Below are 57,671 nucleotides of genomic sequence, written 5' to 3'. Positions count from 1 at the left end.
ACCTAATTTAAGCATAATGGACTATTGATATAAAAAAACTCCTAACGATTTTCACAATCAAATAGGTCCTGATATCACTTCTGATCTTTTTCATAATTATGAAAAAGATATAGAAATTATGAATTCATTAAAATTAAATAGTTTTAGAACCTCAATTCAGTGAACGCGATTAATAGAAAATTTTCAAGATTGTAGAGTCAACAAAGAAGCTGTTGAATTTTATAGGAATTATTTTTTTAAATTAAAACTTAAAAATATTAAATTAATTGTAAACTTATTTCATTTTGATATGCCTATAGAATTACAAAATCTTGGTGGTTTCGAAAACAAAAAAGTTGTATCTATGTACGCTGAATATGCTCGAACATGTTTTGAACTTTTCGGTGATTTGGTTGATGATTGAGCAACTTTTAATGAACCAATTGTGCCAATTGAAGGTGGTTATTTATACGAATGGTATTATCCTAAAATTGTTGATTTTAAAAGAGGAATTCAAGCAGCTTATGGAACCATTTTAGCTCATGCCAAAGCTGTTAATATTTTTCATTCAATGTTTGCAAATGATCCAAATAAAAAAATTACAATTATTTTGAATTTAACTCCAGCTTATCCAAAAGATCAATCAAAAGATAATCTTCAAGCAGCTAGAATTAGAGATTTACTTTTCAATAAATCATTTTTAGAAACAACAATAAATGGTGTATTTCCTAAAGAGTTGATTGAATTATTTAAAAAAGAAGATCTGCTTCCAAATTATACAAAATTAGAATTATTAGAAATTAAAAATTCATATATTGATTATTTAGGAGTTAATTATTATCAACCTTCAAGAGTTCAAGCAAGAACGAAACCTTGATCCGGAAAAATTATGCCTGAAAAGTGATTTGAAAATTTTGTTTGAAATAAACGTAGAATTAATCCCCATAGAGGATGAGAAATACATCCAGAAACAATTTATAAAATAGCAATGGAAATTAAAAATAATTATAAAAACATTAATTGATTCGTTGCTGAGAACGGTATGGGCGTAGAAAACGAAATAAAATTCAAAAATTCTCAAGGTTTTATTGATGATCAATATAGAATTGATTTTATTAAAGAACATTTATATTGATTGAATAAAGCAATTTTAGAAGGATCGAATTGTTTTGGTTATCATGTATGAACATTTATCGATTGTTGAAGTTGAGCTAACGCTTATAAAAACAGATATGGCTTGATAGAACTTGATTTACAAACACAAAAAAGAACTATTAAAAAATCGGGATACTGATTTAAAGAAATAATTGAAAATAAAAACATCATCGAAATAGATGATGAATTAATAAAATTATAAAAATATAGCCAAAATAATAAAAAGAATAAATAAAACTAGGCAAGAAATAAAAACAATAATTTTAGCTGTTTTATGTCAATTAACAGCCGTTCTTGTTTGTTTATCTAAAAATCTAATAAATCCCCAAAAAAAGAATGGAATTACAAATGCAAATGCTGCTAAAATTGCAAAAACTGTTTGTGTCGTATTCATTTTAACCTCTAATATTTTTTAGTTTACATTATTATTTTCAAAAAAGGAGAGCTTATGAAAAATAAACAAAATTTTATTTGATCAACTTCAACTTGTGCATTTCAAATTGAAGGCGGAAGAAATGAAGGGGGAAGAACTGATTCTATTTGAGATGAGTTTACAAAACGAAATTTTTACATTCCTCCAATAGGTGTACCCGGTAGAGAAATTAATTCAATTGAACAAGCAGCAGATTTTTATCATAAATACGAAACTGATTCTTTGATAATGAAAAACGCAAATTTAAATGGATTTATTTATAATTTAGATTGAAATAGAATATTTCCTAAAAACTATCAGGAAATAAATCCAGAAGGAATTAAATGAACTGAAAATTTTTTCAAAAAAATGATTGAAAACGAAATAAGACCTATTCCGATTTTATTTCATTGAGACACCCCTCTTTGAGCACAAATTCAAGGTGGATGAGAAAATTCTGAAATACTGATTTGATGACGTCAATATGTAAAAACAATGTTTAAATTTTTAGGAAAGTATACAGATATTTGATACGTAAATGATGAAAATTCTACATTTACACTTGCTGGCTATTTAGATATTTACTTACCTCCAGCAAGAAATGATAAAACCGCTTTTGTTAAAGCTATACATAATTTAAATTTATCTGGAGCTATCGCTAAAGAAGAATTTGAATTAGCTAAAGAAAAAGGATATATTTCTAAAGATTCAATTTTAGGTATTGTTCATGATTGAAACCCTCCAATTCCTTACGATAAGACTGACAAAAATGATTTAAAAGCAATTGAAATATATAACCAATGATTTTTACATTTTTGGTTAGATCCAAACATGAAGGGAAAATATCCTGAAATTTTTTTCAGATGAATAAAGGAAAATAATATTGATTTTAAAATAAGCAAAAAAGATTTAGATTTTTTAAAAAAGAACACCTTAGATTTCATTGGCTGAAATTATTATCGACCATGTTATATAAGTGGTGTTCATAAAAATATTTCTGAAGAACTCTTAAACAGACCAACGGAACAATTTTTTACAAAAGATTTTAAAATTGTTTATCCAATAAAAGATGTTTTATACACAGATTGAAAATGAATTATAGATTCATCGCGCCTTGTTTCTGGTTCTTTAGAAATGAAAAATATTTATGGTGATATACCTTTAATGATTGTCGAAAACGGTTTAGGAGCTTTCGATGATAAAACCGGGGATTTAATAAAAGATTTTAAAAGAATTGAATATTTAAAACAACATATTGAAGCAGTGCTTGAAGCAAAGAGAATAGGTGTTAATTTCATTGGTTATTCGTTATGAACTTATTGTGATATTTATTCGCCATCTGGAGGATATAGAAAAGATTATGGATTAGTTTCTGTGGATTTTAATTCTTCAAACAAAACTAGAAAACCTAAATTAAGTTATTCTTGATATAAACAAGTAGCCACTTCAAATGGAAAGGATACTTCAATTGATTTAAATAAATTAGAAAAAGATTTAAAAAATGAATTAAAGAATTGAAGTATATATATGAAATAAATGATAAATATAGGAATTATTGGAGCGGGGAGAATTGTTGAGTGATTTATAAAAGATTATTTATTGATCATGAACAATATAAATGTACAAAGCAGAATAATTAGCATTTGGAATCGAACTTATGAAAAAGCAAATTTAATTAATGATAAATATAATTTAAATTTAAATGTTTATCAAAATTTAAATGATTTTTTTAATAAAGATAGAAATAATATTGATTTAATATATATCGGAACAAGTGATGAAAGTCATTTTGATTTTGTTAAAACAGCATTAGAAAATAAAATTAATGTTTTTTGTGAAAAACCTTTATCATTGTCATATCTTCAATCAAAAGAGTTGTACAAGTTAGCAAACAAGAATGACCTTTTGTTGTTTGAAGGCATAAAAACCGGTTTTGCTCCAGCTTTCATTAAACTTGAGCAAATAATAAAATCTGAATTACTTGGTAGAATTAAATATATATATTCTTCGCATGCAAAAATTTCTACTAGCGGAAACATCCCTAATGATTCTAATGTAGGTTTTCACTTAGCTGGAGGAATGTATGCTTTATACACGGTTTTAAAATTAGCAGGTAAAGCAAAAGTGGTTCAATTTATGAACAATGCATATGAAAAAAATACTTTAGCTATACAAACTTCTGTTTTAACAATAAGACATTCAAACAATGTTATAAGCACTGTTGTTGGTTCGGACACTATTACTGATGATTTATCTACAAAAATAATTTTTGAAAAAGGTTATGCAAAACTTGGTGGACGTATTGATCTTTATAATGAAAACTATAAAAAAGATTCTTGTCACATGCCTAAAACATTATCTATTTATGATAATCAAAATAATTTATTAGACTTTTATGATCTTGATTTTGTTTCTGAAGGCGAAGGTCTAAGATTCGAAATAGAACATGTATTAGAAATGCTAAATGATAATATAAAAGAGAGTTCAATAGTATCTCAATCACTATCATTAGAAATTATTAAAATTTTAGAAAAAACTAACAAAGTAAGTGATTTAGAAAGTGTGGTTTTGTAATGCTTCAAAAAGAATATCAAGTTGCTGTTCAAGATGAGCAAGAAGTAAATTTATTAGAAGAAACATTTACCTCAAAACGACAAAAGATTCATACAAAAATTTATTCTTCAATGACTGAAGAAAGATTAAGAACTAATAAACTTATTATTTCATATTCTATTGCAGCACCAATTGAGAGAGTCTTTAAAGCTGTTGCTGAAAAATCAGCTAAAGATATGCACCCGAAACTCAATTATAATGATTTAAAGCAAAACACATTTTATTATTCTTCCGGAAAAAACAATAAAAATCCATTTAAAATCACTGAACTCAAAATCAACGAAGTTATTACAATTGAATTTTTTGCTAAAGATCAACAATTTATAAAAACTTTAAAATTCAAAGCAAATAAAAAGAATACAAAAACCAAAATAACATTTATTGATGTTGTAACGGGTACGACATCAATTTTAGGATGGTATGAAAAACATATTAAAAATGTTTATATAAAAAGAATGACTATAGCTTTTAAAATTCAAATTAAACAAGCTCAATTGGATTTAAATTTAATTTCTAAAACTAAAATTGAAAAAGTAAAAAACGAAATCATTAAATTAATTGAATATTCTAAGAAATTATTTTAAAAAAACAGCAAACATAAAAGTTTGCTGTTTTTTTAAATCAATAAGCTTATTGCAACAATCAAAATTATTAATAATGCACAAGTAATTGCTCCATATAAATAAATTTTCATTTTGTGAAAAACCATTCTGTGAAAGGCTTTTTCCATTGTTTCTATGGTTAAATAGATAATTAGTAAAATTACAATTGGTACAAAAGCAAAATAGATGATATCTGACATGAAACAAACTCCTTTTATATATTTATTTTATATTTTTTAAAATATTCGGCACTAATTTGTCTATTAGAATATTCTCCAAAAAGAATAGAAATTTTTAATAACAAAACTTAATTATACCAAAAGTTTTATAATGAAATTATAGTAGAAAAAAATCTACTTATTTTAAGAAAATAGGAGAATTTTATTATGTCGAAAAAAATATTGTTAGTTTGCTCTGCTGGAATGTCAACTTCTATGTTGGTTAAAAAAATGGAAGCAATTGCTAGAAAAGAAAATTTGGATTACGAAATTAAAGCAATGGGGATGGCAGAAGCTAAACCTATTATTAAAAACTGAGATGTAATAATGGTTGGTCCACAAGTTAGTTTTATTCTTAATGATCTTAAAAGTATGACTTCAGCTCCGGTTGAATTAATACCAGCAAACATTTATGCATTAGCAAAGGGTGAAGAAGCTATAAAAATGGCACAAAAATTAATGAGTGAAAATAAATAATGAATTTAAATTTTGAAGAAATATCATTTCAAATTATTGCATTTGCCGGTGAGGCAAAGGGTCACGCAATGAACGCGATATATTTAGCTAAACAAGGCAAATATAGTGAGGCTGATGAATTGTTGGAAAAAGCAGAACAAAGCATGATAATTGCAGAAAAAACACATATGGATGTTGTTTCTGCAGAAGCAGGGGGAGAAAAATTAGTTTTTCCTGTTCTTTTTGTTCATGCTGAAGATCAATTATTGACAACTCAAACTTTAATGTTAATAGCAAAAGAATTTGTGGATGTCTACAAAAAAATTAATAACTAAAAAATAGAAAGGATTAAATAGATATGGTCCAAAAATTTAATGCTGATAACAGCAGAAATAATCCACAAGGATTTAAAATCTGATTTCAGCAAAAATTTATTCCGCAAATTGCCAAAATGGGTAATCAACGCCATTTAGCGGCAATTAGAGACTCATTTGGAACTATGATTCCGTTGATTATTGCAGGTTCACTTGGTGTACTAATCAACGCAATTATATTTGGTGGTGCAGGTTCTGGTTATGTTTCTTTACTTGGTTTATTTGCAAAAGCAGCAAATCCTGATGTTGCGTGAAATGATTTAAACGCACAAGTATTAGGAACTGGTGGATGAGCACAAACAACACAAATAATGGGTTATGCTTTCGGAATAATTAATTCAGTAACTGTAGGTATGATGGCAATATGATTTTCATTCTTACTAGGTTACTATATTGCAATATCTAGAAATTTTCAAAATCCGTTAGTAACAGGTTTGTTATCTGGATCTGCATTTATGTTGGCTTCACTTGGAGAAGTTACATTTTTTATGGGTGCTCAAGGTTTGATTACCGCAATTTTGTTTGGAATTTTATCAACAGAATTATTTATAAAATTGTCTAGCGTTAGGGCACTTAATATTAAATTACCAGATGGAGTTCCGCCTGCCGTAGGAAAATCTTTTGCGGTTTTCTTACCTGTTTGTATAACATTATCTGTTGTAGCAATGATTAATGTTATTGTTTTAGCTCCAGCAATAGTTACAGGTGATTTAAAAGTTACGGCTAATACATATTCAGTTATGGATTCTGGTCAATTTGCAGAATTATTTAATAAACAATTTGTTGCAGCTGATTTTCTTAAGGCAAATCCAAATTTTGCTAATTACAGCGACATTATTAATAAAATTGCTGATAATTGAGGAACTAACCAAAAAGCATTTGTAGAATTTTATAATTCACAATCTTCACAAAATCAATCAGTTATTGCAACTGCAATAGCAACATTTTCAGGAGCACCAGGTTCAGGATCAGCAATTGCTGAAGTAGCCGACAAAGCAAAAATTATTTTTGTTGTTGGTAAAAACGCAAATTATCTTGCAACTTTGTCTTGGTTTAAAGTTGCCTTAGGTCCAAATCAATTTGGTATGGGAGCAGCAATTTATCAATTCTTTACTAGTTGATTTATTGGATTTGCTACAGGTTCTGGAGGAATAGGACTTGCAATAGTGTTTGTCTTTGCGGTTTCATTCTTCTGATTCTTTGGAGTACATGGTTCTAACTTAATGGCTGGTATTTTTGAACCAATTTTTTGAATGGTATTAGGAATTAATACTGCGCTTGTAACATCATTGGGTTATGATGCAGCTGTAGCTACACAAAGCATGGGTGTATTTACCAAACCTTTCTTTGATGCATATATGTATGTTGGAGGATCTGGGGCAACTTTAGGACTTCTATTAATGACATTATCGTTCTCTAAACGTAAAGATTTAAAAGAAATTGCGAAATATTCAACACCTGCTGGAGTTTTTCAAATTAATGAACCAACTATTTTTGGATTCCCACTAATATTGAATCCAGTGTATGTTGTTCCATTTATATTGGTTCCAATTATTAACTTATTTGTTGGTTGAATTTTCTCTCCAGATGTATTAAATTTTGTTAAATATTCTTATGTTGCAACTCCTTGAACTGCGCCTTGATTTTTAGGAGCAATGATTACTTCATTGGATGTTAGAGCATTACTTCCAGCATTTATAATTTTTGGAATTGACTTGTTATTATATCTACCTTTTGTATTGTTAGACAATAAATTGTACTTTAAAAAATTAAAAGAAAACAATATCGAACAATATAATATGGAAATGAAATACTATAATGATCCAGAATTCAAATGAAACACTGACACAGAAACTAAATTTAATAATAAAATAAATAAAGGTGAATTAGTAGTTTTAGATGCCGAAGAAACAAATGCATTTTGAGCAAAAAGAATGACCGATTCTCAAAAATTAGCCATTCGTCAAAAAGATATAATGCAAAAGGCATTAGATAAACAATTAAAATACAATAAAGAAGCAAAAGAGGTCAAAGCAAAACGTGATGCTAAAATTCCTGAATTAAAGACAAAATGAGCAAAACAAAAAAAGAAAAATTAAAAAAGAAATTATAAAACTATAGGTTGACTCTTTTATATGTCACCTATTTTTTGTGGGGGAAACATGTTTAAGAAAAAAATAGGAATAAGTATTTATCCGGAAAAAAATGATTTACAAAAAACTTTAGATTATTTAGAATTAGCTAAAAAATATGGTTACTCATTCATCTTTGTTAGTTTTATTCATATGGTTAACAGTAGTCAAATTGATATTGACAAAGTTTTAAAAGCTATCAAAAAAGCAAAAGAATTAAACTACTATGTTATTGCTGATTTAGAATATGAATCATTAAAAAAAATTAATATTTCAATTAATAATCTAAAACAAGCAAAAGAATATGGAATTGATTGTATTCGTTTTGATTCTCCGGTTTTACCAAAAGAAATTGCTGCACTTACTCATAATAAATATGGTATTGATATTCAATTAAATGTTTCGAACAATGATTCTTTTATTGATAATGTTTTAGATTACAAACCAGTATTAAGTAGACTTGCTGGATGTCATAATTTTTATCCACAAAAATACACTGGTTTAGAATATGATTTTTTTAAAGAATCAAGTCAAAGATATTTATCTAAAGGAATGTCGGTTGGAGCTTTTATTGGTTCACACACAGGAATTTTAGGAACTGCTAAATACAACAATGAATTGCCAACTTTAGAAATGACAAGATGTTTAGATGTTGATGTTCAAGCAAAAGTCCTATTTTACTCAAATAATGTAGATTTTGTTGCTTTTGGCAATGCTTTTGCAAGCGAAGAAGAGTTAAAAAAAGTATCTTTAATTGATCGCGAAGAAATAACTTTATCATTAGAATTAAGTAAATATATTTCTGAAAACGAAAAAACAATTTTATTTTGAGATCAACACTTTAGACGTGGTGATGTAACAAAATTTTTTGTTCGTTCAACAATGTCTAGAGTTGTTTTTAAAAATTTACAAATTCCTGATAATAATACAAAAGAAATTTTTGATAAAGGTGATGTGGTTGTTATTAACGAGAATGGTGGAAGTTATAAAGGTGAACTCTTAATCATTTTACAGGACAATTTTAAACCTGAAAATAATACTTATAATTTTCTCGGAAAAATTTTAAAAGATGAAATCTCTTTATTAAATTATATTGAATCATGAACATATTTCCAATTTAGTACAAAAAATAGATTTTAAGATACTACTTAAATTAAACATTTTTTATAAATTTATGGCCAAGCAATTATTTGCTTGGTTTTTGTTTATCATAAAAAAATTCTCCAAGTATAGAATTTTAAAGATAAAAATATTTTCTTATCCTTTTCGCACACTTCGAGAATTTAATTTATTTTTTATTACGTTTATCTTGTTTTTATTTTAAAACAAATCCCGCTCCTATATCTACAGAATTAACAACTTCAGCAAATGAAAACATAGAAACCATCTGATTTAAAAGGAATTGCATATAATAATTTCCATTTTCTTGATATCATGTATAACCATAATATACAGAATATTCCATTCTAGATAAAATATATTGATGAGAGCCCTTCATAAATTTTATAGAAGCATATTTACCGAAATAATAATCTGAAGTACTTTTAATTTTAATATTATTTTGTTCTTCAATAAAAATTGGTATTTCTTTATCTCAGTTCTTTACAGCAACAAATTCTGTACCTCATCTTGTAGCTGAAACGTTTTTTATGCCAATAAAAGATAAAATGGAATTTATTGGTTTTTCTTTACCTAAGTCAATTGTGAATAAATTTTTGGCGTATTCTTCAGTATGTCAATTTGGTGCTTTAGGAATACCAATAACTGTTTTTTCTTCTCTTGTACGTCCGTCATTTCAAAAATATTCTTTTTCATTTTTAACTTGATTTTGATTTAAAGAAGAAATATTTTCGTGATTAACTAAAGGCATTATTCCATTAACATTTAATGCACCACCGACTATAAAAGTTAGTAATTTTAACATTTGTTTGTTTCCTCCATTCATTGATTAATTTGCAAATTACCGAGCTATCCATATCATCCATACTAGAACAGCCCGTAATTTAATTGTAATTAGATTCAAAATGCTTTTAAGCATACAAGAAAAATGTTTTATATTTAATTTTATAACAATTTCCAATTTAAGGTAAAAAATAGTCAAAAATTTTTTGTGTTTATCTCATTATTAGTGCTATTTTTTCTAACAAAATTTATAATTTCATTTTATAATTTATATTAGTAGGTGAAAAAGATGAGTAAAAAAATTAACGGAATTGGAGCTAGTGAAGGAATTGCTTTGGCAAAAACATTAGTTTTAATTGAAGAAGAAATAAAAATTTCAAAACAAACTATAACAGATACAAATAAAGAAATTTTAAAATTAGAAAAAGCAATTGAAGAATCAATTGGTGAATTAGAATCATTACGTGAAAACACTCTAAAAAAATTAGGTGAAGAAAAATCTGCAATTTTTGAAGCACATAAAGATATTGCTAATGATCCTCAAATTAAAGCAGAAATTGAAGAAATGATTAATGGTGAAAAAATAAATGCAGAATTTGCAACACAAGCTATTACTAATAATTATTTTGAAATGTTTTCGCAAATGGATGACCATTATTTTAAAGAAAGATCTGCTGATATCAAAGATGTAGCTTCAAGAATAATTAAACATATTGTTGGTGCTAAAATCATTGATTTATCAACAATTAAAGACGAAGTTATTATTGTTGCTGAAGATTTAACGCCTTCACAAACTGCACAACTTGACAAAAAATTCGTTAAAGGGTTTGCAACCAACATTGGGGGGAGAACTTCTCATGCAGCAATTATGGCAAGAAGTTTGGAAATTCCTGCTGTTCTTGGATTAAAAACAATTACTAAAGATATTAAAGATGGTGAACTTTTAGCTTTAGATGGAACAGAAGGAACTGTTGAATTTAATTTAAACGATTCAGAAATTAAAGAATATAACAATAAAGCTGTTGAATTCGCAAAATTAATTGCTGAATTAAAAAATTTCAAAGATCAACCAACTAAAAGTAAAGATGGACAATCCAAATTAATTGAAGCTAATATTGGTTCACCAAATGATATTGATTCTGTGCTTGATAACGGAGCTGAAGGTGTTGGATTATTCCGTTCAGAATTTTTATACATGGACAATGATCATTTTCCAACTGAAGAAGAACAATTTGTATCTTATAAAAAAGTTGTTGAGCAAATGAATGGAAAAATTGTTGTTATACGTACTTTGGATATTGGAGGAGATAAAAAATTATCTTACTTCGAATTTCCTCACGAAATGAATCCATTTTTAGGATATCGTGCAATTAGATTTACACTAAATAGAAAAGATATTTTCCGTGATCAAATCCGCGCTTTATTACGTGCTTCAGCCTTTGGGAAATTAGGAATTATGTTTCCAATGATTGCTACTATTGATGAATTTAAAAAAGCTAAAGCTTTTGTTGAAGAATGCAAAGCAGAACTGGATAAAGAAAATATTAAATATGATAAAGGTGTTCAAATCGGAATGATGGTTGAAATTCCCTCAGCAGCGGTTAATGCTGATAAATTTGCTAAATATGCAGATTTCTTCTCAATAGGAACTAATGACTTAATTCAATACTCAATGGCAGCTGATCGTATGAGTGAAAACGTAACTTATTTATATCAACCAACTAATCCTTCAATTTTAAGATTAATTAAAATGACAATTGACGGAGCACATACTCAAAACCGTTGAGTTGGAATGTGTGGAGAAATGGCGGGAGATGCTAATGCTATTCCTTTATTATTAGGATTAGGATTAGATGCATTTTCGATGTCAGCGACTTCAATGTTAAGAGCAAGATCTATTATTTCAAAATTAGATTCTAAAGAAACTGCTAATTTAGCAGAACAAGCTTTACAATTAGAAACAGAAGAACAAGTTCTTGAACTAGTTTCTAAATTTATGGATAATAAATAATAAAAAAAGTAGACCTTAAATTTAAGGTCTAATTTTTTGTTTAATTATTTCTGCAATCATTTTAAAATTATCTTTAGTAAATGTTGTTTTGATGCTTAAAATATCTTCTTTAATATTGAATTTTAATTTTTCCGTTCCATGATTTGCATAAATGGGTCTTGCGAAGAACATTGCAGTTCAACCTCAAATTAATACCATTGGTCCAAAAATAAAAATCATTAGTAAGTATTGAGTTATTAAACTTAAATTTCCTAAACCCAAATTATAAATAATGTCTCTGTAAATATAATTAGGGCCTCAATATGATGCTAAATCAGCTTCTTCAGGCAATGGTTTTAAGGGGTTTGATGTTTCTGGTAAATAAGCCATGTTTCAAACCATAACAAATGTTAGCAATCCAAATGAAAAAATTGTTGTTCTTCGCATTGATTGTCAATTTAACCTTGCTCCTGTGTAATCGAATAAGTAGATATATAAGTATCCAAATAAAGCACCAAGATGACCGAAATAATAGTTATAGTATCTGAAAGTGTTAAATCCAAACGCTGTTGATTCTTCAGTCGGAACAACTATTGTTAAAAGTGGACCAATAATTGCCAAAGGCATAAAAATGTCTACTTGAAATTTAGAAGGCATGATCATTAAAAACAATGTTGATCAAGTAACAATATTGCATAACTCTCAGTACATGAAAGTTTCGGGTATTGAACTATTGAATATTTGTTCGTGAACATAAAATCAAATTTGTGATGCTAATATTCAAGCAAAAATAACTAATCTCACTCAAATAGTTTTTGTGGTTTTTGCTCAAAATCTATGAAAAACAAACAGTGATCCGATTAGAAGAACACTTGTAGAGATTGCAAAAATATATTCTGGTATGTGATTCATAATTATTCTCCTTTTGATACTAATACTAACACATAAAAGTGTAATTAAGTTTCTAAATACTATACATAGAGTTAGATATTGTACATAGAGTTACATAATTGTTTTTCTTTATTCAAAAATTAGTATAATAATTAAGTATTTATAAATAAATATAAGGAGAAAACAAATGGGATTATTTAGCAAAAAAAATAAACAAATCGAAATCTTTGCTCCAGTTGATGGAAAAATAATTGGATTAGATAAAATTGAAGATGAAGTTTTTAAAGAAAAAATGATGGGTGATGGATTTGCCTTTGATCCAGCAAACGGGGAATTTGTTTCACCAATTGATGGAGAACTTGTATCAGTATTTCCAACAAAACATGCTTATGGTATAAAACATAAATCAGATGTTGAACTATTAATACACATCGGTTTAGATACAGTTACTTTAGAGGGAGAAGGTTTTAATTGTGTTGTTTCTCAAGGACAAAAAGTTAAAGTAGGAGACAAATTGGTTGATGTTGATTTGAAACTTATAGCTAAAAAAGTTCCTTCAATAAAAACACCACTAGTATTCACAAACACTGCCGGAAAAACAATAGAAATTGTTAAAAAAGGTGCAGTTAAAAAAGGTGACCTTGTTGCGATTTTAAAATAATATTTTTTATTTTATATTTTTAAAAACCTGCAAAGGTTTTTTTATTTCGTTCAATTTTATATATAATAATTTTTATCAAGAGGTGAATTATGAGTTTTTGATTATTAGCAACACTTTCAATTGGTGGTGCTTGAGGAATGCTCGCTGGAGGTATTCTATGTATTGTTTTGGCTATAGCAATAATTTTCTTATATAAAATAAAAAGAAAAAATAAAGAAAGAAATGAAAGAAGTGATTTTAAAGAAACAGCGTCTAGAAAAAGAATGCGTTTTCAAATGTTTTCGTTTTGATCTAACTATACTTATATATTTTTGATAGGTGTTGGTTTTGTCGCAGGAATAATACTTACAGCAGTAGGCGTAGGGGCTTTGGTTTAGACCAAAGTTTTTTTTGGAAATTTTTTTGGAAAAAAAACTTTTTATTATGAATATTTTGTGAATATTTTGTAAATAATGAATATTTTATTCATTATACTTGTTTTAGAAAGGAAAAAAAGAAATGACAAATACAATAAAAAACATAAAGACTAATTCTTTTTTATCTAGAGCTAAAAAAGAAAAGTCTTTAAATATTAAAAACGGTCAATCTCGGGGAAACAAAGTGCTTAACTTCTTGCAAGAATTAGGAAAAGCACTACAATTCCCAATTGCGGTTTTACCATTTGCTGCCATTTTGAATCGTTTTGGTGCATTAGGAATTACTTATTCAACCGATACTTCTGGAAACATTATTAATGAAGCTGGTTACTGAATTTCATTTATTATTCAAAAACCGGGTGCAGTTGTTTTTGATAATCTTCCATTGTTATTTTCAATCGGAGTTGCCTTTGGATTAGCTAAAGACCACCGTGGAGAAGTGGCTCTAGTTGGAGCAGTTTTCTACTTAGTCTTAGCGGTTATGACAGCAGAACATGGGTTACCAGAAATGATTTATAAAAATGTTTTAACATTCGATTCACATAATCAAGTTGCAGAAATTGTTAATGGGCAACCAGTATTAAAAGAAGTTTATGGAACTTGATCATCATTATTTTATGTAAAAGTAATGGGTGCAGATGGTAAAACAGTAATTGGAGCCGCTTATGTTTTAAATATCGGTGTACTTGGAGGCATAGTTTCAGGATGCTTGTCAGCAACTTTATATAACAAATACAAAGAAATTAAATTGCCGACAGCTTTAACATTTTTTGGAGGAAGAAGATTTGTGCCAATGATGGCTTTAGTAGTTTCAATCCCTACAGCTTTTGCGTTTGCAATTTTCTGACCATGAATTCAATGAGCTTTAATGAAATTTGGTCAAGCAGTAGCTGACCCAACTAATCCTGCAGTTGCAATTCCTGGAACTGCAGTATACGGAATTTTAAACAGATTGTTATTACCATTTGGATTGCACCAAATTTTAAATACATTCTTCTGATTCCAATTACCAATTAATGGAGAAGTTGTTTCTCCAGGTAGTGGAATTATCGCAAATCCAGGAATAACTCAATGAGTTAATGGGGATATTAATGCTTTTGCTAAAGGAATTGCTGGATCAGGATTATTCCAAACAGGTTTCTTCCCAATTATGATGGGTGGAATTCCTGCAATCGCATTAGCGATGATTTTCACAGCTAAAAAAGAAAACAGAAAACAAGTATCAGGATTCTTAGGAGGAGTTGCTGCAGTTTCGTTTATTTCAGGAATTACAGAACCAATCGAATTCACATTTGCATTTATTTCACCATTGTTGTTAGGAATTCACGCTGCCTTAACTGGAATCTTTATTGCAATCACGACAGCAATGCACATTCAAATAGGGTTCGGATTTAGTGCTGGATTAATTGATTTAGCAGTTTCATTTGCGCAATCATGAGGATTTGCCCAAAATAATGAAGGTGTCTACCACATTACTTCAAATCCATTATGAATATTTGCATTAATTACTTTATCAGGTGGAGTATACTTCTTAATATTCTCATGAGTAATTAAAGCTAAAAATATTCAAACACCAGGTAGAGAAGATGAATATCAAGGTCCAATTGATGCTTTTGCTGATAACAAAGCAGTTGAACAAAAATCAACTACTAAAATAGTATCTAAAAATGTAAAAAAAGAAGATAAATATGACAAAATGGCTTCAAACATAATTGATGCTATTGGTCAAAATAACTTTGTTTCTGTAGATAACTGCTCAACACGTTTGCGCTTAATTTTAAAAGATAATGCAAAAGTTAATGATGCAAAAATAAAAGCATCAGGAGCTTTTGGTCTAAAAAGATTAGGTAAAGAAGCTTTACAAATTATTGTTGGTTCAGATGTTGAACATGTTGCCAATTCTATTAAAAACCAGTTAAATTTAAAAGTTAAAAAATAATTAAATATTTCAAAAAATAAATGTGTAACCACATTTATTTTTTATAATTATTTTGTAAAGAGGATGAGTATGGCATTTAATTTTGATAATGATAATGATTGGTTATTTATGTTTTGTAAAAAATGTTGAGATTACAAAAAATTTGTTTTCAACAAAGCAATTAATTTTGAAGACGAAACAACAGATCAATTAGGTAAATGTGTTGATTGCGATAAAAAGCAAAAAATATCAACATTAGAAATAAAGGAGTATTATGGTCATTTAAACGATCATAATAATTAAATATATGAATATTGGACAATTACCTTGATGAGGTTTATTAATTATTATTGTGGTTGGAATTGCAATCATTATGATAATTCCGTTCTTTAAAAAAAATACCAAAAAAAATACACCATCATTAGAACAAAAAGACATTCCAAAAAATTTAAAGCCTAGTTCTAACAATTTATTATGAGGCATATATAATGGTTTTGGAAAAAAACAATCAATTAGGTCCACTGTAACAGTTTATGTTGAAGAAAGAGAGGATTCTTGTTCTTTATGTAGACCTTTTGAAAACAAGGTAATTTCTTTGGAAGAATTTGGTCAAAATGTTACAACAATGAGCGAAGCTATTTCTATGGGGTATCATCATGTAGGTTGCCAACATGTTGATATTGACTATTTTCACGGAACAACAATTATTCCTGAAAATAAGTGAACAAAAGAGAATAAGCAACTTCGATATAATTTACGTTTGAAACAATACAAAATTGAAGAGCAAATTAGAGATTTAAAGTATAAACTTGATAATGAAAATAATTCTAATGACAAACAAGATAAAATATTAGAACAATTACAAAAATTAGAAAAAGAGTTATCTAAATTTTGTGATGACAATAATTTATTTAGAAATAAAGAACGTGAAAACCCATATATTTCTGATGTTAAAAAATTTAATTAAAAATTTAAAAATAATTGCATTTATTGACTATTTTATTGTAAAATAACTATGTTAAAAAGAAGAAGCACTATGCTCACCATTAGCAAGTTTGTGAAATGGTAGACAAAATTATACTTATTTATAAATTTAAATATTATAAAAAATGTGCTTTCTAATTATTTAACGGCACATTTTTTATTTACACAGGGGGAACTTAATGGACCAAAACAGAAACTCAAGACAACCAGCTAAAAAAGATCAAGATCCAATTAATGGATTTATTAAAGCAAAAGAAATTTTTGTTATTGATCAAAACGGTGATAAAAGAGGAATTATGTCAAAAAGAGAGGCTATTGAATTAGCCGAATCTTTACAGCTTGATCTTCTTCAAGTTGGTTTGCAACCAGATGGTATAGCAATTGCTAAAATTGTTAACTTTGGTAAATATAAATATGAACAACAAAAAAAAGCTAAAGAACTTAAGAAAAACCAATCAAAAGTAGAAAACAAAGAAATTCGTTTAACTGTGAATATTGGTGAACATGATTTAGATACTAAAGCAAAAAAAGCAAGAGAATTTTTATTAGATGGAGATCGTGTTAAGGTTTCTTTAAAATTTAAAGGTCGTGAAATTGCTTATCAAGATTTAGGATTAGCAACTTTAGATAAATTTTTTAAAAAAATTGAAGATGTTGCAAAAATTGAAAAAGAAGCTAAATTAAACACAAGATTTTTAGATATGTATGTTGTGCCTAAGAAAAATTAGAAAATAGAAATACTGGAGGAATTGAAATTATGCCAAAAATGAAAACAAAAAAGTCATTAGCTAAACGTGTTAAAAAAACAGGTTCAGGAAAATTAAAACGTGCTCATGCTTACAGATCTCATAGAGCTACTGGTAAAACAACTAAACAAAAACGTCAATTAGAAAAATCAACTTTTGTTGATAGAACAGATATGAAGCGTTTAAAAGGTTTATTACAAGATTAATAGGGAGAGAGGAATGAAAATATGGCAAGAGTAAAATTTGGAAAAGTAACTAGAGCAAGAAGAAAACGTTGAATCAAACGTGCTAAAGGTTACTATGGATTAAAAAAATCATCATACAAAAAAGCGCATGAACAAGTAGTACGTTCTATGGCATATGCCTTTGTTGGGCGTAAACAAAAGAAACGTGACTTTAGACAATTATGAATCGTTCGTATTAATGCAGCTGTTAGACCATTTGGTTTATCATACTCAAAATTTATGAATGGATTAAAACTTTCAGGAATTGAAATTAATAGAAAAATGTTATCAGAATTAGCAATTTCTCAACCATCAGAATTTGAAAAAATTGTTAATGCTGTACAAAAAGCTTTAAATTCTCCAATAACTAAATCGACAGCAAAACCACTTGTTGCTCCAGTTAAAAAAGAAGTTGAAGTTAAAGCTGAAGCACCTAAAAAAAACATTAAAGAAACAACAAAAGAAATCATTAAAGACGAAGTTGATTCACACGACTTTTTAAAAGCAATGGAAGCAAAATATGCAGCTAACTTAGAAGAAGAAGCTAAACACGAAGCTGCTGAAAAAGCTAAACACGAAGCTGCATTAGCTGCAGCTAAAGATGAAGCTGAAAAAGTTGCAATTAAAGCAGCTCAAGAAGCTAAAAAAGCAGAAAAAGCAGCTAAACTTGCTGCAATGTCAACTGAAGAAAGAGCTAAACTAGATGGATCAGATTCAATTACTGAAGCTCGTTCAGAATTACAAAAACACGCTAATAAAATACGTTCATTAGCACCAAAAGAAAACAAAAAAGTTGCAGAAGCAAATTTGCGTGATATGACTAAAAAAGAATTAATTAAATATATGAAAGATATTCGTGATCTTTTAAAAAAATAAAAATATAAAAGAACCTTCGAAGGTTCTTTTCTTTTGTTTTGACAAAAAGTTTTACTTTATGAATATTTATGAATAGAAATATACATTTTTAAAATAATTGTGCTTATATTTATATTAGTAGAGGTGTTATTATATGATATTGGAAAAAATAAATAAAATTTCAAAAGAAAAAAATATTAATGGTAATATTGCTCAAGCAATTCTTTGTGAAATTTCTAAACAAAACGGACTTAATCTTAATATTGTAGAGTTAGCTGAAAAATCTGGTTGTTCGCAACCTACAGTAACTCGTTTTGTTAGAACTTTAGGTTTGGAAAATTTTAAAAAATTAGTAAAAGCGGTAAATTTTGAAAGTTTAAAATTTTTTCCTGATAACGACAATACTCCTCATGAAAAAGAAATTATGGATGGTTCGGATATTTTAAGTGATGTTAGAACAACATTAGAAAACATTGATCATGAACTTTTTGAACAAATTGCATTAAAAATAGTAAAAGCTAAAAAAATTAACATTGCCGGAATGGGTGGAAATGAAACTCTTAAAGTTGAAATTGAACATAAATTATCTCAAATTGGGAAACACGTCTTAATAGGTAAAGATTGACACCAACAATTAATTAATCTACATTTTATGTCAAAAGATGATTTAACAATCATAATATCTTACTCTGGAGATAAATTTGAAACATTAAAAGTTGCTCAAGAATCAATTAGTAAAAAAGTTCCAGTCCTTGCAATTACAGGAAATTTTGACTCTCAATTAAGACAAGTTGCAACTTATTCACTTTTGGTTTATTCGAATGATCCAAAGTACAGAACTTTCTCAATTACTAGCAAAGTAGCTGCTTTAGCACTTTGAGACTTATTGTTTAAAAAAATCATAACTCATGACATTTTAAAACCCGATGTTGCAGAAGCTTGACGTTGAGAAACGGATATTTCCAAGTAAGCGGAAATATGTATTTAAAAAATATTCACAAAATGTAATTTTTACAATTTTGTGAATATTTTTATTATTTAATAAAATAAGGAGGAAAAAATATGAATAATAAAATTCTAAAAAAAGATTATATTTTTTTAGATGTTGATGTTAAATCTCAAGATGATGCTTTTGCTTTTATAGCTGATCAAGCTTTAAATATGAAATTAATTACAAGCAAGAAAGCTTTAATCAGTGGATTTAAAAATCGCGAGCTTGAAGGAACAACTGGTTTTGAAGATGGTTTTTCTATACCTCATGCCAGAATAAAAGAAGTTCAAGAAGCTGCGGTTTTTGTATTAAGATTTAAAAATGATGTTGATTGAAAATCAATGGATAATAAATTTACAAAAGTTGCAATTGCGCTTTTAATTCCTGAAGGACCAAATGGTGATCAACACTTAGAAATACTTTCAAGTATTGCAATTAAAATGATGGATGAAAATTTTAAAAAAGTTTTAAAAACTTCAAAAGATGTTAATAAAATCTTGCAAGTTTTAAATCAAAATAAGAAACAAACTAAAGAAAATAATACTAAAAGTTTAAATAAAAATCTAAAACAATTAAATATTGTTGGAGTAACTGCCTGTGTTGTGGGAATCGCTCATACTTATATGGCTGAAGACAGATTAATCTCAGCCGCCAAAGAATTAGGTTACAATGTCCGAATTGAAACCCAAGGTTCTAAAGGTATTGGTACTCCGTTAAAAGCTATAGAAATTGAAAATGCAGATATTGTTATTCTTGCAACAGACACTGCTATTGACACTTCTAGATTTGCAGGAAAAAGAGTTTATAGTTGTAAGGTTGGGGAGGCCATTAAAGCACCTCAAAAAATTATTGAAACAGCTTTAAAAGATGCTGCTGTTATTAATAGCGATTCAAAAATCACTTCTTTTGATAACAAAAAAAGTGTTAGCTCCGCTGGTAAAAAAGAAGGAGTATTACAACATATTTTAGCTGGTATTGGTTATATGATTCCGGTTATTGTTCTTGGTGGAATTTGTTTAGCCTTTTCTCTTGGTTTAGCAAAAGCTATTTGAGGACCAACGGCTAATACTATGGGTCAAACTGTTTTGCCAAATGGTGATTTATCACCTATAGTTTCTCAATGAGGACCATTACACGTTCTTGAATTAATTGGTGGTGGAGCATTTGCTTTAATGATTCCGATTTTAGCTGGATTTATTGGTAATTCAATTGCTGGAAGAGCAGCAATTGCCCCAGCAATGGTAGGAGCATTTATCGGTAACACCCCATCTTCGCTTTCAAATTGAATTCCAGGAATGGGAATTATCGAAACTCCAATGGGTTTCATTGGAGCAATAATTGCTGGATTGGCAGTAGGTTATTTTGTGAGATGAGTAAATACTTGAAGAGTGCCTAAATCATTAGCTCCAGCAATGCCGATTTTCTTTATTCCTTTAATTGCAGGGATTGGAATTAGTATTATTTTCATTTATGTATTGGGTGCACCAATTGGTTGGTTAATGCAACAAATATCAACTGGAATCAAAACTGCTTATCAAGGAAATATTGGTATCGGAGTTGGTTTAGGATTAGGCCTAGTACTTGGAGCAATGGCTGGATTTGATATGGGAGGACCAATTAACAAAATCGCTTTCATTACTTCGTCAGCATTAATTACTCAAGGCATTGAACAACCAATGGGTGCAATGGCAGCAGGGATTCCAGTTGCCCCACTTGGAATGGGATTAACAACTGTGTTGTTTAAAAAATTTTTCTCAGATGCAGAAAGAGGAATGGGAATTTCAGCAATGATCATGGGAACAATTGGAATTTCTGAAGGAGCAATCCCATTTGCAATTAGAGATCCTAAACGTGCAGTAATTTGTAACGTTGCAGGAAGTGCTGTTGCCGGGGGAATTGCCGGAGCATTCTTAATTACAGATGCCGCTGCTCATGGTGGACCAATTGTAGCTATTTTAGGAGCAGTTCCATATGGATTAAGTACATTCTATTACTTTATAGCTGTTGCAGCTGGAGTTGCTGTAACAACTTTAAGTTACGGATTATGATTAACATATGATGCAGGTAAATATGGATCAGTTAAGAAAGCTCACGTTTTACATTTAAATATTTTGTCTGAAAATAAAAAAGAAGACATTAGAACTTTAAATGAAAAGGCCTTGAAGATTAAACAAGACGGAAAAGAAAAAATTAAAGCAGCAAAACTAGAAGGTTTAGAAACGAATAATGTTAATGAACAAACATTAAGAGAATTAGCTGTTATTAAAACTGATAAAGAAAACGTTATTAATAAATATAAAAATGATGTTTTAAAATCTAAAGAATCATACAAAAACATTTCTATATTAGAAAAAGAATTTATTAAATCAAAAAAATCTGAAATTGATGATTTTGAAAAAAATGTTAATAATAAATTAAAAAGTGAAATTGCTAAAATTAATGAACAACATCAATTGCTAAAAAACGAGCAAAATAAGGCTAAAAAAACTAAAGCTTTAGTTGAATTACGTGATAAAAAATCATTAATTAAGCAGGATGCTTTAAACTTAAAAAATAATAATTCTGAAAAATTAAGAAAAGATTTTGTTGTTCGTTACAATCAAGAGCTTATTTAAAAAAATATATTTTTAATAGAGATTTTTTATCTCTATTTTTTATTTTTTAGCTATGAACACATATGCGCATTTTGTAATTATTTTGCTATTAAATGATACAATATATTAATATACTTGTGATTACTTATTTTTTAACATTAATTTCAACATTAAATTTTAATAGGATTTTATCTCAATTATAATAAATAAAGGTAGGTTCAAATGGAATTTAAAGAATTAAAACTAAGAGAAGAATTGTTAAGGATTTTAGAAAAACGAAACTTCTCAACACCAACTGAAATACAAGAAAAAGCAATTCCTGTATTTTTAGATGGACAAAATATATTTGGTAAATCAGGAACAGGAACAGGAAAAACTGCAACTTTTGTACTACCAATTTTACAAAATATTGACACAGAATCAAAAAAAGTACAAGCGGTTATTTTAGCGCCAACTAGAGAATTGGCATTACAAATTCTTGAAACAATTAATATTTTGTCTTCACACATACCTAATTTAAAAACAGCATCTTTAATAGGGGGTATGGGAATTGTTGATCAAATTAAAAAGGTGAAAATATCACAAATCGTTGTAGGAACTCCGGGAAGAGTTGCAGATCACTTAAACCGTAAAACTCTAAATACACAAAATGTTAAAACTGTTATTTTAGATGAAGCTGATGAAATGTTAAAAATGGGATTTAAAAATGAAATTGATTTATTTTTTAAATCAATTGAACAAAAAGTTCAAGTTGGATTATTTTCGGCAACAACAACCCCTAAAGTATTAGAATTAGCTCAAAAATATATGGGTGAATATACTTTTGTTGAAATAAAAAATGAAGTAAAAGTTAACGACAACATTAATAGTGAATTTGTTTATACAACAAACAAGAATAAGGAAATTATTTTAATAAACTTTTTTATGGCTAAAAAACCTAAAAAAGCAATTGTTTTCACAAACACTAAATCACACACTGAAAAAATTGCAAAAAATTTAAATAGTTTTGGTTTTAAATCAGTTGTAATTAATGGTGATAAAAAACAAAGTCAAAGAAGTGCTTCTATTAGAAGATTTAAAAGTGAAGAATTTAATGTTTTAGTGGCAACTGATGTTGTTGGGCGTGGAATCGATATTGATGATGTAGATTTTGTTATTAACTATGATATTCCTAAAGAAAACGAACAATTTATTCACCGTATCGGAAGAACAGGTAGAAATAACAAAATGGGAGATACTATTTCTTTTGTTTCTACTAAAGAAGCATTGCGTCAAGTAAAAGACATTCAAAAACACTATCAAATTAAAATTCATGAAATAACAGATGAAGAATTTATGAAAGAAATTGATGAATCTTTAAGAATTGCTCATATAGAACCATATGAAAGTAGAGACTTTAGACGTGGTGATGATCGTAGAAATTCTCGTGGTCGTGATAATGGTAGAAATAGAAATTTTTCAAAATCAAATGATTGAAACAAAAATTCTCGTCGTCGTGATGGTTATAAAAAGAAGACAAACAATGATTCTGAAAAAACTTATGCTCGTAAATCTAGAAATTTTGAAGATAAAGAAAATTTTTCATCAAAAGAATCTTTTGGTGACAAACCAAAAAGAAGCTATGGCGATAAACCAAGATCAAGATCAAACAACAACTTTGGTGACAAACCGAAAAGAAGTTACGGTGACAAACCACGCTCAAAATCTAGCGAAAACTTTAGTGACAAACCAAAAAGAAGTTACGGCGATAAACCAAAATCAAGATCAAATGATAATTTTAAAAACAAACCAAAAAGAAATTTTGATGAAAAGCCTCGTTTTGAAAATAGTGAAATAATTAGTGACAAACCAAAAAGAAGAACAACTAACTCAATTAAGAAAAAAAATAATTAATGAGAACCAATTAGGTTCTTTTTATTTTATAATTTATTTAAAATCGGAGATAAAAATGGCAACACTTGATCAAATAACAGGAATTATAGATTTTGAACTTGCGGATTTAGAAGCTGCTTGATCAAATTCCCCAATTCTTTTGAATAAAAATGAAATTGAATTTAGATTGTGTTACATTTGTAAATTTCATATTGAAAGAAAAAATTTTGCAGGAATTAATCAAAATGATAGCTTTGCTTGAACAATAGACTTAATTAATGCCAAAAAACCTAAATTAGAATTTACTAATTTTATTGCAGTTCATCAATCGTGTATTGAAAATCGCCAATCTTTAGATTCTCGCAAGCAACTTAAATATGTGAAAGCGATGAAATGAGAATTTGATGAATCATTTTGAAACAAATAAAAAAGACAACCAACAGACTGTCTTTTTTATTTGCATTTTTTCAAAGGGCCATCACAATGTTCATTGTTCATAGCGATTCATTCTTCTTTGGTTAATTCATCTATGTATTTATTAAATTGTTTAATAAAAATTCTTTCTTTTTCACTCATAATAAACCTCACTATTTTCTATTAAAGTTCAAACCTAAAGCGTTTTGAACTTTATTTAATTTTTTATTAGCAATTAAATTAGCTTTATTAGCGCCATTATTTAATCAATCTTCTACATCTGAACTATTGTACAATTTCTTAAATTTTTCCTGAATTGGAGAAACAATTTCAATTATCGCTTCAGCTGTTTCATTTTTTAAATCTCCATAATTTTTGTTTTCAAAATTTTTAACAGCTTCTTTGATAGTTATATTTTTACAAATTGAATAAATGGTAAGTAAATTTGAAACTCCAGGTTTATTAACGATATCATATTTAATTATGCCTTCAGAATCAGTTAAAGCTGCTTTGATTTTCGATTTAATCATTTCTGGAGTATCTAGCATTAATATGATTGCCTTGGGATTATCGCTTGATTTACTCATTTTTTTGGTAGGGTCTTGAAGATCCATAATTTTAATTTTGTTTTCAGTAATTAATGGTTCTGGAATTGTAAACACATCACTATATTTATTATTAATTCTTTCTGCTAAATCTCTGGTTAATTCTACGTGCTGTTTTTGATCAACACCAACGGGTACAAAATTAGCATCATATAACAAAATATCAGCAGCCATTAATGTTGGATACGTAAATAGTCCAGCAGGAATGTAACCTTTGCCAGTTGTTTCTGCTTTTTTAGATTTGTCTTTAAATTGGCTCATTCTTGATAATTCACCAATTGTTGATTGGGTATTTAAGATTCATCCCAATTGAGCGTGTGCCATTACATCAGATTGTACAAAGATTGTAGATTTATGTGGGTCTAATCCACAAGCAAAATATAGTGTTGCGATTTCCTTCATGTTTTTACGCAATTTTTCTTTTTCTTGCGGAATTGTAATAGCATGCAGGTTGGCAACAAAAATAAACATTTCATACTCATCTTGAAAGTCAATAAAATGCTTCACTGCCCCTAAATAATTACCTAAAGTCATTGTTCCACTTGGAGTAATTGCTGAAACCATTCTTTTTTTCATATTCTTGTTGCTCCTATTAACTATAATTAATATGATTTTATCACTAGATTTTCAATATTTTTTTAATTAATAAATTCATAAATTGATAAATATCTATTTAAATATAGACATTTATCTATATTTGATTATAATTATACTTGTAAGGAGACAATTATGAAACATGATTATGCAGAATATGCTTTAGTTTTTAAAGCACTATCTGATCCAACAAGAATTAAAATTATTTCACTCTTAGCAGAAGAAAAACTTAATTGTTTATGTGCAAATAATATTCTAAAAAACCTAAACATTACTCAACCAACACTTTCGTATCATATGAAATTTTTACATGAAGCTGATCTTGTTACGGTTACAAAAGAGGGCACTTTTAAAAATTATAGTTTCAATGCTAAGAAGCTAAGTGAAATTCATCATTTTATTATGAATATGGATAAAATTTATCAAAATGGAGGTAAATAAATTTATGTGTAACTGCAATTGCAAATGTAATGACTGTACTTGTGCATCAAACGGAACTAGTTGTAAATAAATTTAACTAGTCTTCTTACAAATAAGTTAAGTTTGTTTAAAGAAAAATAAATCTTTCGGGATTTATTTTTTATATAATAAACATAAAGATTAAAGGAATTACATTATGAGATATGCAGTCATTAGAAATACCTATGTAGATGCAATAAAAATCGAACAAGCATTAATTAATTTACTTAAAACCAAACCTCAATACATCCATGATGAATTTAATCCCAATTACGTTTTCGTAATTGGTGGTGATGGAACATTTTTATCGGCTGTCCAAAAATTTCAAAATAAATTATCAGAGATTATTTTTGTGCCAATTAAATTTGGTGGAATTGGCTTTTACACAAATCATAATTCAGTAACTACAATTAAAGAAATAATTCCTTGTTTAGAAAATCATCTTTCAACATTGTCGCTTTCATTAATAGAAGTCAATCATGGTTCAAACATTAATTATGCAATTAATGAAATTAAAATTATGAACAATATTAAACCGATGAGAATGGAAATTTATATTAATGAAGAATTGCTAGAAGCATTTAAAGGAACGGGATTAGTATTTTCAACCCCTTCTGGTTCAACTGGTTTTATGAAATCATCTGGAGGAGCAATAATTTTTCCCAATCAAGACTTATTTGAAATGCAAGAATTGTTTCCGGTATCAACCAATAAATTTAGAACTTTAAATGCTCCAATTATTTTTAATAAAGATCAAATTATTGAAATCGTTTTAGAAAATAAAAATGATTTTATAATGAGTATTGATACAAAAAATGTAATTCCAGAAAATGAAAAATTAATAATAAAAATTTCAAAAATTAAAATAAATGTTTTATCACTAAATCCTCAATCTAAAACTAAAATTTTAAATGATATTTTTGTTTTAAATGATTCTTCTAAAAATTAAAAAGCAAACTTGATTTGCTTTTTTATTACCTTTTTTTACTTATATTTAGGTATAATAATTTAAGAACGAATCTAACGTTTATCGCGATTCGAAAACTTTTTATAAAATTAATTTAATTTAATAAAATTTAATAGAAAAGAGGAATAAAATGGCAAACATTAGATTTATTGCAATCGGTGGTCAAGATGAAAGGGGTAAAAACCTTTTTGCATTAGAAATTGAAAAGGATTTATTTATTCTAGATGCTGGGATTAAGTATCCAGAAAAAGGAATTTTGGGTGTGGATGTGGTTATTCCAAATCTAGAATTTTTAAAAGAAAATAAAAAACGAATTAAAGGGGTTTTTGTTACAAACCCAGCTTCATATAATGCAGGGGCAATATCTTATATATTAAAAGAAATGGATGTTCCGATTTACTGTAATGAATTAACAAGTTTAGTTTTACAAATTAAAAACCAAAAATTTAGATTAAAAAACAAAGATCAAAACTTTCATATAATAAACGATAAAGAAGTTTTAACTTTTGGAACAACTAAAGTTGAAATTTTTAGAACTACTTCAGCTTCCCCACAATCTTTTGGTTACGCTTTTCATACCGAAATTGGTGTTATTGTTTATGCCGGTGATTATATTATTGACGGGCAAGAGCAATCATATTTTTCAACAGATTTTTCACATTTAAACAAAATTGCTGAAAAGGGTGTTTTAGCTTTAATTTCTGATTCAGAATTTGCTAGCAGAATGGGTTACACTGTTCCAAATCATAAAATTGAAGGATATATAAGTGCTCCATTTAAAGAAAAGAAAACAAGAATTGCTGTTGGAATTTTTGAAGAAGATATTTTTAAATTGGGAGAAATAATTTTTCAAGCAAAAGAGAACGGTCGCAAAATCGCTGTTTATGGAACTACAATGACATCAATACTGTCATCAAATATGATTCATGAAAACTTAAAATTAACTAAAGAAGATATTTTTTCTGTTGCTGATTATATGCAATCAGAAAATGGAGTTTTAATCATTGCTGGAACTGGTGATGTGCTTTATTCTAAATTGGCTAAAATTGCAAACGGAAATGATGAAGTAATTGAATTTAATGAAAAAGATTTAATAATCATAGCAACTCCTCCAGCCCCAGGTGTTGAAAAAAGACATGCTCAAATTTTAGATGAATTAGCAAGAACTGATGCTAGAGTTATGGCTTTATCTGATAAAAACATTTGAGCAATGCATGCATCTTATGAAGACATTAAAGTAATGGCTTCAATAATGAAGCCAAAATACTTTGTGCCTGTAAAAGCTTTATTTAAGGATTTTTTAAAAGCTGAACAAGCAGCAATTGATGCTGGTGTTCAACCAGAAAACATTTTAACAATTGATAACGGACAGATTTTAGTCTTGTCAAAAAAAACATTAGCTATTTCAGAGCAAACAATTAAAGAGGGCGATGTTTATGTTGATGGAATTGGTGTTGGAGACATTGGGAGTGTTGTTTTAAATGAACGTAAACAATTAGCAACTGATGGTGTTATTATTGTTGGTGCTACTATTGATAGTCGCAATAAAGAACTTGTTTCTTTAATTGATACTCAAATGCGTGGGGTTATTTACATTAACGAAGAAAATCCAATTTTTAAAATTTTGCAAAAACAAATTGAAGAAATTATTATTAAAGGTCAAAATTTATTTAAAGAAAGTCCACAAGCTTATGATTTAAATCAAATTAAAAAAGACATTATTAGCAAAGTTCGCTCTTCAATTAAACAAGAATCTGGTAAGCAACCAATTGTTTTATCGATAATTAACGAAATTGATGGAAAAGATTTTGTTCCTAATATTAGATCAAATTGAAATAATAGAAATCAAAATATGAAAAATAAAAATAATTTTAATAGAAAAAAATAAAATAAAGGCAACTTATAAATTACAAGTTGCCTTTTAATATATTAAATTTGTCACAATTGTAATAATTAGCATTGGAATGAATGATAATAATAAAATTTTCTTGGTTAAATATATTTTTGCTTCTCAATCTTGGATTGTTCTTTGATATCTACGACGTCTATCATTAAAAAATTTTGCAGCTTCTTTATTACGAACAAAACCAATTACTCAATAAATTAAAAAAATCACCGAAGTATATGCCAAAGAAAATCAACCAGTCGCTTGTCAATTGGGTGCTTTTTCAGAATTAATTGCTAAATATCCAACAAGTCATGTTAAACCAGCTCCAATAACTACGATTGTTAAAACAATTAGTCAACTTGATCATTTTATCCTTTTGATTTGGTTGTAGTGGCTTAATTGTGAACGATTTGTATAAGTTTCATTAATAGCTTCAGCAACTTCGATTTCGTGAGTTTTCTTCTGCGAAAGACGATAATCTTTAAGCTTAGTCTTTTTGTTTTCCATTAAAATTCCTGCTTTCTTATTAATTAATTTATATTTTAACTTGAAAAAGTAAAAAATAGTGTGTATAGTAAATAAAAACCTTTAACTTATACAAATTTGATTTATATTCAACTTTTATATATATTAAAGAGAGAATTTATAGTTATATTAGTGACCTTTAGTCCTATTATAAAATTCAAGCAACCAAGCACTAAGGTTTCACCTTTTTGCGGATACCAAATATTTTATAGAAAAATTCGGATAGAAGAGGGGGCTAATATTTATGGCATTTTTTGTTAATACAGATTTAAATAATGAGAACAATAAAATTAAGCAAATTGATTTAGATTTAGAATCGTTAGATTTTAATTTAGATGAAGAATTAATTGATGCTAAAACATCTTCTTTAAAATCTTTTCAATACTGATACGAGGATATATCAGCGAATATTTACAAATATTTTGTTCATCGCCCCTTAATTGGTTATTCATTCAAACGTATTATTTATGGATTAATGACCTTATTAGTAGCCGTTGTTATTTTATTTATTTTAGTAAGAATAGTAACTCCGGATACACAATACTTACCTGAAAATTGAAATAAAATGGGTTTAAATGAAGCACAGTTGCAAAGTTTACTTGACGAAAGAATGAAAAAGTTTGGAGTTTATGGACCAATAGGTGAACAATTGTTAAATTATTTAAAAAATATTTTCCCTTTGATTCCTAAAGAAATTCCAGTTGATTACGAATTTGCCTTAGTTAATAATGAAATTGTTAAAGTTTCAGAAGTTACTGAAACTAGATGAATATACTTAGGGGTTGTATCATCAACTTCAATTGCAACTCCGGAATCAGATGTTTTACAATTGTTTAGCAAAGCAATTCCATATTCATTAGCTTTTGGATCAGTAGCGGTATGTTTATCATATTTAATTGGTGTTCCGTTAGGAATTCAAGCGGCTAAGAAAAAAGGCAAAATCTTAGATTCAGCAATCAATGGATTTTCAGTGTTATTAGTAGCGGTTCCAGGGTTAGTAATCGTTTTAGGTCTTTACTTATTATCGGTATCTGGTTTAGGACAATCTGGATTATTTAGTTCTGGATCATTTTGAACTAAATTTTGACCAATAGTTGTTTTAATGCTAATGATGACACCAAGTACAATTATTTTAACTAGACGTTATGTAATTGATGAAATGACAGCAGATTACACTAAATTTGCCTACTCTAAAGGTTTGGGATCAACCAAAGTCTTCTATGTTCACATTTTTAGAAATGCCGGAATAAGAATTTTAAAACAATTTCCATTAGATTTAGCAGTAACTTTATTTGGGGCTTCAATATTAACCGAACAGCAATGAGCTATTCCGGGAATGGCAAGATATATTGTTGCCGCAATCGGAGGAACTAAAGACTCATTTGTAATTTTAGGTTATGTATCTTTCGCTTCATTTATAACAATATTTTCATCATTAATTTCAGATTTATTTTTGGTAGCAATGGATCCACGTGTAAATCTGAATAAAAAATAATGAAACAAAATAAAACAAATTCAGAAAATATTAATTTTTAAAGGAGGTTTATTTCATGAAAATAGAAAAAGATATTGATCGTGATCGATTTAAAAAAATTAATAAAGTGAAATTTGATGAAATAGATAAATCCTTATTTACAGTGGTTGGAATTAAAAATAACGATTCTGAACATTTAGCTTCAAAACCTTATAGTTATTGAAAGACAGTTGGAAAATTATTAATAACTAATTGGACTTTTATTATATGTGTATCTTTATTATTAATTTTTATTGCTTTGGCAATATTTGTTCCAATCGGAAAAGAAGCAGTGCCTTCAAATCCAACTGATCGACCATCCAATACTGTAGCTAACCCTTCGTGGGAATATGTTTTTGGTTTAGGAGTACAAGGTGAAGACTTTTGAATTGAAATTTGAGCAGGAATGCGAACAACATTATTATTTGCATTATTACTAACAGTGATTCAAATTTCAATCGGAATTCTATTTGGTTCAATTTGGGGATACTTTAGAAAAACAGATATTTTATTTATTCAACTTACTAACTTTTTACAGTTAGTTCCACAATTAATTTTGTTATTGTTAGTAATTTTCTTATTAGGAAATGCTTACTGACCAATAATTTTCGGAATATCATTACAAGCTTGAATTAGTATGGCTTCAACAATCCGTGTGCAAATCATGTTGGTAAAAAATACAGATTATAATACAGCTTCAATTTCATTAGGGTCGAAACCTAATAAGATAATTAGAAAAAATATTATGCCAAAAATATTACCAGTAATTGTTCAAACAGGAGCGTTTGCTATTCCCAATGCAATTTCGATAGATTCCTCATTATCATTTTTAGGATTTGCTTTCACAGATGGTAAATCAACAACATCTTTAGGTAAAGTTTTAAATAACGTAATGGTTGGTTCTGCATGACAAGACCATCCGCATTTAATAATTATCCCGATTGTATTAATCACAACAGTATCAATTGTGTTCTTTTTAGTAGCAAAAGTGTTTGCAGACTCATTAGATCCTAAAAATCATCGTTAATAAAGAAAAAACATAGGAGAAACATTATGGAAAATAGAAATAAAATTTTATCTATTAAAGATTTAGTTGTTAAATTTCGTGTTCGATCACGTGTCTTAAGTTCAATTCGTAATGTTTCATTTGACATTTATGATGGTGAAACAATAGCAATTGTTGGTGAATCAGGATCAGGAAAATCTGTTTTAACAAAGACAATGACTAATATGCTTGAATCAAACGGTTACATTGCTAATGGAACAATAACTTATTATCCTAATGAAACTTCAAAAAACGATGAAAATTCATTTTTTAAAGAAGAAACTGATTTAGTTAAATTTCATAGAAACGCCTTAGCAAATGATTCTGTTAAAAGTATTGAAAAATATAACTTGGAAAAAATTAAAAATGCTAAAACCGAAATTAAAAAAATTAATACAACAAGTATTGAAAATTTAAAAATAAAAATTAGCAAATTGCAATCTAAAGCAGATGCAATTAAAGCTAAATATGAATTTTCAAATAATAGTAAAATGGTTAAATATGATCTTTTGAATGCTGAAATTCAAAAATTAAATAAATACATACAACTGAATTCTTCAAAGGTTTTAAAAGAAAACGAAATTTCGGATTTAAATTCATTAATTGAAACAGCTCAACAAGAAATTGTTAACTTTAAGAGAATTTCAGTAATCAAAAAATTTAAACTTAATAAAATTGTTAAATTTTTAGAGAACTATGCTAAAACTGGGGTTTTTGATCGTTTAGAATTTGATAAACATTTTGCTTATATTAAATCTTTAGAATATCTAAACGATGTAGAAAATAGTATTAAAAAAATTTTTAAAGAAATCAAAACTAAAAAGAAAATTTATGCTGAAGAGATTGAAGCTTTATCTGAGTTATGAAAATTTAATAAAAAAGCAACAATTGCAATTAAAATTAAAGCTCGTTCTAATTTGAAAAAATTGCGTGGAGGAACTATTGCTACAATTTTTCAAGATCCTATGACTTCTTTAAATCCACTTTTATCAGTTGGTTACCAAATTTGTGAAGTTTTAAGAACTCATCAAAACATGAATCATGCACAAGCTAAAATTGAAGCAATTAATTTAATGAAAAAAGTTGGAATCAATGATGCTGAAAAAAGATTTAAGGATATACCGGGTAAATACTCAGGAGGAATGAGACAACGTATAGTAATTGCGGTAGCTCTAGCATGTAAACCTAAAATTTTAATTTGTGATGAACCAACAACAGCACTTGATGTGACAATTCAAGCTCAAATTTTAGATTTAATTAAAGAATTAAAAGAAGAATATAGGCTAACAGTTATTTTTATTACTCACGATTTAGGTGTTGTTGCAAATATTGCTGATAGAGTAGCTGTGGTTTATGCGGGACAAATTATTGAATACGGAACAACAGAAGAAATTTTCTTCAATTCTCAACACCCTTATACCTGAGCATTATTATCTTCGTTGCCACAACTTGGTGAAAAAGGAGATGAATTATTTTCAATTAGTGGGACACCTCCATCATTATTTAACGAAATTAAAGGTGATGCTTTTGCTCCAAGAAATAAATTTGCTTTGGAAATTGATTACAAATATGAACCCCCATTCTTCGAAGTGAGTCAAACTCATAAAGCTAAAACATGGTTATTAGATCCTCGTTCTCCTAAAGTTGTTAAACCAAAACAATTAAGTCGTTTAAAAGCGGCTGTTTCAGCAGCAAAGGTAGGTGATTAATATGGCACGCAAAGACGCAATCATTAAAGTTCGTGACTTATTAATTGAGTTCGGTAATGGTAAGAAAAAAATTAAAGCTGTTAAAGGAGTTACTTTTGATGTTTACAAGGGTGAAACTTTTGGTTTAGTTGGAGAATCAGGATCAGGAAAAACAACTGTCGGACGTGCTGTAATGGGTATTCAACCATTAAGCGACGGAGCTATTTATTTTAAAAATAGAATGGCTTATGGAATGTCTCCAGATTTATTTAAATTAAATATAGCTATTCTAAAAAATTTGGATAAAATGAAATCAAATCAAGATACAACTACCCTTAGATTAAATACTTACTTAGAAGAATTTAAACGTGTTGATTATAAGTATACACAATCAAAATATTATGATTTCAAAACCAAAACTTTAAAAGAATATCCAGATGGAGTATCAAGAATTATTCCTGAAGGAGTTAATCTTAAAAAAACTAAATTAGTAACTCATAAAAAAGATGCTAATTTATCATTTGTGAAAGTTGCTGTTAAAGATAATTTAAAAAGTTTATTAAAGATTTTAAGAATTCAACAAAAAACTTTAAGATTTATCGATTCAATATCTGACTGAATCGATATAGATAAAGAATTAGATTTAGCAATCAATAAGTATCAAAAGGAAACTTATAACTTAGTTGCAGGGATTAAAGAATTAGAAAACAAAATTTGAAATGCTTTAGAAAAAATGTCAAAAATTAAACAAGATGTGATTGAGGGTAAATCAAATTCTGTTTCAAAATTCTTTAATGATTTAGGAACTGAATTAAAAGAAATAATTACTTTACATAAATCAATTTCAACTCTAATAAAAATGGCTGAAAATGAACAATTTATCAATATCGCATTAACTTCACCTTCAAGATTAAGGAATAAATACAAAAATCAAATTGAACAAAAAATTCAAAAACATAAAAACCAAAATAATATTTTAATGGCTGAAAAATATCAAAACATTTTAGAATTAATGAATCTCAAAAATATTCAAGAGCAAATTAAAAAATCAGAAATTTTTGAAATGCCAAATGCAAAACGCCAAAGAAATTTAAAAAAAGAAATGCAAATGATTTTTCAGGATCCTGCTTCTTCATTGAATGAACGTATGGCAATTGAACAAATTATTGCTGAAGGTTTAGACAACTTTCCAGAATTATATAAAAATGAAGATGCAGCAAATGCTTACATGGAGTGATTTAATTCTAACGAAGATGCAAAAGCCGGAACAATTAAAAGAAGTGATGTTAAATGAAAAGATGTTAAACACTTTTTGGTATTACAATTGTTAACAACAGTTGGTATGCTTCCGGAACATTTATCAAGATATCCACATGAATTTTCGGGTGGTCAACGACAACGTATCGGGATTGCGAGAGCTTTAGTAATGAAACCAAGTTTCATTGTTGCCGATGAACCTATTTCAGCATTAGATGTTTCAATTCGTGCTCAGGTAATGAATTTGTTAGCTAAATTTCAACAAGAACTTGATTTGACTTACATTTTTATCGCTCATGACTTATCGGTTGTAAGATTCGTAGCTGATCGAATCGCGGTTATTTATCGTGGGGATATCGTGGAATTAGCTGAGGCTGATGAATTGTTTTACAATCCATTACATCCTTATACCAAATCATTGCTAAGTGCAGTCCCACTACCTGACCCAGAACAAGAAAGAAAAAAAGTTCATTATAAATATGAACCAGAAATTGAACATTCTGATTATTTAGTAGATTTTCCACAATGAGTAGAAGTAAAAAACGGTCATTTTATTTATGCTAATGAACGTGAATTAAAAGCATATAAAAAAGCATATAACGAATACGAAAAAAACAAATAATTTTTAAAAAGAAAGGTGGCAAAATTATGAAAAAAATATTATTATCTTTGGCAGCTTTTGCCATCGTAGGTTCTAGTGCAGTATCGGTTGTGGCTTGTGGTCCTGTAAATTTCAATTCCTTATTAACAAGACGAGAAAGTGATAATATCTTTAAAGGAACTTTTAAAGCACCGATGACATATTATTCAAGTGCAACTACAATGCAAAGTGAAGATTCGGCAATTATATCTAATTTAGTGGATACCTTATTAGCCGGAGATGAACATAACAATTATCAAGGAGATTTAGCAGATCGTTGAGCAAGTAATGCAGATTCAACTAAATTTTATTTTCATGTTCGTGACGAAATATCTGATCCTGGTAATGTGCCAACTTGAGTTGATATTAATCAAAATGTGATTGATAAAGTTGATGCTAATGACATGCTTAATACAATGCGTTATATTTTTAATCCGAATAATATGTCGCAAACAACTTTTGCTTGAAGTACTATTATAAAAAATGGTGAAAAACTAAGCACCGCCATTGATCAATTAAGAACAAAAGATAGTGGAAAGTACAATGCAAAATTTGACCAAAATGCAGGAACTGGTGATGAAACTCAAAAAACAAATGCAAATCGTAATATTGACAGATTCATTTTAGCATTTAATGTAACAGAAGAATTAGACGCAGCAAGAGAAAAAGCGCTTTCTAGTATAACAGATGAAGAATTATTAGTTGAATCTCAAGCAGAAGGTAAAATGATGCAAATTGCTAATAAACCAAATGAGTTCGCTAATAATGATATGGTGGTAACGGAAGGTCAAGAAAAATTTGATCCAAATTTAGTTGTTCACTTGCAAAAACCAACTCCTTACTTTGAAGGTTTGGCGGCTTTTCTAGCGTGAGCTCCTATCCCTGATAGAGCAGTGCAATATTATCAAGATTGAAGTTCGGCTGGTTATAACTATGCATCAAAAGGTTTTGAAAATATTTTATATTCATCAGCATATGTAATTGAAAATTACGAACCAACGCAAACCATTAGATTAACTAAAAATAATAATTACTTTAATAAAGATAATGTCTTTATTGACAAGGCTATTTATTCATACACAGGTGGAACTGATGTTTCTAAAGCAAGAATGTTATTTGAAGCAGGAGATATTAGTGAGGTTACTTTCTCACCGAGTGATGCTGCTGGATGAAGCAAATATGTTGGTGAAAACACTGAAAATCCTAAATTTGAAGGATCACATTCAGTTACAAAATTAAATGGAACAACTTTCGAACTTTTATATAACTTTAATAATACAGATGAAAAATATGCTGATGCAAATAAAGCTTTGGCTTTAAATTCAGTAAGACAATTTTTGGCTTATAGAATGAATCGTTCTTACATTGCTAAATATTACTCTGAAGCAATGGATGGCGGAAATAAAACTTCAAAATTAGTGAGAAATATTTTTACTTCAAAAAATACAACCACTGTAGACAAACAAACAAACACTGATATTGATAAAACAGACAAAGAAAGAGCAAGCATAAAATATGATTATGTTGATTACTACAATGATATTTATTCAAGTCAATATAATAATATACCGTCTCCAGAAGTGCACCCTTCAGATGACAAGGGGCAATATTTAACCAATCTTTGATCTTCTTTAGGAGACATCAAACCAACAGATGAACAAATTAATAATTGAAAAGCAAAATTTGCTAATCTCTCTGATGGAATTGATGCTTACTTAGATAACGATTTAATTGGTGTGCAAGCTTTTTTAATTATGGATGATCAAGGTAATGAAACGGTGGCAGAAGCTGATAAAGCTGATTTAACGAATTTTATTAAACACTTTGGCAAATATGAATATGAAGATTTAAAAGCTAAAACAGAATTAATTATTAGTAAGATTAAAAGAGATTTAAAAGCAGTACTTGGTAAAGAATCTGTGACAATTCAATGAATGACAAGCGGAGCAACAGCAACCACTGTAAATTTACGTGTCAATGACATTATTGGAGCTTTTGTTGATACTCAAAAAGATTTTGGTATTGCAAATCCATTGAACATTGTGCAAACCCCAACTACTGATAATTCTGAATTTTCTAAAAAACAAAATGAAGGTGCATTTAGCATTATGATATCAGGATGATCTCCAGATTTTGCTGATCCTGCTAACTTCTTGAATACTGTTACTCTTGGAGGATCGTTTGATGCATTCTTTGGTTGATCAAAACTATTTAAAAAAGGCGAAGGTGGGAAAATAGATTTTATTTCTACAGATGTTAATGAACAAAAAGCATTTATGGATTTAAAAAATCGTTTTCAACAGTTTAGTAAATTAATGGTTGATGGAGATAATGAGGGGGTTTTAGATACTAGAGCAAATAAATTAGCATTGGCTGAATTATCTGGTGTTATGAGATCACAATTCTTATTACCAATTTATGCTCCAGTAGCTGACAAAACTCCTTCGATGACCTATGTTGATGTATTTACACGTTCAACTCAACCATCAGGACAAGCCGTTTATCGTTTAATAGGGGTAAAGATGCTATCAAAACTTTGAAATAGAGAAGAATACAACAAAGCTAAAACTAAGTTTGAAAATGAAGAATTTAGTTATCCTGCTTCTTACCCACGTGGGCACAATGGTAAAGATAAATTAGGTGATTAATTAGCTAATTTATTAACTTTGAAATATTAAAGCGAAAGTTTTTAAAGCTTTCGCTTTTTAATCTATTTTTATCGTCAAATTAATAAAGGTTATAACATATTTTTCCACAAAGTGGAAAAGTGAATAACAAAATTTAAGTTTGTAAATAAAAATAATTTCCGTTTTTAAATTTTGTTCAAAAAGTTTTTTTATTGTGTTTTTTTCTAATTTTTTTTAGTTATAATTTTCATTACATACTCAACAGAACTTTTTGTGGGTATTAAAAAAATTAACTTATTTTGAGTTAACGAAATAAACAACTATAATCAAATCTTATTGCTTATGCAATTTAAAGCTTTGTTTAAATTTATATACAAATAATAATTAATTAAAAATTTTACAAATTGTATATTTACCAATTAATTAGTTAGAAGGAGGATAACCAAAAATGGAAGATATTAAAAATATCGGCAAAAATCAATATTATAAAGAATCAGTTTCACCACTAGAATTTGCTTTAAACGGGTTTAAGGGTAATATTCGTTCAATCAATTGAAATGTTATTAATGATAATAAGGATTTAGAAGTTTGAAATCGCATTACTCAGAATTTTTGATTACCAGAAAAAATTCCTGTTTCAAACGATTTAACATCATGAAAAACATTAACTCCTAATTGACAGCAATTAGTAACGAGAACCTTTACAGGTTTAACGCTTTTAGATACTGTTCAGGCAACAATTGGAGACACTAGCCAAATGCAAAACTCATTAACTGATCATGAACAAGTAATTTATACAAACTTTGCATTCATGGTGGGTGTTCATGCACGAAGTTATGGAACAATTTTTTCAACTTTATGTTCAAGCGAACAGATTGAAGAAGCTCATGCTTGAGTTGTGCAATCAAAAACCTTACAAGAACGTGCTAAGGCCTTAATTCCTTATTATGTGGGCAATGATCCCTTTAAATCTAAGGTTGCAGCAGCTTTAATGCCTGGGTTCTTGCTATATGGAGGATTTTATTTGCCTTTTTATTTATCTTCAAGAGCTAAAATGCCTAATACATCTGACATAGTGCGTTTAATTTTGAGAGATAAAGTTATTCATAATTATTATAGTGGTTATAAATACCAACAAAAATTAAAGGCACTGAGTCCTGAAAAACAAGAGGAAATGAAAAAATTTGTTTTTGATGTGATGTATGAATTAATAGATTTAGAAAAAAAATATTTATATGAATTATACGAAGGTTTCGATATTGCCGAAGATGCTATTAAATTCAGCATTTATAATGCAGGTAAATTTTTACAAAATTTAGGATATGATTCACCATTCACAGAAGAGGAAACAACAATAAAATCAGAAATTTTTGCTCAATTGTCAGCAAGAGCAGATGAAAATCATGATTTCTTTTCTGGAAATGGATCAAGTTATGTTATGGGTGTTAGTGAAGAAACTGAAGACGACGATTGAGAGTTTTAATTATGCACAAAGACCTTGTTAGAGTAAATACTGAACAAATCTTTTTACCAACTGGAGAAATTTGCGTTGTTTATTTTTCTTCGACTTCAAATAACACACACCGTTTTATTCAAAAATTAAACTTTACCAATTTTCGCATTCCTTGCGAAATTGAAGAAGAAATATCTGTTAATCAAGATTATGTAATTGTTTGCCCAACTTATAGTGGTGGGGGCGAACTGACTAGTGGAGCTGTTCCTAAACAAGTAATTAAATTTTTAAATAATGAAAATAATCGTAAATATTGTCGTGGTGTTATTGCATCGGGAAATACCAATTTTGGTGACACCTTCGCAATTGCAGGACCTATTTTATCTAAAAAATTAAATGTACCATTGTTATATCAATTTGAACTCTTAGGAACAAATCAAGATGTTCTAAGCATTCAAAATATTATTAATAATTTCTGAGGAGTGACTAAAAATGAAACCCAATAATAACAATAATAATTCACTATTTGCCAATGATGATTACATTAATTTAAATGCTAAATCTAAAATTTTTTCAGGAAATAGTGATAATTATCACTTAGACCGTGAAGCGGCACTTTTATATCGTAAAAATCATATCGAACCAAATACAATGAAATTTGATTCCTTTGAACAGCGCATTAATTACTTAATTAAAAATGAGTATTATGAAGCTGATTTAATTAAGAAATATAATCTTGATGATTTAGAAAAAATAACAAATTATGCTTTAAGTTTTAAGCACCAATTTCCAAGTTTTATGGGAATTTTAAAATTTTACAACGCTTATGGTTTAAAAACTTTTGATAGCCAACAATATTTAGAACATTATGAAGATCGTGTAGTTATGAATGCAATTTTTTTTGCTGATGGTAATGTTGAAATTGCAAAAAAATTAGTTAAAGAATTAATGACAGGAAGATTTCAACCTGCAACCCCAACTTTTTTGAATGCTGGTAAAAAACAACGTGGAGAATATACAAGTTGTTATTTACTGCGTGTTGAAGATAACATGGAATCAATCGGAAGATCAATTACAACTTCCCTACAACTATCAAAACGTGGTGGAGGGGTTGCTTTATGTTTAACTAATTTACGAGAGTTTGGAGCTCCAATTAAACATATCGAAAATCAAGCTACCGGAATTGTGCCTGTAATGAAATTACTAGAAGATAGTTTTTCTTATGCAAACCAATTAGGTCAACGTCAAGGAGCAGGGGCTGTTTATTTATCAGCTCACCATCCTGAAATTTTAACTTTTTTAGATACTAAGCGCGAAAATGCAGATGAAAAAATTCGCATTAAATCATTATCATTAGGAATTGTCGTTCCAGATATTACTTTTGAATTAGCAAAAAACAACCAAGAAATGGCTTTGTTTAGTCCTTATGACGTTGAAAAAGTTTACAAAAAACCATTAAGTGATATTTCCATTACTCAAGAGTATGAAAATATGGTTAAAAACGAGAATATCAAAAAAACTTATATTAATGCTCGTAAATTATTTCAAATGATTGCTGAATTACATTTCGAAAGTGGATATCCTTATTTATTGTTTGATGATACTGTTAATAATCGTAATGCGCATCCAAATCGTATTGTGATGTCAAATTTGTGTAGTGAAATTGCTCAACCAAACACAATGAGCGAAATGAGCGATGACCTTAGTTACACTAAAATCGGAGAAGATGTTTGTTGTAATTTAGGAAGTTTAAATATTGATAAAGCAATGAAATCTGGAAGCGAATTTGAAGAAATGATTTACAATTCAATTTATGCTTTAGATCATGTCTCTAGAAAAACTGATTTACGTTCAGCACCAAGTATAGAAGCAGGAAATAAAAATAATCATGCTGTAGGTTTAGGAGCAATGAATCTGCATGGGTTTTTAGCAACAAATAAAATAAATTATAATTCTCCTGAAGCAATTGATTTCACTAATATCTTTTTTTACACAATTGCTTTTTATGCTTTTAAAGCTTCAAATGGTTTAGCTAAAATTTATGGTAAATTTGTAAATTTTGATAAAACCAAATTTGCAACAGGTGATTATTTTGATAAATATACAAAATGTTCAAATGACAAATGAACTATTGGGACAACTCGTATTCAAGAAATTTTTAAAGAATACAATGTTCAAGTTCCTACTCAAGAAGATTGAATTAATCTTGTTGAAGAAATCAAGAAATCAGGACTTGCTAATTCTCATTTACTAGCAGTAGCCCCAACTGGTTCGATTAGTTATTTATCAAGTTGTACACCAAGTTTACAACCTGTTGTCTCAAGTGTAGAAGTTCGTAAAGAAGGTAAATTAGGAAGAGTATATGTTCCTGCTTACAACATTAATTTTGACAATATGCAATATTATGCTTTTGGAGCATACGAATTAGGACCTAATCCAATAATTGACATTGTCGCAGCTGCTCAGCAACATGTTGATCAAGCTATTTCTTTAACATTATTTATGAACGACACTGCTACAACTCGTGATTTAAATAAAGCTTATATCCGTGCTTTTACTAAAGGTTGTGCATCAATTTATTATGTAAGAATTCGTCAAGAAATATTAGAAGATTCTGAAAATTATGAATGTGATTCTTGTGTTATCTAATAACTACTAAAAAATGCACTAAGAAAGTGCATTTTTTTATATTAAAGGAAACTTAATCTTGTCAGGTTCTAGATTTGTTATAATTTATTAAAGTCAAATAATGAAAAGGTGTATTGAAATGATTAAAGAATCAAAAAATTCAAAAAACTTAAATAGTGAAAACAAAATTGAAGGCAAAGTTTATGCTAATTATGATTTTAATGAAGAAAGAACTATTGCTTTTGAAACTAAAAAGAAAAAATATAAACAAGATTCGATCGCTTGAATGATTTGGGGTCTTGTCTTATTTTTCTTTACAATTTTTTCAGCGGGAAGAATAACCGTTGTTGGTCAGTTTTTTGATGATTCAATTTTTAATTTAATTTTTGGATGATTCAAATTTCCAATTTATCTTTTACTTTTTTTTGTAGATATTTGTATTTATTCGGGTATTCGTTTTAAGTTTAAAAAACGTTTTTTAGGAATGATTGTTTTAACATCACTTCTATTAATGTGAATTATTTCATTATCATTAATGTTAAATATATATGTGAATAAAATTGTTGTTGACAATATTACTTTTGACAAATTGTGATCCAATTCAGCCTTTAGTGATACTTTCAATATTTATTGAAAAAATTGATTGCAAAATTCTATATATGGCTCAAATTATGGAATTGATAAAATGGACTTTTTAATGAGCTCTAAAGGATATTTTAATTTATATGCTGGAGGTGGAGCATTCGGAAGCATTTTGACAGGTCTTTCGCTTTATTTATCAATTCCTGGTGCCTATGTATTTTGAACTTTAATTGCCTTTTTTAATACATCTTGAATTTTTACTGGTAGCATGTTTTTCTTTTTGAAACCTAAAGCAAAAAGAAAAGGTAAGGCATTAAGAATATTATCGTTAAAAAATCGAAATAATCCTAATCTAAAAAATCAAGAAAACATCAAAATCGAAACCAAAGATAGCATGTGAAAATCTCTTAACGTTTTTGGAAAAGAATCTGAAGATGCAATTGCACAATCAGATTTAACAATTAAAATGCCATCATATAATCGTCATCAAGTTGAAGAATTAAAAGACTCAAATGATAGTTTAAAATTTTTGGAAGATGCCTTAAATGTTCCACACAAACTTAATCTTGATGACGACATTTTTTTAAAAGAAAACATTAATTCATTAGAAAATTTGGAACAAAACAACAATTTTTTCAAATCTAGAAGACAAAGAGATCAACTAAAAACTAATGAAATAAGTGCAACAAATGAACTATTCAATAAAAAGAACGATGTTTTTGAAATTTTAAACGATCAACCCCAAAACGGTAATTTTGGAGATATTGATCCTAATTTGGCGAGAAAATTGTTTGAACAGGAACAAAACGTTACTCCTTTTGGACCAAACAAAAAGATTGATAAAGAAATTGATTCAAATTTTGAAGATTTTATGGCAACATCAGAAATAGCTGTGGCAGAAACTATTGAAGATCAAGACATTTTATCGGATACTAATTTTTTTGAAGAACTTTTTGAAGATGACAAAATTTTAAGTAGTGAAAAAAAAGAAATTAATCAAAAAACTCTAAATATAATTGTTGAGCAACCGGAAATTAATGAAAATTTATCTTTTGATACTAAGCCAGTTATTTCAAAACCAATAATTAACATTAATTATCTTTTACCAAAATTAAATATTCTTACCAAAATTCCAAAAGATTGAGAAAAAGAACGTTTAAATAAAGAGAATGCTAATTTAAAAGCTTTAGCAATTGATGAAGTGTTTAATCAATTTAAAATCAAAGCAAAAGTTATTAATACTATAATTGGTCCAACGGTTACTAAATTTGAAATTCAACCAGAACCAGGGACAAAAGTAAATAGTATCACAGCTTTAGAAAATGATTTGAAATTAGCATTGGCTTCACAAAATATACGTTTAGAAGCGCCAATACAAGGCAAAAATTTAGTGGGTATTGAAATAGCTAATGGTAACGCCGAAATTGTTTCTATGCGCGAAATTATTGAATCAATTCCCGAAGAGCAAAACGAAGCTAAACTTTTATTTGTCTTAGGTAAAAACGTCTTAGGCGAACCTTTGACAGCAGAATTGAATAAAATGCCACATTTATTAGTAGCTGGTTCTACTGGTTCAGGTAAATCGGTAATGATTAATGCTTTGATTGTTTCGATATTATTAAGAGCAAAACCACATGAAGTTAAATTTTTAATGATTGATCCTAAAAAAGTTGAATTATCAATTTATTCAAATTTGCCACATATGTTATGTCCGGTAATTTCTGATATGCGAGAAGCATCACAAGCTTTAAAAATGATTGTTGCCGAAATGGAAAGAAGATATGAATTATTTGCTAAACAAGGGTCAAGAAATATTGAAGGTTATAACAAAAAGAATGAGGAAAAGGATCGATTACCTTTCTTTGTTGTCATAATTGATGAATTGGCTGATTTAATGATGACTGGAGATCGTAAAAGTGTCGAAGAATCAATAATGAGAATCACGCAAATGGCTAGAGCTGCTGGAATTCACTTGGTAGTTGCAACACAAAGACCAAGTGTGGATGTTATTACCGGTACAATTAAAACAAATATACCAACAAGAATTGCTTTTGCAGTAACTACAGGAACAGATTCAAGAACAATTCTTGATTCCATTGGTGCTGAAAAATTAATTGGTCGTGGAGATATGTTGTTTATGCCACCTGGTTCTTCAGAATTAATTAGAGCTCAAGGTGCTTATTTAAGTGATGAAGAAATAGAAAATATTGTTGATTATGTTAAAAATCAAGACATTGTTAATTATGATCCGACTTTCATTAATATAAATAAAAAGAATTCAAATATAGTATTTGAAAACAGTAATATTGGTGATGAATTATATGAACAAGTTAAACAATATGTAATTATTCATCAAAAAGCTTCAACATCTTTCTTACAAAGAAAATTTGGTTTAGGTCATAATCGTGCAGCCAACTTAATTGATCTTTTAGAAGCTAACGGTATTATCGGACCTTTTAACGGAGCAAAACCAAGAGAAGTATTAATTAAACCAAATAATGAATGAGAAGCATCGTAGATGCTTTTTATTTTATAATAATAAGTAGCGGAGTATTTATGCAAGAAAAACAAAAATTAAAACAAATTTTGGATTCACAAATGGCTAAAGTGTTAAATCGCTTTTGATATTCTTTGGTATTAATTACAATACCCTTATTAGTGCTTGTTGTAAATTTTGTTTCGCTATTCACTAATTTTGTTGGTAACGATAATGAAATTATTATTTTAATTTTTTATTTGGTTATTCCTATACTTTTCGCTTTGATTGAAAACATTATAAAAAATCTAATTGCGTATAGACAATTTTATAAAATAAATAACTTTCTTAAAAATTTTAATACTAAGTCATTTGAACTATTACAAACTAAAACTCAATATTATTTATTTAATAATCATTATAAAACTATTAATACTTTATTAGGTATTGTTGTTGAAAACCCAAACTTTAAGTCTCAAACTAACTTAAAATCTTTAAAATCTTTAAATATTAAATGAGCATTAATGAGTTTGCTTATATTGATTTATGCTCCAGTTTTATTTGTTGCTGAAATAGTTTATTTTAAAAATTTCGACGCATCTAATTGAGCGATTATTTTTGGACTTATTACAATGATTTTGATTTGACTATTTCTTTTTATATGGATGATACCAAGACAAATAGAGTTTAATATTAAATTAATTAAATATAAGAAAAATATAATAAATGAAGCAGAATTTTGTTTTCGTAAACCATTATTTAACTTAAAATCAATTAGTGAAAAATTAGAGGAGTAAATTATGAATATTATAGAAAAAGTTAAAAATTTGCCCTCTAAACCAGGATGTTATATTTACTATAATAAAGATAAAAAAGTTATTTATATTGGTAAAGCTAAAAATTTAAATAAAAGAGTATCATCATATTTTAATCGTGTTCATAATATCAAAACTACAAGACTAGTTCGCGAAATTGCTGATTTAGATTTTTTTATAGTCAATAACGAAAGAGAATCTTTACTTTTAGAAGAAAATTTAATTAAAAAATATCGCCCGCGTTTCAATATTTTATTAAACGATGATAAAGCTTACCCATATATAGTTGTAACCAATGAAAAAGATCCTGAATATAAATATGTAAGAAAATTTGATAAAAAAGCTTTAAGAAGTTTTGGACCACTACCAATAGGTAGTTCAGCTAGAGAAATTATGACTGTGCTACAAAGAACGTTTCCACTCAGAAGGTGCAAAGGAAATTTAGGCTCTCCATGTTTATATTTTCATATTAATCAATGTTCTGGTGCTTGTTTTAAAGTTGTTGATCCACTTTTTTACAAAAAACAAATAAAACATATTGACAAATTTTTTAAAGGTGACACTAAAGAAGTAATAGCTGTTTTAGAGTCGAAAATGCAAAAAGCTGCTGATAATCTTCAATTTGAAGAAGCTCAAAGAATCAGAGATTCGTTAAAGGGTCTTCAATTAGCGCTTGCTAAAAATGATGTCGATTTAGATGATAATTTAGATAGAGATATTATTGCTTACATGACTTTAGAAAATACAATATCTATCGTAACTTTGTTTTATCGAGCGGGGAAACTATTGTTCAAAGATGAAACTATTAGTGAATATCATGGACAAGATTTAAGTGATGTAATTTCTTTGTATATTAATCAAATTTATCAAAAAAACATGATTCCTAAACAAATAATTATTCCAGAAATTGTTGATTTTGAATTTTTAAAACCAGAAGTTCTAAAAGTTGCGACAAAACCCATTAAAAAGAACGAAATAAATTTATGAAAATTAGCACAAATAAATGCTCAAGAAGCAATTGTTCAAAATAGTTTAAAAACACAAACAGTTAATAATAACTATGAAAAAATATTACATGAATTACAAAATTTATTAAAAATCGAAACTTACCCTTATCATATTGAAATGTTTGATATTTCAAACATTGCCAATGAGTTTGTTACTGGTAGTTGTGTTGTTTATAAAGGAGGAAAACCTTCGATTAAAGAATTTAGAAAATACAATATTGAAATCGAAGACCAGGGCGATTCTGCGAGATTAGAAAATATGATTTATAGAAGATTTCAAAAAGCATTGATTGAAAAGCGAGATGCCCCTGATTTAATAATTATGGATGGTGGAATTATTCAAATTCATAGTGCTAAAAAGATTTTAGAAAGTTTATCTTTAGATAATATTCCTGTAATTGGGTTAGTTAAAGATGATAAACATAAAACTTCTCATTTAATTGGACCAAAAGAAGAAAAAATTAATCTAATTAAAAATACTCCTTTATTTAATTTTTTATCAGCTATTCAGATAAGGGTTGATAATTACGCTAAAAGTGGATTTAGAAAAAAACAAAACCAAGCTTTTTTACATAATGATTTAGAAAAAATTAAAGGTTTAGGAAAAAAGAAAATTCAAGAACTATTTAAAAAATATGATTCCATTAATCAAATGAAAAATAGTGATTTTAACAATTTAAACAAGATAATTAAAAATAAGCACACAACTAATTTATTGTTGGAATATTTAAATAGTAAGGTATAATTAAAAAGTTAAAAAGGAGACTTATTATGGATGAAAAAATAATTTTAACCAAACAAGGTTTAGAAGAAAAGAAAGCAGAATTAAAAAATTTAATCGAAGTTGTACGTCCACAAGTTATTGAAGAGTTGGTTGAAGCTCGTAACCAAGGAGATTTATCAGAAAATGCTGATTATGATGCCGCAAGAAATCGTCAAGCAGAATTAGAAGCAAAAATTCAAGAAATTGAAGCTATGATTTCTAAAGCAGAAATAATTGATGGTAAATCAAAAAACGGAGAAATTAAAATTGGTTCAACTATTGAATATATTGAAGGAAAGAAAACAACAATTAAAACTATTAAAATTGTTGGAGCTGTTGAAGCAAATCCCTTTGATGGTTTAGTTTCTAACGAATCGCCAATTGCTAAAGCTATTTTAGGTCATTTTGCTGGTGAAACATTAGAAATAAGAAATATTGAATCTCCTTATAAAATTACAATCAAAACAGTAAAATAAAAAAACCCAATTTAATATGGGTTTTTTGTTACTTATGAAAGGTTTATATGATTATTCAAAAAACTTTTAAAAACAATTTACCTACCATTTATTTGGTCGGGACTCCAATCGGAAATCTTGAAGACTTTAGTTTTCGTGCTGTTAGTATATTGCAAAATGTAGATTTTATTTGTTGTGAAGACACTCGCACCAGTGGTAATTTATTAAATAAATATAATATTAAATCTAAATTAATATCTTTGCATAAATTCAATGAACAACAAAGGATTAAAGAAATTGTTGATTTGTTATTGGCAGGAAAAAACATTGCCCTAATTTCTGATGCAGGAGCTCCGGTTATTTCTGATCCAGGTGCACATTTCATTTCTCAACTTAGAAATGAAAATATAAATTTTAACGTTTCTGCTATTAATGTTGGCCCTGCATATATTCATGCTATTGTTGCTTCAGGATTTAATAATAAAGAAAATTATTTTCATGGTTTTATCGAAGCAAAAAATGGTGTTAATAAATATAAAGAAATTGCTCAAATTATTAGCAAATATAATAGTTCAGCAATTGTAGCCATTTATGAATCTGTTCATAGAATCAAAGATACTGTCAATCATCTTAATCAAATCCTTTTATCTACGCAAAAACTTTTAATAGCTCGTGAATTAACTAAAATTAATGAAGAATTCATTATTGGGACAATTGGCGAAATTAATGATTATTTGAATTCTTCTGAGTTTATAGAAAAAGGTGAATTCGTGATTGTTGTTGACAAACATTTAAAAGAGATTGAAACCCTAAGTGACCAACAAATTGCTTCAAAGGTTCAAGAATATGTTGATAACGGTTTTAAAACTAAACAAGCTGTAGAAATAACTAGCAATATAGTTAATAAAAATAAAAATGAAATTTATAATCTTTATTTAAAATTTTATAAAAAATTCTAATCTAAATAGGGGTGATAAAATCAAAAGTTTATCCTTAAAAGAGACACAACAAATTAAAGGCGGAACAAACATTAGCGGTTCTTTATTGGATGGAGTTGCAAATATAATTGATTCAGTAACAAATCTCATAACAGGAGTCGGCGGGATGTTTTATGCTTTTTTAGAAGAAAGCGATAACCATATTAAGTCAGATATAAATTTTGGCAAAAATGTTTCAATTTCTTGAGATGATTCAGCTATTTTAAAAAGCAACAATAACATTGTTTATTCTGATATTAATAATTATGTTAATTCTGAAATTGAAAATTCTATTCACACAAATCCCTTTTATTAATTAAAACCAAAAAAGCAAAACTATTTTTTTGATAGTTTTGCTTTTTCTTGTTTTTTTCAAACTGAATAATTGTATGTATTTGAAGTAACTAAATAAATTGTAATGATTGCAATTGAAGCAATAATCAATCAAGCCCATCCGGGTAAACCCATTAAGTTAGTGGCATGAATATTGAAAAAGAAATAAGGATATCTAGTAGCGCCAGGTTTTAGATCTTGAGCTCTAAACTCACCCCTAATTAAAACAGCTGCCGACCGAATATATAACCAAAAGCATCGGACCAGCAAATCATTTTCTTTTTGCATATTCTTTTGGAGCGAATTGCACTTTCATGGGGTTAATTCAAATTTGATAAATTATAAAAATTCATGGGAATATGATATGTAAAACAACTCCTGAAACGATATCTAAAAAAGTAATATTAATATCTCCTTGATTTACATTTCCAAAAAAATATGTAGGCACTAACAAAAAAGTAAAAATTACAGATGTTATTGTAATAAAAGTAGTAACTACTAAACTTCAGTTATATGTTAAAAAACGATAATCTTTAGAATTTAATTTAGGATAAATTTTGCTTGAAGACAAAGCTAATAATCATATTCCCACTAAAATATTTGAATCATGAGTAAAATAGCTAAATCAATAAAAAATGTAACTACCAATATTTGCCATTGCAGTAATTGTTTCTGATTCTTTATTAACACCAATAATTATTCAAGAAGCATAATCTTGATTGTAAATCGTTTTATCTGTTAAATGAGCCATAATTTGTGCTGTAGTTAAACTGTCTAAATCCTGTTCATTAATTCATTGCCTAATATTTATTTGAATTTCTATTATTTCTAAAATTGCTAAAATTATTTTTAAAAATAAAAAAGCAAAAATAGCCAATCCTAAAAGTGCTTCAAACCAAAAATGCCAATCTTTTATTCAGCCTTTTGTATAATTTTTAATTTTGAACATATTTTTTATCCTTTATTTCATTAATTAAATTAATTTTAACTCTTTTTTAACGCGAAAAATAAAAACCTTAAAATATCCTGTTTATATATTGTTTTTAGTTAATAAAACAAGTAATATCAATATGTTGAAAACCTGACGGCTTCAACCGCTCTTAAATTTTTTCAGTATGTTCCTAAGTAGAATTTTGAACTCTCACATACAAAGGCGAGTCTAAACAGAAAGGAAAAATAAAATGTTCGCAATTATTAAAACTGGTGGTAAACAACTTAAAGTTGAACCAGGACAAGAAATCTTTATTGAATTGTTAGAAGGTGAAGCTAACGATGTGATCACTTTTGATGAAGTGTTAATGATCGACGGTACTATTGGAACTCCAACTATTAAAGGGGCAAAAGTTACTGCTACAATTATCAAACATGGTAAAGATAAAAAAATTCGTGTTGTAAGATACCACCCTAAGAAAAACGTTAATAAAGTTTATGGTCACAGACAACCATATACAAAAGTTAAAATTAATGAAATTTTAGCAAAATAGTTTATTATGGTAAAAATAGTTTTTACTATCAAGGATAAAAAATATCAAAAATTAGAAATGAGCGGTCACGCTAATGCTGGAGATTATGGTCATGATCTTGTATGTGCAGGATTAACAGCAATTGTTACTGGAGCTATGAATAATTTTGATATCAATTACCAAACTGCAATTGATATTGCAGTCACAGACAATTACATAACTATTGAAGTTAAGGATTTAAAAAACAATGACTTACAATTGTTAATGCAAATGTTAAAAGTGCAATTGGAAACAATTGCAATTCAATATCCAAAAAACGCAAAATTAAAGGAGGTACATTAAGTATGAAATTCTTATTAGGTTTACAGTTATTTGCTTCTAAAAAAGGAGTAGGATCAACTAAAAACGGTAGAGATTCTGAATCTAAACGTTTAGGTGCCAAAAAAGCTGATGGTCAATTTACTAATGCAGGTTCAATTATCTTTAGACAACGTGGAACTAAAATTCATCCAGGTGAAAATGTTGGACGTGGTGGAGATGATACATTATTCGCATTAGTATCAGGAATCGTTAAATATGAAAGATTTGGTAAAAATCGTACAAGAGTAAAAATCGTTACTCAAGAAGCTAAATAAATATTAAAGACTGAATTTTATAAAAGGGATCAATTTTGATTCCTTTTTATTTACTTTTTGCTTTTAAATTAAAAACAATTTTTAGAAATTATGATTCAAATTAAAATATAATTGAAAAAACAAAATTTAATTGAATATGGTATATTAGTTAAAAAGATAGGTGTAATTTAATGGGAATTCTTGAAATAGTTATTATATCTTTGGTTATCTTTTTTCTTTTGAGTGGTTTTTCAGGAACAACATTTATAAGACGCCGAAACAGTGGCGCTAATAATAGTAGAGGCGGAGCTACAAATGCAGCAAATGCTTTTGAAAACAACAAAAGAATATGGCAACACAATACTTATAAAGCGATTAAAATTCCGTACTATCAATTTACTGAATTTTATAATGAGTTTCCCTTTTTTAGCGATTATGAAGAGACTAGAAAATATTTAACCAATCAAGGTTTATCTAGAGAAAAGATTAATACAACAATTGACGCTTTAAATAGTTATGAAAGTGTTCTGCTTCGTAAATGAGAACAGGAGCAACAAAAACTATTAAAATCATTTGATGCTTCGATGTTAGGAACAAGTCCTCAAGCAATTGCTTTTTTACTAAGTGTTTATAACGTTTGATTAAATGAATTTAAAGAAATCATTATTGACGAATTTATTAATAAAGTTGTAGTAGCGCGAATTGGTGCGGATTTAAACCATGATCCAAGAACGATTCTTAGTGTCACTTCATTTGAAAATTACATTACTGCAACCATGAATGAATTAAATAATAAAATAGGTTCTATTACTGATCAAATAATTACGCAAATGTTTCAAGAACTGGAAAACCAACATAATTATGGTCAAGAAAATGCTTATTCTAATCAAAACAATCATCAACAAACTAATTATGTTCACGAATTAGATGAAGTTGAAAATTCTTATAAAACTTTACAACTAAATCGTAATTGTACAGATGATGATTTAAAAAAACAATATCGAAAATTAGCAATGAAATATCATCCCGATAAAAATAAATCAGAAAGTGCAAAATCTAAAATGTCAGAAATAAATGCAGCATATGATTTAATCAAAAAAATTAGAGATATAAAATAATTAAAAGAGGATTTTAATATGAAAATTAATGAGCAAGACTTATTAGAGAACTATTTTCCGGAAGCTTATCAAGAAACAAAACAATTATTATCAATACCTTCTTATAAGCAAGAAACTCAACCTAAAATGCCTTTTGGTAAAGGTGTTAAAGATGTTTTAGATTATGCAATTAAATTAGGGGATAAATTAGGGTTTAAAACTTACCAAGATTCTGAAAATCGTTATGGATTTTTGGAATATGGAGAAGGTGATGAATTGTTTGTTATTCTTTGTCATCTAGATGTAGTTCCCCCAGGAAACATTGAAGAATGAGTAACCGATCCGTTTACTCCAATTGAAAAAGATGGTAAATTAATTGGTCGTGGTTCATTTGACGATAAAGGGCCGACGATGATGAATTTATATGCTTTAAAGTATTTAAAGGATAATAACTTTAAACCAAAATATAAAATTAGAATGATATTTGGTTTAGCGGAAGAAACTACATGAGAATCAATAAAAGCTTACATCGCTGATTTTGGAGTTGCTAAATTTGGTTATGTTCCTGATGGTGAATTTCCGGTCGTTTGTGCTGAGAAATGAATTATTAATTTAGATATTATTTCTGAAATTCCTTCCGAATTTGAAATAAATGGTGGAGAAACTTATAACGTTATTGCAGATTATGTTTCTTATAAAGGCCCTAAGGAAAAAGATATTGTTAATTATTTAAATAAAAATAATATTTATACCGAATATAAAAATAATCTTTTATTTGTTAAAGGCAAATCAGGTCACGGCTCTTTGCCGTGAGTTGGTGTTAATGCTGCCACTTGATTAGCAAAAGCAATGTTTGAAAATGGTGTTCACCACCCAAGCACAGATTTCCTTGCAAAACATGTTCATTTAAATTGAAATCTTTCAAAAATTTTTGGAAATCTTGAAGATGAAACTGGGGATTTGACTCAAAATTTAGGAAAAATAAAAATTACCAAACACAAACAAATAATGTCTTTCAATTATCGAATTCCCGTGTTTACAAAACCTGAAAATTTTCTTAAAAAGCTTGAATTATTTTTGAAAAAAAATGATTTAGACATTTGCATTGAAAGAATCAAGGATTCTGTTTATGTTCCTAAAGAGTCAAAAGTTATTAAAAATATTATGAAAGTTTATCGTGAAGTCACTGGTGATTTAAAATCACAACCTTTAGCCATTGGTGGAGGTACATATGCTAAAGCTATGCCTGGAATTGTAGCATTCGGTGCAGAATTCGATATCAACGAATCGACAATGCATGCTTATAATGAATATGTAAAAATTGATGATCTTAAAAAAATGATTGAAATCTATGCAAAAGCAATTGTTTTGTTAACAAAATAAATAATTATTTATAATTTAATAGAATCCTTTAATTTGCGAATTAGTAATATAAAAATTTTTAATTACAATTTATTTAATCGAATTATGCCAATGTTGTTAAACACGAAAATTTTAAATTTAGATTTCAAATTCGATCAAATGACATTTCCAAATTTCTAAGATAGTTTAATCCATTTTCTTAACAACCCAACTATTAAATTGGGTTGTTTTTTGTTAGAATAAAATTGTTAATATTTTTTTAAAATAATTAATACACTTTAAGGAATTCAAGAACCTAGTGCTCAAATTAAATTAAACGAGTGGTTATTGTTCGAACTTATAGGAAGCATAACAAATAAAAAAAAGGAGAGAGAAATGTTAAAAGAATTAACAAGAGATGAATTATCTCAAGCTGGAGTTCAATACGGACACCAAACCAAAAGATGAAACCCAAAAATGGCTCCGTTCATTTTTGGATCAAAAAATAAAAATCACATAATTGATTTAGAAAAAACAATGACTCAATTAGATATTGCAAGAAATTTAATTGCTAACATTGCAAAAAGAGATGGAAAAATTTTATTTGTTGGGACAAAGAGAACTGCTAAATTAGCAGTTAAAGAAGCTGCAATGCGTTCTGGAAATTTTTATGTAAATAATCGTTGATTAGGTGGAACATTAACAAATTTAAAAACTATTTCATCAAGAATTAAATATTTATGAGAAATTGAAAAAGAAGAAGCTGACGGAAGACTATCATTAAGAACTAAAAAAGAACAAATTTTAATTTTAAAAGAAAAAGAAAAATTAGAATTTGTTCTAGGTGGAATTAAACAAATGCGTAAAGTTCCAAGTGTTCTATTTGTAGTTGATCCTCAACAAGAGGAAATCGCTGTTTTAGAAGCAAGAAAGTTAGGTATTCCTGTAATTGGAATTTGTGATACTAACATTGACCCAGATATGGTTGATATTGCTATTCCAGCAAATGATGACATTATGGAATCAGTGAATTTAATAATTAACAACATGATTGAAGCATATGCTGATTCAGCAGGGATTAAAATGGCACCTTCTTCACTAAAAACCGTTGCTCCTAAAAAAGAAGCATTCGTGTCAAGAGAAGATAACAGTAACAGAGAAAAAAATTAAGAAAAGGAGATATAAATTTATGGCAGTAGACGCAAAATTAATTAAAGAATTAAGAGATACAACTCAAGCAGGAATGATGGATTGTAAAAAAGCGCTAGAAGCTACGAACGGAAACATTGATGAAGCAATTGTTTGGTTGCGTGAAAATGGTTTAGCAAAAGCTGCTAAAAAATCTGATCGTGTTGCTGCAGAAGGCGTAACATTTGCCAAAGATAATAATGATTATGCTGTTATTTTAGAAGTTAACTCAGAAACTGACTTTGTTGCAAAAAACAATGATTTTCTAGTGTTAATTGAAGAAATTGCTGATGCTTTATTAAATGCAAATGTAAAAACTTTAGAAGAAGCTCATGATGTTCACACAAATAAAGGTATTTCAATCAAAGATGCATTAATTCATGCAACAGCAACAATTGGTGAAAAAATTGAATTACGTCGTTTTGAATTGGTGAAAAAATCAGCAAACACAACAACAACTTTTTACAACCACGCTAATAAACGAGTTTCAGTAATGTTGCAATTTGAAGGTGTAATGGATAAAAGTGATGCTTACAATGTTGCAATGCATGTTGCTGCAATGGCTCCAAAATATAAATCAGTTAACGAAATTCCTTCTGAGTTTTCTGAAGCAGAGTTTCACATTATTAAAGAAAATGCTAAAGATGATGAAAAATTACAAGGTAAACCAGCTAATGTTTTAGAAGGAATTTTAAAAGGTAAATTATCGAAACGTTTAGCAGAAGTTAACTTATTAGACCAAGGTTTTGTAGTTGATGAAAAATTTAAAGTTGGAGAGTTCTTGAAATCAAAAAACGTGTCATTAAAAGAAATGATTCGTTTTGAAGTTGGCGAAGGTATTGAAAAAATTGTTGCTGATTTCGCAGCAGAAGTAGCTGCTCAAGTAGCAGGTAATTAATTATGAATTTAAATTTTTTTGTAGGTTTTGGACCTAATGGTCAATTAGGAACTAATTTTGGTGAACCTAATGTGCAAGTAATGCTTGTTGGAGTAATTTTAGCGATTGTTTGAGGAATTCTTTCGGGAATGTTTGCATATTATCTTTATAAATTTATAAAATCTGAATATAAAGCTAGAATCATTGGGATACCATTCATTTCAATAATTTCAATATTATCAACATTATTACTAATTGATTGAATTCTTATTGTTGTTTTTTATAGTGAAGCACTAAATATTTTTGGTGCAAAAGGACCTGATACAGCATTTAAAGTCATAATATCTTTAGCTGCTATTGGATTTGTCGATTTATTATCAATGGTTATTTTAATGTGATTCTTTATTTCAAAATTTGGAATTGTTATGGATGACTCACAAATTCAATTTTTAGGGGAATCAATTGCTTATGACAAAATTAGCAAAGTTATTTTAGATGAAAGCAAATCAGCAGTTTACATTTTCTATTCTCAAGGCAAAAGATCTAAAAAAAGACAAAAATTCAAAACAACATCTGTAAGTGGACAATTTATAATTAAAAATATTTCCTTATCTGGAAAAGAATTATCAAAAGGAAATGCAGACGAATATTTCAAAAATATGGAAGTTTAGAACAAGCTTAGGCTTGTTTTTTTATGGTTTTTAATTTTTTTCAATATAACAATACATTTTAAATAAGTAATTTTCTAATATAAAGACTTTAAATAGATAACACTTTTTAAAATAAATTAGTTTATCTTTTAGATAAAAATATTAATTAAATAGCTAAAACTAATTACCTTTTTTATAGACAAAAATAAAGTATTAAATTGCACTTTTAGTTTTTTATATTTATCGGACTTAACAATTGAAGATTGAATAACTTTTGTAAAAAGAAGTAAAAAACTGAATAAATTTTTATTAAACAACACATTGCGTTGAATGAAAAAATAAAGTCATAGGTTTCATAAATATTGAAATTGATTTTAAATAAATACTTATTAACTTTTGTCAATCATATTAGTTATGCATTTACACATAATTTTAAAAAACAAAAAATAATTGTTGAAATGTCAAGATAAACATTATTAATTTGCAAAAAACATAAGGATTTAATTATTTGTTTAAATTTAGTACCATAAAAGGTTAACTTAAATAATAATTGGTTTTTGAAAATTGAATATAAAAATTTTTAAATAATTTTTTTAATTATTAATAGAAAAACATCATTTAATAATAAATATTTTATTATAACTACATTTATTTTATTTATGATGATTGCTTTTTTTGATAAAGCATATCATAAACTACTTTATTAACACTTATTTTGTAACGTTTGTGATTTTTTATTAATATA

At 28.0% G+C, this 57,671-nt stretch carries 53 protein-coding genes and 1 pseudogene (1 of these 54 running past the window's edge); 46 read left to right on the top strand and 8 right to left on the bottom strand.

Annotated elements, in window-relative coordinates; translation table 4 throughout:
- On the top strand, positions 1–1,336 hold the 3' portion of the coding sequence (locus ESOMN_RS02770) for a glycoside hydrolase family 1 protein (protein WP_024863442.1). It extends 77 nt beyond the left edge of the window; 1,336 of the gene's 1,413 nt are visible here — the last part of the coding sequence; its start codon lies off the left edge, out of view; it ends in the stop codon at positions 1,334–1,336.
- Here ESOMN_RS02770 and ESOMN_RS02765 read toward each other — a convergent pair.
- Positions 1,331–1,528 carry a hypothetical protein gene (locus tag ESOMN_RS02765; protein ID WP_024863441.1) on the bottom strand — a complete coding sequence of 66 codons (198 nt, stop codon included), beginning with the start codon at positions 1,526–1,528 and terminating at the stop codon, positions 1,331–1,333. The two genes, ESOMN_RS02770 and ESOMN_RS02765, sit on opposite strands and share 6 nt — an antisense overlap.
- Before the next feature lie 54 nt (positions 1,529–1,582).
- On the opposite strand from ESOMN_RS02765, the gene ESOMN_RS02760 reads away from it, so the two are divergent.
- Genes ESOMN_RS02760 through ESOMN_RS02750 form a run of 3 tightly spaced genes read left to right on the top strand, consistent with a single transcriptional unit; the run spans position 1,583 to position 4,743 of the window.
- On the top strand, positions 1,583–3,082 hold the full coding sequence (locus ESOMN_RS02760; RefSeq protein ID WP_024863440.1) for a glycoside hydrolase family 1 protein: 1,500 nt from the start codon (positions 1,583–1,585) through the stop codon (positions 3,080–3,082).
- Positions 3,083–4,120: a Gfo/Idh/MocA family protein gene (locus ESOMN_RS02755; RefSeq protein WP_051445519.1), complete on the top strand. Its 1,038-nt coding sequence runs from the start codon at positions 3,083–3,085 to the stop codon at positions 4,118–4,120.
- Positions 4,120–4,743, top strand: coding sequence for a hypothetical protein (locus ESOMN_RS02750; RefSeq protein ID WP_024863438.1), 624 nt, complete (start codon positions 4,120–4,122; stop codon positions 4,741–4,743). The genes ESOMN_RS02755 and ESOMN_RS02750 overlap by 1 nt, the downstream gene beginning before the upstream one ends.
- A gap of 32 nt (positions 4,744–4,775) precedes the next feature.
- On the opposite strand, the gene ESOMN_RS02745 is transcribed toward ESOMN_RS02750, so the two are convergent.
- Positions 4,776–4,961: a hypothetical protein gene (locus ESOMN_RS02745; RefSeq protein ID WP_024863437.1), complete on the bottom strand. Its 186-nt coding sequence runs from the start codon at positions 4,959–4,961 to the stop codon at positions 4,776–4,778.
- A 186-nt stretch (positions 4,962–5,147) separates the two neighbouring features.
- On the opposite strand from ESOMN_RS02745, the gene ESOMN_RS02740 reads away from it, so the two are divergent.
- The 4 genes from ESOMN_RS02740 (at position 5,148) to ESOMN_RS02725 (ending at position 9,081) form a co-directional block, all read left to right on the top strand.
- On the top strand, positions 5,148–5,456 hold the full coding sequence (locus ESOMN_RS02740; protein WP_024863436.1) for a PTS sugar transporter subunit IIB: 309 nt from the start codon (positions 5,148–5,150) through the stop codon (positions 5,454–5,456).
- Positions 5,456–5,770, top strand: a complete 315-nt coding sequence (locus ESOMN_RS02735) for a PTS sugar transporter subunit IIA (RefSeq protein WP_024863435.1) — start codon at positions 5,456–5,458, stop codon at positions 5,768–5,770. Before ESOMN_RS02740 ends, ESOMN_RS02735 begins: the two co-directional genes overlap by 1 nt.
- Positions 5,771–5,793: 23 nt before the next feature.
- On the top strand, positions 5,794–7,908 hold the full coding sequence (locus tag ESOMN_RS02730; protein WP_024863434.1) for a PTS sugar transporter subunit IIC: 2,115 nt from the start codon (positions 5,794–5,796) through the stop codon (positions 7,906–7,908).
- A gap of 63 nt (positions 7,909–7,971) precedes the next feature.
- The gene (locus tag ESOMN_RS02725) at positions 7,972–9,081 is read left to right on the top strand and encodes a MupG family TIM beta-alpha barrel fold protein (RefSeq protein WP_024863433.1); all 1,110 of its coding nucleotides are present in this window, start codon (positions 7,972–7,974) and stop codon (positions 9,079–9,081) included.
- Between the two features lie 175 nt (positions 9,082–9,256).
- On the opposite strand, the gene ESOMN_RS02720 is transcribed toward ESOMN_RS02725, so the two are convergent.
- Positions 9,257–9,865: a hypothetical protein gene (locus ESOMN_RS02720; protein ID WP_024863432.1), complete on the bottom strand. Its 609-nt coding sequence runs from the start codon at positions 9,863–9,865 to the stop codon at positions 9,257–9,259.
- A gap of 267 nt (positions 9,866–10,132) precedes the next feature.
- Between ESOMN_RS02720 and ptsP the strand changes: the two genes are divergently transcribed.
- Positions 10,133–11,854, top strand: a complete 1,722-nt coding sequence (gene ptsP / locus ESOMN_RS02715; protein ID WP_024863431.1) for a phosphoenolpyruvate--protein phosphotransferase — start codon at positions 10,133–10,135, stop codon at positions 11,852–11,854.
- A 21-nt stretch (positions 11,855–11,875) separates the two neighbouring features.
- Here the strand turns inward: ptsP and ESOMN_RS02710 are convergent, their stop codons facing one another.
- On the bottom strand, positions 11,876–12,745 hold the full coding sequence (locus ESOMN_RS02710; protein WP_024863430.1) for a TMEM164 family acyltransferase: 870 nt from the start codon (positions 12,743–12,745) through the stop codon (positions 11,876–11,878).
- 166 nt (positions 12,746–12,911) lie between these two features.
- On the opposite strand from ESOMN_RS02710, the gene ESOMN_RS02705 reads away from it, so the two are divergent.
- The 12 genes and pseudogenes from ESOMN_RS02705 to ESOMN_RS02650 all read left to right on the top strand — a co-directional run bounded on the left by ESOMN_RS02705 (position 12,912) and on the right by ESOMN_RS02650 (position 24,412).
- Positions 12,912–13,385 carry a PTS sugar transporter subunit IIA gene (locus ESOMN_RS02705; protein WP_024863429.1) on the top strand — a complete coding sequence of 158 codons (474 nt, stop codon included), beginning with the start codon at positions 12,912–12,914 and terminating at the stop codon, positions 13,383–13,385.
- An 89-nt stretch (positions 13,386–13,474) separates the two neighbouring features.
- Complete coding sequence (locus ESOMN_RS02700) at positions 13,475–13,762, top strand: hypothetical protein (protein ID WP_024863428.1); 288 nt, start codon at positions 13,475–13,477, stop codon at positions 13,760–13,762.
- Positions 13,763–13,883: 121 nt separating this feature from the next.
- Positions 13,884–15,740: a PTS transporter subunit EIIC gene (locus tag ESOMN_RS02695; protein WP_024863427.1), complete on the top strand. Its 1,857-nt coding sequence runs from the start codon at positions 13,884–13,886 to the stop codon at positions 15,738–15,740.
- Between the two features lie 69 nt (positions 15,741–15,809).
- Complete coding sequence (locus ESOMN_RS02690) at positions 15,810–16,022, top strand: hypothetical protein (RefSeq protein WP_024863426.1); 213 nt, start codon at positions 15,810–15,812, stop codon at positions 16,020–16,022.
- Between the two features lie 4 nt (positions 16,023–16,026).
- On the top strand, positions 16,027–16,686 hold the full coding sequence (locus ESOMN_RS02685) for a phage minor capsid protein (protein WP_100608761.1): 660 nt from the start codon (positions 16,027–16,029) through the stop codon (positions 16,684–16,686).
- Positions 16,687–16,879: 193 nt separating this feature from the next.
- Positions 16,880–17,431 (top strand): translation initiation factor IF-3, encoded by a 552-nt coding sequence (infC, locus tag ESOMN_RS02680; protein ID WP_024863424.1) that lies wholly within the window; start codon positions 16,880–16,882, stop codon positions 17,429–17,431.
- Positions 17,432–17,460: 29 nt separating this feature from the next.
- Complete coding sequence (gene rpmI / locus ESOMN_RS02675) at positions 17,461–17,655, top strand: 50S ribosomal protein L35 (protein ID WP_024863423.1); 195 nt, start codon at positions 17,461–17,463, stop codon at positions 17,653–17,655.
- Positions 17,656–17,676: 21 nt separating this feature from the next.
- A pseudogene (gene rplT / locus ESOMN_RS02670) lies at positions 17,677–18,033 on the top strand (50S ribosomal protein L20); the annotation flags it as partial.
- 649 nt (positions 18,034–18,682) lie between these two features.
- Positions 18,683–19,498, top strand: coding sequence for a MurR/RpiR family transcriptional regulator (locus ESOMN_RS02665; RefSeq protein WP_024863421.1), 816 nt, complete (start codon positions 18,683–18,685; stop codon positions 19,496–19,498).
- A gap of 92 nt (positions 19,499–19,590) precedes the next feature.
- Entirely contained in the window at positions 19,591–22,134 is a 2,544-nt protein-coding gene (locus ESOMN_RS02660) for a PTS fructose transporter subunit IIABC (protein ID WP_024863420.1), read from the top strand.
- A gap of 201 nt (positions 22,135–22,335) precedes the next feature.
- A complete protein-coding gene (locus tag ESOMN_RS02655) occupies positions 22,336–24,006 on the top strand; it encodes a DEAD/DEAH box helicase (RefSeq protein ID WP_024863419.1) in 1,671 nt (556 codons plus the stop codon).
- 55 nt (positions 24,007–24,061) lie between these two features.
- Positions 24,062–24,412 carry a hypothetical protein gene (locus tag ESOMN_RS02650; protein ID WP_156920190.1) on the top strand — a complete coding sequence of 117 codons (351 nt, stop codon included), beginning with the start codon at positions 24,062–24,064 and terminating at the stop codon, positions 24,410–24,412.
- 26 nt (positions 24,413–24,438) lie between these two features.
- On the opposite strand, the gene ESOMN_RS03905 is transcribed toward ESOMN_RS02650, so the two are convergent.
- Positions 24,439–24,561 (bottom strand): hypothetical protein, encoded by a 123-nt coding sequence (locus ESOMN_RS03905; protein WP_267878388.1) that lies wholly within the window; start codon positions 24,559–24,561, stop codon positions 24,439–24,441.
- 11 nt (positions 24,562–24,572) lie between these two features.
- Positions 24,573–25,580 carry a tryptophan--tRNA ligase gene (gene trpS, locus ESOMN_RS02645; RefSeq protein ID WP_024863417.1) on the bottom strand — a complete coding sequence of 336 codons (1,008 nt, stop codon included), beginning with the start codon at positions 25,578–25,580 and terminating at the stop codon, positions 24,573–24,575.
- Positions 25,581–25,733: 153 nt separating this feature from the next.
- Here trpS and ESOMN_RS02640 point away from each other — a divergent pair, with 153 nt between their 5' ends.
- The 3 genes from ESOMN_RS02640 to ESOMN_RS02630 all read left to right on the top strand — a co-directional run bounded on the left by ESOMN_RS02640 (position 25,734) and on the right by ESOMN_RS02630 (position 28,912).
- Entirely contained in the window at positions 25,734–26,039 is a 306-nt protein-coding gene (locus ESOMN_RS02640) for an ArsR/SmtB family transcription factor (RefSeq protein WP_024863416.1), read from the top strand.
- A 175-nt stretch (positions 26,040–26,214) separates the two neighbouring features.
- Positions 26,215–27,006, top strand: coding sequence for a diacylglycerol kinase catalytic domain-containing protein (locus tag ESOMN_RS02635; protein ID WP_024863415.1), 792 nt, complete (start codon positions 26,215–26,217; stop codon positions 27,004–27,006).
- Between the two features lie 148 nt (positions 27,007–27,154).
- Entirely contained in the window at positions 27,155–28,912 is a 1,758-nt protein-coding gene (locus ESOMN_RS02630) for a ribonuclease J (RefSeq protein WP_024863414.1), read from the top strand.
- 33 nt (positions 28,913–28,945) lie between these two features.
- Here ESOMN_RS02630 and ESOMN_RS02625 read toward each other — a convergent pair whose 3' ends face one another.
- Entirely contained in the window at positions 28,946–29,419 is a 474-nt protein-coding gene (locus ESOMN_RS02625) for a hypothetical protein (RefSeq protein ID WP_024863413.1), read from the bottom strand.
- Between the two features lie 262 nt (positions 29,420–29,681).
- Here ESOMN_RS02625 and oppB point away from each other — a divergent pair, with 262 nt between their 5' ends.
- The 14 genes from oppB to ESOMN_RS02560 all read left to right on the top strand — a co-directional run bounded on the left by oppB (position 29,682) and on the right by ESOMN_RS02560 (position 49,679).
- The gene (gene oppB / locus ESOMN_RS02620) at positions 29,682–30,932 is read left to right on the top strand and encodes an oligopeptide ABC transporter permease OppB (RefSeq protein ID WP_034942344.1); all 1,251 of its coding nucleotides are present in this window, start codon (positions 29,682–29,684) and stop codon (positions 30,930–30,932) included.
- A gap of 55 nt (positions 30,933–30,987) precedes the next feature.
- Positions 30,988–31,977 (top strand): oligopeptide ABC transporter permease OppC, encoded by a 990-nt coding sequence (gene oppC, locus ESOMN_RS02615; protein WP_024863411.1) that lies wholly within the window; start codon positions 30,988–30,990, stop codon positions 31,975–31,977.
- Between the two features lie 26 nt (positions 31,978–32,003).
- A complete protein-coding gene (gene oppD, locus ESOMN_RS02610; protein WP_024863410.1) occupies positions 32,004–33,704 on the top strand; it encodes an oligopeptide ABC transporter ATP-binding protein OppD in 1,701 nt (566 codons plus the stop codon).
- Between the two features lies 1 nt (position 33,705).
- The gene (locus tag ESOMN_RS03900) at positions 33,706–35,562 is read left to right on the top strand and encodes an ATP-binding cassette domain-containing protein (protein WP_024863409.1); all 1,857 of its coding nucleotides are present in this window, start codon (positions 33,706–33,708) and stop codon (positions 35,560–35,562) included.
- Positions 35,563–35,588: 26 nt separating this feature from the next.
- Positions 35,589–38,228, top strand: coding sequence for an oligopeptide ABC transporter substrate-binding protein OppA (gene oppA / locus ESOMN_RS02600; RefSeq protein ID WP_024863408.1), 2,640 nt, complete (start codon positions 35,589–35,591; stop codon positions 38,226–38,228).
- Positions 38,229–38,655: 427 nt separating this feature from the next.
- Positions 38,656–39,690 (top strand): class 1b ribonucleoside-diphosphate reductase subunit beta, encoded by a 1,035-nt coding sequence (gene nrdF / locus ESOMN_RS02595; protein WP_024863407.1) that lies wholly within the window; start codon positions 38,656–38,658, stop codon positions 39,688–39,690.
- A gap of 2 nt (positions 39,691–39,692) precedes the next feature.
- Positions 39,693–40,166, top strand: a complete 474-nt coding sequence (nrdI, locus tag ESOMN_RS02590; protein ID WP_024863406.1) for a class Ib ribonucleoside-diphosphate reductase assembly flavoprotein NrdI — start codon at positions 39,693–39,695, stop codon at positions 40,164–40,166.
- Positions 40,153–42,309: a class 1b ribonucleoside-diphosphate reductase subunit alpha gene (gene nrdE, locus ESOMN_RS02585; RefSeq protein ID WP_024863405.1), complete on the top strand. Its 2,157-nt coding sequence runs from the start codon at positions 40,153–40,155 to the stop codon at positions 42,307–42,309. The genes nrdI and nrdE overlap by 14 nt, the downstream gene beginning before the upstream one ends.
- Positions 42,310–42,427: 118 nt before the next feature.
- The gene (locus tag ESOMN_RS02580; protein ID WP_051445518.1) at positions 42,428–45,388 is read left to right on the top strand and encodes a DNA translocase FtsK; all 2,961 of its coding nucleotides are present in this window, start codon (positions 42,428–42,430) and stop codon (positions 45,386–45,388) included.
- 38 nt (positions 45,389–45,426) lie between these two features.
- Entirely contained in the window at positions 45,427–46,143 is a 717-nt protein-coding gene (locus tag ESOMN_RS03860) for a hypothetical protein (protein ID WP_024863403.1), read from the top strand.
- Between the two features lie 3 nt (positions 46,144–46,146).
- On the top strand, positions 46,147–47,913 hold the full coding sequence (gene uvrC / locus ESOMN_RS02575; RefSeq protein WP_024863402.1) for an excinuclease ABC subunit UvrC: 1,767 nt from the start codon (positions 46,147–46,149) through the stop codon (positions 47,911–47,913).
- Between the two features lie 26 nt (positions 47,914–47,939).
- Positions 47,940–48,407, top strand: coding sequence for a transcription elongation factor GreA (greA, locus tag ESOMN_RS02570; protein WP_024863401.1), 468 nt, complete (start codon positions 47,940–47,942; stop codon positions 48,405–48,407).
- A 47-nt stretch (positions 48,408–48,454) separates the two neighbouring features.
- On the top strand, positions 48,455–49,345 hold the full coding sequence (gene rsmI, locus ESOMN_RS02565; protein WP_024863400.1) for a 16S rRNA (cytidine(1402)-2'-O)-methyltransferase: 891 nt from the start codon (positions 48,455–48,457) through the stop codon (positions 49,343–49,345).
- An 85-nt stretch (positions 49,346–49,430) separates the two neighbouring features.
- Positions 49,431–49,679 carry a hypothetical protein gene (locus ESOMN_RS02560; protein WP_156920189.1) on the top strand — a complete coding sequence of 83 codons (249 nt, stop codon included), beginning with the start codon at positions 49,431–49,433 and terminating at the stop codon, positions 49,677–49,679.
- 234 nt (positions 49,680–49,913) lie between these two features.
- On the opposite strand, the gene ESOMN_RS02555 is transcribed toward ESOMN_RS02560, so the two are convergent.
- On the bottom strand, positions 49,914–50,645 hold the full coding sequence (locus ESOMN_RS02555) for a hypothetical protein (RefSeq protein ID WP_024863398.1): 732 nt from the start codon (positions 50,643–50,645) through the stop codon (positions 49,914–49,916).
- Between the two features lie 232 nt (positions 50,646–50,877).
- Between ESOMN_RS02555 and rplU the strand changes: the two genes are divergently transcribed.
- The 8 genes from rplU to ESOMN_RS02515 all read left to right on the top strand — a co-directional run bounded on the left by rplU (position 50,878) and on the right by ESOMN_RS02515 (position 56,947).
- A complete protein-coding gene (gene rplU, locus ESOMN_RS02550; RefSeq protein ID WP_024863397.1) occupies positions 50,878–51,180 on the top strand; it encodes a 50S ribosomal protein L21 in 303 nt (100 codons plus the stop codon).
- Positions 51,181–51,186: 6 nt separating this feature from the next.
- On the top strand, positions 51,187–51,501 hold the full coding sequence (locus ESOMN_RS02545; RefSeq protein ID WP_024863396.1) for a ribosomal-processing cysteine protease Prp: 315 nt from the start codon (positions 51,187–51,189) through the stop codon (positions 51,499–51,501).
- A gap of 2 nt (positions 51,502–51,503) precedes the next feature.
- Positions 51,504–51,794 carry a 50S ribosomal protein L27 gene (gene rpmA, locus ESOMN_RS02540; RefSeq protein ID WP_024863395.1) on the top strand — a complete coding sequence of 97 codons (291 nt, stop codon included), beginning with the start codon at positions 51,504–51,506 and terminating at the stop codon, positions 51,792–51,794.
- A 170-nt stretch (positions 51,795–51,964) separates the two neighbouring features.
- The gene (locus ESOMN_RS03855; RefSeq protein ID WP_024863394.1) at positions 51,965–52,891 is read left to right on the top strand and encodes a J domain-containing protein; all 927 of its coding nucleotides are present in this window, start codon (positions 51,965–51,967) and stop codon (positions 52,889–52,891) included.
- Positions 52,892–52,909: 18 nt separating this feature from the next.
- Complete coding sequence (locus ESOMN_RS02530) at positions 52,910–54,253, top strand: Sapep family Mn(2+)-dependent dipeptidase (protein WP_024863393.1); 1,344 nt, start codon at positions 52,910–52,912, stop codon at positions 54,251–54,253.
- Positions 54,254–54,607: 354 nt separating this feature from the next.
- A complete protein-coding gene (gene rpsB / locus ESOMN_RS02525; protein WP_024863392.1) occupies positions 54,608–55,381 on the top strand; it encodes a 30S ribosomal protein S2 in 774 nt (257 codons plus the stop codon).
- A 19-nt stretch (positions 55,382–55,400) separates the two neighbouring features.
- The gene (gene tsf, locus ESOMN_RS02520) at positions 55,401–56,297 is read left to right on the top strand and encodes a translation elongation factor Ts (RefSeq protein WP_024863391.1); all 897 of its coding nucleotides are present in this window, start codon (positions 55,401–55,403) and stop codon (positions 56,295–56,297) included.
- Between the two features lie 2 nt (positions 56,298–56,299).
- Positions 56,300–56,947, top strand: a complete 648-nt coding sequence (locus tag ESOMN_RS02515) for a hypothetical protein (RefSeq protein WP_024863390.1) — start codon at positions 56,300–56,302, stop codon at positions 56,945–56,947.
- The last annotated feature ends 724 nt before the right edge of the window (positions 56,948–57,671 follow it).

It is taken from the genome of Williamsoniiplasma somnilux (genome assembly GCF_002804005.1).
Taxonomy (GTDB): domain Bacteria; phylum Bacillota_I; class Bacilli_A; order Mycoplasmatales; family Mycoplasmataceae; genus Williamsoniiplasma; species Williamsoniiplasma somnilux.
Note: the sequence above shows the minus strand (reverse complement) of the source record. Positions and strands in the feature narration are given on the sequence as shown.